Annotated in this window: 54 protein-coding genes, 2 tRNA genes, 4 other RNA genes, 1 pseudogene and 1 riboswitch (2 of these 62 running past the window's edge); of the genes and pseudogenes, 44 read left to right on the top strand and 17 right to left on the bottom strand. The window is 58.4% G+C overall.

Going from position 1 to position 56,252, the window contains the following annotated elements:
• The 25 genes and pseudogenes from sdhA to nadA all read left to right on the top strand — a co-directional run.
• Window positions 1–735, top strand: partial view of a succinate dehydrogenase flavoprotein subunit gene (gene sdhA, locus ACL2XG_RS09255; protein ID WP_413722313.1) — the end only. 1,032 nt of this gene lie to the left of the window's left edge; the window shows 735 of its 1,767 coding nt (coding positions 1,033–1,767); the start codon falls outside the window, past its left edge; the stop codon is at window positions 733–735.
• Between the two features lie 18 nt (window positions 736–753).
• On the top strand, window positions 754–1,470 hold the full coding sequence (locus ACL2XG_RS09250) for a succinate dehydrogenase iron-sulfur subunit (protein WP_410016046.1): 717 nt from the start codon (window positions 754–756) through the stop codon (window positions 1,468–1,470).
• A gap of 68 nt (window positions 1,471–1,538) precedes the next feature.
• The gene (sucA, locus tag ACL2XG_RS09245) at window positions 1,539–4,346 is read left to right on the top strand and encodes a 2-oxoglutarate dehydrogenase E1 component (RefSeq protein WP_410016045.1); all 2,808 of its coding nucleotides are present in this window, start codon (window positions 1,539–1,541) and stop codon (window positions 4,344–4,346) included.
• Window positions 4,347–4,361: 15 nt separating this feature from the next.
• Window positions 4,362–5,597, top strand: coding sequence for a 2-oxoglutarate dehydrogenase complex dihydrolipoyllysine-residue succinyltransferase (odhB, locus tag ACL2XG_RS09240; RefSeq protein WP_413722314.1), 1,236 nt, complete (start codon window positions 4,362–4,364; stop codon window positions 5,595–5,597).
• Window positions 5,598–5,746: 149 nt separating this feature from the next.
• On the top strand, window positions 5,747–6,913 hold the full coding sequence (gene sucC / locus ACL2XG_RS09235) for an ADP-forming succinate--CoA ligase subunit beta (protein ID WP_413722315.1): 1,167 nt from the start codon (window positions 5,747–5,749) through the stop codon (window positions 6,911–6,913).
• Window positions 6,913–7,782: a succinate--CoA ligase subunit alpha gene (gene sucD, locus ACL2XG_RS09230; protein WP_410016042.1), complete on the top strand. Its 870-nt coding sequence runs from the start codon at window positions 6,913–6,915 to the stop codon at window positions 7,780–7,782. The genes sucC and sucD overlap by 1 nt, the downstream gene beginning before the upstream one ends.
• A 317-nt stretch (window positions 7,783–8,099) precedes the next feature.
• Window positions 8,100–8,669 (top strand): TetR/AcrR family transcriptional regulator, encoded by a 570-nt coding sequence (locus ACL2XG_RS09225; protein WP_413722316.1) that lies wholly within the window; start codon window positions 8,100–8,102, stop codon window positions 8,667–8,669.
• Between the two features lie 757 nt (window positions 8,670–9,426).
• Window positions 9,427–10,995 carry a cytochrome ubiquinol oxidase subunit I gene (cydA, locus tag ACL2XG_RS09220; protein ID WP_413722317.1) on the top strand — a complete coding sequence of 523 codons (1,569 nt, stop codon included), beginning with the start codon at window positions 9,427–9,429 and terminating at the stop codon, window positions 10,993–10,995.
• Between the two features lie 14 nt (window positions 10,996–11,009).
• On the top strand, window positions 11,010–12,149 hold the full coding sequence (cydB, locus tag ACL2XG_RS09215; RefSeq protein WP_413722318.1) for a cytochrome d ubiquinol oxidase subunit II: 1,140 nt from the start codon (window positions 11,010–11,012) through the stop codon (window positions 12,147–12,149).
• Window positions 12,150–12,164: 15 nt separating this feature from the next.
• A pseudogene (cydX, locus tag ACL2XG_RS09210) lies at window positions 12,165–12,263 on the top strand (cytochrome bd-I oxidase subunit CydX); the annotation flags it as partial.
• Window positions 12,264–12,307: 44 nt separating this feature from the next.
• Window positions 12,308–12,601 carry a cyd operon protein YbgE gene (gene ybgE / locus ACL2XG_RS09205; protein ID WP_413723411.1) on the top strand — a complete coding sequence of 98 codons (294 nt, stop codon included), beginning with the start codon at window positions 12,308–12,310 and terminating at the stop codon, window positions 12,599–12,601.
• Between the two features lie 307 nt (window positions 12,602–12,908).
• Window positions 12,909–13,313 (top strand): tol-pal system-associated acyl-CoA thioesterase, encoded by a 405-nt coding sequence (gene ybgC, locus ACL2XG_RS09200; protein ID WP_410016038.1) that lies wholly within the window; start codon window positions 12,909–12,911, stop codon window positions 13,311–13,313.
• Window positions 13,310–13,999, top strand: coding sequence for a Tol-Pal system protein TolQ (gene tolQ, locus ACL2XG_RS09195; protein WP_331121173.1), 690 nt, complete (start codon window positions 13,310–13,312; stop codon window positions 13,997–13,999). The genes ybgC and tolQ overlap by 4 nt, the downstream gene beginning before the upstream one ends.
• Before the next feature lie 14 nt (window positions 14,000–14,013).
• Entirely contained in the window at window positions 14,014–14,436 is a 423-nt protein-coding gene (gene tolR, locus ACL2XG_RS09190; protein ID WP_410016037.1) for a colicin uptake protein TolR, read from the top strand.
• Between the two features lie 54 nt (window positions 14,437–14,490).
• The gene (tolA, locus tag ACL2XG_RS09185; RefSeq protein WP_410016036.1) at window positions 14,491–15,837 is read left to right on the top strand and encodes a cell envelope integrity protein TolA; all 1,347 of its coding nucleotides are present in this window, start codon (window positions 14,491–14,493) and stop codon (window positions 15,835–15,837) included.
• Window positions 15,838–15,978: 141 nt separating this feature from the next.
• Window positions 15,979–17,271, top strand: a complete 1,293-nt coding sequence (gene tolB / locus ACL2XG_RS09180; RefSeq protein ID WP_413722319.1) for a Tol-Pal system beta propeller repeat protein TolB — start codon at window positions 15,979–15,981, stop codon at window positions 17,269–17,271.
• Between the two features lie 43 nt (window positions 17,272–17,314).
• Window positions 17,315–17,830, top strand: a complete 516-nt coding sequence (pal, locus tag ACL2XG_RS09175) for a peptidoglycan-associated lipoprotein Pal (RefSeq protein WP_410016034.1) — start codon at window positions 17,315–17,317, stop codon at window positions 17,828–17,830.
• Between the two features lie 9 nt (window positions 17,831–17,839).
• A complete protein-coding gene (cpoB, locus tag ACL2XG_RS09170; protein ID WP_413722320.1) occupies window positions 17,840–18,652 on the top strand; it encodes a cell division protein CpoB in 813 nt (270 codons plus the stop codon).
• 178 nt (window positions 18,653–18,830) lie between these two features.
• Window positions 18,831–18,906 (top strand) — tRNA-Lys (locus tag ACL2XG_RS09165).
• Window positions 18,907–18,950: 44 nt separating this feature from the next.
• A non-coding RNA gene (locus ACL2XG_RS09160) (RtT sRNA) lies at window positions 18,951–19,077 on the top strand.
• Window positions 19,078–19,110: 33 nt separating this feature from the next.
• Window positions 19,111–19,186: transfer RNA gene (locus ACL2XG_RS09155), tRNA-Lys, on the top strand.
• Window positions 19,187–19,229: 43 nt separating this feature from the next.
• Window positions 19,230–19,356: non-coding RNA, RtT sRNA (locus ACL2XG_RS09150), on the top strand.
• Between the two features lie 44 nt (window positions 19,357–19,400).
• Window positions 19,401–19,527: non-coding RNA, RtT sRNA (locus ACL2XG_RS09145), on the top strand.
• 44 nt (window positions 19,528–19,571) lie between these two features.
• Window positions 19,572–19,698, top strand: a non-coding RNA gene (locus ACL2XG_RS09140) — RtT sRNA.
• A gap of 379 nt (window positions 19,699–20,077) precedes the next feature.
• A complete protein-coding gene (gene nadA, locus ACL2XG_RS09135; RefSeq protein WP_413722321.1) occupies window positions 20,078–21,139 on the top strand; it encodes a quinolinate synthase NadA in 1,062 nt (353 codons plus the stop codon).
• Here the strand turns inward: nadA and zitB are convergent.
• Together zitB and ACL2XG_RS09125 are read right to left on the bottom strand one after the other, a co-directional pair.
• Complete coding sequence (gene zitB / locus ACL2XG_RS09130; RefSeq protein WP_413722322.1) at window positions 21,136–22,095, bottom strand: CDF family zinc transporter ZitB; 960 nt, start codon at window positions 22,093–22,095, stop codon at window positions 21,136–21,138. The genes nadA and zitB overlap by 4 nt on opposite strands.
• A 286-nt stretch (window positions 22,096–22,381) precedes the next feature.
• Window positions 22,382–22,759: a protein YbgS gene (locus ACL2XG_RS09125; RefSeq protein ID WP_410016030.1), complete on the bottom strand. Its 378-nt coding sequence runs from the start codon at window positions 22,757–22,759 to the stop codon at window positions 22,382–22,384.
• A 324-nt stretch (window positions 22,760–23,083) separates the two neighbouring features.
• On the opposite strand from ACL2XG_RS09125, the gene aroG reads away from it, so the two are divergent.
• Window positions 23,084–24,166 (top strand): 3-deoxy-7-phosphoheptulonate synthase AroG, encoded by a 1,083-nt coding sequence (aroG, locus tag ACL2XG_RS09120; protein ID WP_413722323.1) that lies wholly within the window; start codon window positions 23,084–23,086, stop codon window positions 24,164–24,166.
• A 90-nt stretch (window positions 24,167–24,256) separates the two neighbouring features.
• Here the strand turns inward: aroG and gpmA are convergent, their stop codons facing one another.
• The 7 genes from gpmA to modE form a co-directional block, all read right to left on the bottom strand.
• Entirely contained in the window at window positions 24,257–25,009 is a 753-nt protein-coding gene (gpmA, locus tag ACL2XG_RS09115; RefSeq protein WP_410016028.1) for a 2,3-diphosphoglycerate-dependent phosphoglycerate mutase, read from the bottom strand.
• Between the two features lie 121 nt (window positions 25,010–25,130).
• Entirely contained in the window at window positions 25,131–26,177 is a 1,047-nt protein-coding gene (galM, locus tag ACL2XG_RS09110; RefSeq protein WP_410016027.1) for a galactose-1-epimerase, read from the bottom strand.
• Entirely contained in the window at window positions 26,171–27,319 is a 1,149-nt protein-coding gene (gene galK / locus ACL2XG_RS09105; protein ID WP_410016026.1) for a galactokinase, read from the bottom strand. The genes galM and galK overlap by 7 nt, the downstream gene beginning before the upstream one ends.
• Window positions 27,316–28,368, bottom strand: coding sequence for a galactose-1-phosphate uridylyltransferase (galT, locus tag ACL2XG_RS09100; RefSeq protein ID WP_410016025.1), 1,053 nt, complete (start codon window positions 28,366–28,368; stop codon window positions 27,316–27,318). Before galT ends, galK begins: the two co-directional genes overlap by 4 nt.
• Window positions 28,369–28,383: 15 nt before the next feature.
• The gene (galE, locus tag ACL2XG_RS09095; RefSeq protein ID WP_413722324.1) at window positions 28,384–29,400 is read right to left on the bottom strand and encodes a UDP-glucose 4-epimerase GalE; all 1,017 of its coding nucleotides are present in this window, start codon (window positions 29,398–29,400) and stop codon (window positions 28,384–28,386) included.
• A gap of 266 nt (window positions 29,401–29,666) precedes the next feature.
• A complete protein-coding gene (gene modF, locus ACL2XG_RS09090) occupies window positions 29,667–31,139 on the bottom strand; it encodes a molybdate ABC transporter ATP-binding protein ModF (RefSeq protein ID WP_410016023.1) in 1,473 nt (490 codons plus the stop codon).
• Window positions 31,140–31,215: 76 nt separating this feature from the next.
• The gene (gene modE, locus ACL2XG_RS09085; RefSeq protein ID WP_413722325.1) at window positions 31,216–32,007 is read right to left on the bottom strand and encodes a molybdenum-dependent transcriptional regulator; all 792 of its coding nucleotides are present in this window, start codon (window positions 32,005–32,007) and stop codon (window positions 31,216–31,218) included.
• A gap of 221 nt (window positions 32,008–32,228) precedes the next feature.
• Here modE and ACL2XG_RS09080 point away from each other — a divergent pair, with 221 nt between their 5' ends.
• Complete coding sequence (locus tag ACL2XG_RS09080) at window positions 32,229–32,408, top strand: AcrZ family multidrug efflux pump-associated protein (protein WP_410016021.1); 180 nt, start codon at window positions 32,229–32,231, stop codon at window positions 32,406–32,408.
• A gap of 31 nt (window positions 32,409–32,439) precedes the next feature.
• Here ACL2XG_RS09080 and ACL2XG_RS09075 read toward each other — a convergent pair whose 3' ends face one another.
• Window positions 32,440–32,790 carry a hypothetical protein gene (locus ACL2XG_RS09075; protein ID WP_413722326.1) on the bottom strand — a complete coding sequence of 117 codons (351 nt, stop codon included), beginning with the start codon at window positions 32,788–32,790 and terminating at the stop codon, window positions 32,440–32,442.
• 361 nt (window positions 32,791–33,151) lie between these two features.
• Between ACL2XG_RS09075 and ACL2XG_RS09070 the strand changes: the two genes are divergently transcribed.
• The 5 genes from ACL2XG_RS09070 (at window position 33,152) to modC (ending at window position 37,474) form a co-directional block, all read left to right on the top strand.
• Complete coding sequence (locus ACL2XG_RS09070; protein ID WP_413722327.1) at window positions 33,152–33,433, top strand: hypothetical protein; 282 nt, start codon at window positions 33,152–33,154, stop codon at window positions 33,431–33,433.
• 241 nt (window positions 33,434–33,674) lie between these two features.
• Complete coding sequence (gene ddlA / locus ACL2XG_RS09065; RefSeq protein WP_413722328.1) at window positions 33,675–34,784, top strand: D-alanine--D-alanine ligase; 1,110 nt, start codon at window positions 33,675–33,677, stop codon at window positions 34,782–34,784.
• A gap of 148 nt (window positions 34,785–34,932) precedes the next feature.
• On the top strand, window positions 34,933–35,727 hold the full coding sequence (gene modA / locus ACL2XG_RS09060) for a molybdate ABC transporter substrate-binding protein (RefSeq protein ID WP_410016017.1): 795 nt from the start codon (window positions 34,933–34,935) through the stop codon (window positions 35,725–35,727).
• The gene (gene modB, locus ACL2XG_RS09055) at window positions 35,727–36,416 is read left to right on the top strand and encodes a molybdate ABC transporter permease subunit (protein ID WP_413722329.1); all 690 of its coding nucleotides are present in this window, start codon (window positions 35,727–35,729) and stop codon (window positions 36,414–36,416) included. Before modA ends, modB begins: the two co-directional genes overlap by 1 nt.
• Window positions 36,416–37,474 (top strand): molybdenum ABC transporter ATP-binding protein ModC, encoded by a 1,059-nt coding sequence (gene modC, locus ACL2XG_RS09050; protein ID WP_410016015.1) that lies wholly within the window; start codon window positions 36,416–36,418, stop codon window positions 37,472–37,474. Before modB ends, modC begins: the two co-directional genes overlap by 1 nt.
• Before the next feature lie 96 nt (window positions 37,475–37,570).
• On the opposite strand, the gene ACL2XG_RS09045 is transcribed toward modC, so the two are convergent.
• Window positions 37,571–38,392, bottom strand: a complete 822-nt coding sequence (locus ACL2XG_RS09045) for a pyridoxal phosphatase (RefSeq protein ID WP_413722330.1) — start codon at window positions 38,390–38,392, stop codon at window positions 37,571–37,573.
• Window positions 38,393–38,569: 177 nt separating this feature from the next.
• Between ACL2XG_RS09045 and pgl the strand changes: the two genes are divergently transcribed.
• Complete coding sequence (pgl, locus tag ACL2XG_RS09040) at window positions 38,570–39,565, top strand: 6-phosphogluconolactonase (RefSeq protein ID WP_410016013.1); 996 nt, start codon at window positions 38,570–38,572, stop codon at window positions 39,563–39,565.
• Window positions 39,566–39,962: 397 nt separating this feature from the next.
• Here the strand turns inward: pgl and ACL2XG_RS09035 are convergent, their stop codons facing one another.
• The 4 genes from ACL2XG_RS09035 to bioA form a co-directional block, all read right to left on the bottom strand.
• Window positions 39,963–40,445, bottom strand: coding sequence for a kinase inhibitor (locus ACL2XG_RS09035; protein WP_410016012.1), 483 nt, complete (start codon window positions 40,443–40,445; stop codon window positions 39,963–39,965).
• 12 nt (window positions 40,446–40,457) lie between these two features.
• Window positions 40,458–41,138, bottom strand: coding sequence for a type 1 glutamine amidotransferase domain-containing protein (locus ACL2XG_RS09030; protein WP_410016011.1), 681 nt, complete (start codon window positions 41,136–41,138; stop codon window positions 40,458–40,460).
• A gap of 55 nt (window positions 41,139–41,193) precedes the next feature.
• A complete protein-coding gene (locus ACL2XG_RS09025) occupies window positions 41,194–42,237 on the bottom strand; it encodes an NADP-dependent oxidoreductase (protein WP_410016010.1) in 1,044 nt (347 codons plus the stop codon).
• Between the two features lie 102 nt (window positions 42,238–42,339).
• Complete coding sequence (bioA, locus tag ACL2XG_RS09020; protein ID WP_413722331.1) at window positions 42,340–43,626, bottom strand: adenosylmethionine--8-amino-7-oxononanoate transaminase; 1,287 nt, start codon at window positions 43,624–43,626, stop codon at window positions 42,340–42,342.
• Window positions 43,627–43,729: 103 nt separating this feature from the next.
• Between bioA and bioB the strand changes: the two genes are divergently transcribed.
• From bioB to bioD, 4 genes are read left to right on the top strand one after another with little or no spacing between them, the layout of a single operon-like run.
• Window positions 43,730–44,767, top strand: a complete 1,038-nt coding sequence (gene bioB / locus ACL2XG_RS09015; protein WP_413722332.1) for a biotin synthase BioB — start codon at window positions 43,730–43,732, stop codon at window positions 44,765–44,767.
• The gene (bioF, locus tag ACL2XG_RS09010) at window positions 44,767–45,924 is read left to right on the top strand and encodes an 8-amino-7-oxononanoate synthase (protein ID WP_413722333.1); all 1,158 of its coding nucleotides are present in this window, start codon (window positions 44,767–44,769) and stop codon (window positions 45,922–45,924) included. The genes bioB and bioF overlap by 1 nt, the downstream gene beginning before the upstream one ends.
• On the top strand, window positions 45,905–46,663 hold the full coding sequence (gene bioC, locus ACL2XG_RS09005) for a malonyl-ACP O-methyltransferase BioC (RefSeq protein WP_410016006.1): 759 nt from the start codon (window positions 45,905–45,907) through the stop codon (window positions 46,661–46,663). Before bioF ends, bioC begins: the two co-directional genes overlap by 20 nt.
• 5 nt (window positions 46,664–46,668) lie before the next feature.
• Entirely contained in the window at window positions 46,669–47,361 is a 693-nt protein-coding gene (gene bioD, locus ACL2XG_RS09000; protein ID WP_413722334.1) for a dethiobiotin synthase, read from the top strand.
• Window positions 47,362–47,520: 159 nt separating this feature from the next.
• Here bioD and ACL2XG_RS08995 read toward each other — a convergent pair whose 3' ends face one another.
• Window positions 47,521–48,231, bottom strand: coding sequence for an ATP-binding cassette domain-containing protein (locus ACL2XG_RS08995; RefSeq protein WP_410016004.1), 711 nt, complete (start codon window positions 48,229–48,231; stop codon window positions 47,521–47,523).
• Window positions 48,232–49,125: 894 nt separating this feature from the next.
• On the opposite strand from ACL2XG_RS08995, the gene uvrB reads away from it, so the two are divergent.
• A complete protein-coding gene (gene uvrB / locus ACL2XG_RS08990; protein ID WP_410016003.1) occupies window positions 49,126–51,135 on the top strand; it encodes an excinuclease ABC subunit UvrB in 2,010 nt (669 codons plus the stop codon).
• Between the two features lie 14 nt (window positions 51,136–51,149).
• Here the strand turns inward: uvrB and yvcK are convergent, their stop codons facing one another.
• Window positions 51,150–52,061, bottom strand: a complete 912-nt coding sequence (yvcK, locus tag ACL2XG_RS08985; RefSeq protein WP_413722335.1) for a uridine diphosphate-N-acetylglucosamine-binding protein YvcK — start codon at window positions 52,059–52,061, stop codon at window positions 51,150–51,152.
• A 332-nt stretch (window positions 52,062–52,393) separates the two neighbouring features.
• A riboswitch (molybdenum cofactor riboswitch) is annotated at window positions 52,394–52,534 on the top strand.
• Between yvcK and moaA the strand changes: the two genes are divergently transcribed.
• From moaA to ACL2XG_RS08955, 6 genes are all read left to right on the top strand, one after another.
• Window positions 52,526–53,512 carry a GTP 3',8-cyclase MoaA gene (moaA, locus tag ACL2XG_RS08980; RefSeq protein ID WP_413722336.1) on the top strand — a complete coding sequence of 329 codons (987 nt, stop codon included), beginning with the start codon at window positions 52,526–52,528 and terminating at the stop codon, window positions 53,510–53,512. Its footprint overlaps the riboswitch before it by 9 nt.
• Before the next feature lie 8 nt (window positions 53,513–53,520).
• Window positions 53,521–54,003 carry a cyclic pyranopterin monophosphate synthase MoaC gene (moaC, locus tag ACL2XG_RS08975; protein WP_410016000.1) on the top strand — a complete coding sequence of 161 codons (483 nt, stop codon included), beginning with the start codon at window positions 53,521–53,523 and terminating at the stop codon, window positions 54,001–54,003.
• Complete coding sequence (gene moaD, locus ACL2XG_RS08970; protein ID WP_410015999.1) at window positions 54,000–54,245, top strand: molybdopterin synthase sulfur carrier subunit; 246 nt, start codon at window positions 54,000–54,002, stop codon at window positions 54,243–54,245. Before moaC ends, moaD begins: the two co-directional genes overlap by 4 nt.
• Before the next feature lie 15 nt (window positions 54,246–54,260).
• Window positions 54,261–54,722, top strand: coding sequence for a molybdopterin synthase catalytic subunit MoaE (gene moaE / locus ACL2XG_RS08965; RefSeq protein ID WP_410016597.1), 462 nt, complete (start codon window positions 54,261–54,263; stop codon window positions 54,720–54,722).
• Between the two features lie 125 nt (window positions 54,723–54,847).
• Window positions 54,848–55,558, top strand: a complete 711-nt coding sequence (locus ACL2XG_RS08960) for a Bax inhibitor-1 family protein (RefSeq protein ID WP_413722337.1) — start codon at window positions 54,848–54,850, stop codon at window positions 55,556–55,558.
• A gap of 247 nt (window positions 55,559–55,805) precedes the next feature.
• On the top strand, window positions 55,806–56,252 hold the 5' portion of the coding sequence (locus ACL2XG_RS08955; RefSeq protein ID WP_410015997.1) for a D-cysteine desulfhydrase. It continues 543 nt past the right edge of the window; only the first 447 of its 990 coding nucleotides appear in the window; it begins with the start codon at window positions 55,806–55,808; its stop codon lies off the right edge, out of view.

Genomic DNA, 56,252 nt, shown 5'->3' with positions numbered 1-56,252 from the left:
GAACCGATCCCGGTTATCCCCACCTGCCACTATATGATGGGCGGCATTCCCACCAAAGTCACCGGACAGGCGGTAACGGTGGACGCCCAGGGCAACGACGTGGTGATCCCCGGCTTGTTCGCGGTGGGTGAAATTGCCTGCGTATCGGTACACGGCGCCAATCGCCTGGGCGGCAATTCCCTGCTGGATCTGGTGGTGTTCGGCCGTTCGGCGGGCATGCATCTGCAGGAATCCCTGGCGGAGCAGGGGGCGTTTCGCGATGCCAGCGACGACGATATCGACGCGTCTCTTGCGCGCTACAACCGCTGGAACAACAATCGCACCGGCGAGAATCCGGTGGATATCCGCAAGGCGCTGCAGGCCTGCATGCAGAATAATTTCTCGGTGTTCCGCGAAGGCGATGCCATGGCCAAGGGCCTGGCCGAGCTGAAAACCATCCGCGAGCGGCTTAATGACGCGCGCCTGGACGATACCTCCACCGAATTCAATACCCAACGCGTGGAATGCCTTGAGCTGGATAACCTGATGGAAACCGCGTATTCCACGGCGGTGGCCGCCAATTACCGCACGGAAAGCCGTGGCGCCCACAGCCGCTTCGATTTCCCGGATCGGGATGACGAGCATTGGCTGTGCCACAGCCTGTATTTGCCGGAAAGCGACACCATGACCCGCCGCGAGGTGAATATGCAGCCGACATTACGCCCGGCGTTCCCGCCGAAAGTGCGTACCTACTAAAGGCAGAGGGCTTACGTAATGAAAGTTGAAATTTCGGTTTATCGCTATAATCCTGATGTCGACGACAAGCCGCGCATGCAGGACTACCAGCTGGATGTGGACGAAGGCCACGACATGATGGTGCTGGATGCGCTCATCCAGCTGAAGGAACAGGATCCGACCCTGGCGTTTCGCCGTTCCTGCCGCGAAGGCGTCTGCGGCTCCGACGGCGTGAACATGAACGGCAAGAACGGCCTGGCCTGCATCACCCCGCTGTCCGCCCTGCGCAAAGGCGATAAAAAAGTGATCATCCGTCCGCTGCCCGGGTTGCCGGTGGTGCGTGATTTGGTGGTGGACATGGGCCAGTTCTATGCCCAGTATGAGAAGATTAAACCTTACCTGTTGAATAACGGCAGGAATCCACCGGCCCGGGAGCATTTACAAACGCCGCAGGAGCGCGAAAAACTGGACGGATTATACGAATGTATTCTTTGTGCCTGTTGCTCGACCTCTTGTCCCTCCTACTGGTGGAACCCGGATAAATTTATCGGTCCGGCCGGCCTGCTGGCGTCCTACCGTTTCCTGATTGACAGTCGCGACACCGAAAGGGCGGCGCGGCTGGATGAATTGAACGATGCTTTCAGCGTATTCCGCTGCCACAGCATCATGAATTGTGTCAGCGTATGTCCCAAAGGACTGAACCCGACCAAAGCCATCGGGCATATCAAGAGCTTGCTGGTACAGCATAGCGCCTGATAGTAAAGGCAAATACGTTACATGTTAACCACGGCGAAAACTGAAGCTAACAAGCTTAAGGGATCATAATGCAGAACGGCGCAATGAAGGCCTGGCTGGATTCCTCCTACCTGGCGGGGGCGAACCAGTCCTACATAGAGCAGCTCTATGAAGATTTTTTAACGGATCCTGACTCCGTGGACGACAGCTGGAGTTCGATTTTTAAACAGCTGCCCACCGCCGGCGTCAGCCCCGATCAGCTTCACTCCAAAACCCGGGATTATTTCCGGCGCCTGGCTAAGGACGCAACCCGTTATGCGTCTTCGGTCAACGACCCGGACAATGACTCCAAACAGGTTAAAGTCCTGCAGCTTATCAATGCGTTCCGTTTCCGCGGCCACCAGCATGCCAACCTTGATCCGCTGGGATTATGGAAGCAGGAAACGGTGCCTGATTTAAATCCGGCTTTCCATAATCTGACGGAAGCCGATTTCCAGGAAACCTTCAACGTCGGTTCCTTTGCCATCGGCAAGGAAACCATGAAGCTGGCCGACCTGTATGACGCGCTGAAACGCACCTATTGCGGTTCCATCGGCGCCGAATATATGCATATTACCAATACCGAGGAGAAACGCTGGATCCAACAGCATATCGAATCGGTGGTGGGGCAGCCGAGTTTCGATCGCGACGAAAAGAAACGGTTCCTGAGCGAGCTGACGGCGGCCGAAGGCATCGAGCGCTATCTGGGCGCCAAATTCCCCGGCGCCAAACGTTTTTCCCTTGAGGGCGGCGACGCGCTGATCCCGATGCTGAAGGAAATGATCCGTTATGCCGGCAAGAACGGCACCCGGGAAGTGGTGCTGGGCATGGCCCATCGCGGCCGGCTGAATGTGCTGATCAACGTGCTCGGCAAAAAGCCGCAGGACCTGTTCGACGAATTCGCCGGCAAGCATAAAGAGCATTTGGGCACCGGCGACGTTAAATATCACCAGGGGTTTTCTTCCGACATGGAGACCGAGGGCGGCATCGTCCATCTGGCCCTGGCATTCAACCCGTCGCATCTGGAAATCGTCAGCCCGGTGGTGGGCGGTTCGGTGCGCGCGCGTATCGACCGGCTCGGCGAGCAAAGCAGCAAGATGGTGCTGCCGATAACCCTGCACGGGGATGCGGCCATCAGCGGGCAGGGCGTGGTGCAGGAAACCCTGAACATGTCCAAGGCGCGTGGCTATGACGTTGGCGGCACGGTGCGTATCGTGGTCAACAACCAGGTCGGCTTCACGACGTCCAATCCCCATGATGCCCGTTCCACCCAGTATTGCACCGATATCGCCAAGATGGTCCAGGCGCCGATTTTCCACGTCAACGCCGACGATCCCGAAGCGGTGGCGTTTGTGACCCGCGTGGCGCTGGATTTCCGCAATACCTTTCAGCGCGACGTGATGATTGATCTGGTGTGCTATCGCCGCCACGGCCACAACGAGGCGGACGAGCCCAGCGCCACGCAGCCGCTGATGTACCATAAGATCAAGAAACACCCGACGCCGCGCAAGATTTATGCCGATCGCCTGGAACGCGATCATGTCGCCACGCTGGAAGATGCGACCGAGATGGTGAATCTCTATCGCGACGCGCTCGACCGCGGCGAGTGCGTGGTAAAAGAGTGGCGGCCGATGAATATGCACTCCTTTACCTGGCAGCGCTTCCTCAATCACGACTGGGACGAAGCCTATCCCAGCGAAGTCGAGCCCAAACGCCTGCAGGAGCTGGCCCGCCGAATCAGTGAAGTGCCGGAAGGCGTGGAAATGCAGCCGCGGGTGGCCAAAATCTATAGCGATCGCGCCCTGATGGCCGCCGGCAGCAAGCCTTTCGACTGGGGCGGCGCCGAAACCCTGGCTTACGCCACTTTGGTCGATGAGGGCGTGCCGATCCGCCTGTCCGGCGAGGATACCGCGCGCGGCACCTTCTTCCATCGCCACGCGGTGGTGCATAACCAGAAAAACGGCTCCACCTATACGCCTTTGGCGCATGTGCACAATGGCCAGGGCACCTTCCGGGTATGGGACTCCGTGCTGTCGGAGGAAGCGGTGCTGGCGTTTGAGTACGGTTATGCCACCGCCGAGCCGCGCACCCTGGTGATCTGGGAAGCGCAGTTCGGCGATTTCGCCAACGGCGCCCAGGTGGTGATCGATCAATTCATCAGCTCCGGCGAGCAGAAATGGGGACGGATGTGCGGGCTGGTGATGCTGCTGCCCCATGGCTATGAAGGGCAGGGGCCGGAGCACTCCTCGGCCCGCCTGGAGCGCTATCTGCAGCTGTGCGCCGAACAGAATATGCAGGTCTGCGTCCCCTCCACGCCGGCGCAGATTTATCATATGCTACGGCGCCAGGCCCTGCGTAATATGCGTCGGCCGCTGATTGTGATGTCGCCGAAGTCGCTGCTGCGTCATCCTCTGGCCATCTCCTCGCTGGAGGATATGGCGTACGGCAGCTTCCTGCCCGCCATCGGCGAAATCGACGACCTGGATCCCCAGGGCGTCAAGCGCGTCGTGCTCTGTTCTGGTAAAGTTTATTATGATTTATTGGAGCAACGGCGCAAGAACGGGCAGCAGGATGTGGCCATCGTGCGTATCGAGCAGCTATACCCGTTCCCGCACCAGGCGGTGCGGGATGCGCTGCAACCTTTTGCCCATGTCCAGGACTTTATTTGGTGCCAGGAAGAGCCGCTTAATCAGGGCGCCTGGTATTGCAGCCACCATCATTTCCTTGAGGTGATTACTCCGGGTGCATCGCTACGTTACGCGGGACGCCCGGCTTCCGCCTCGCCGGCGGTTGGGTATTTGTCCGTGCACCAGACACAACAAAAAAATCTGGTCAATGACGCGCTGAACGTTAATTAAATATAAGGATAGATAATGAGTAGCGTAGATATTCTGGTTCCCGATCTTCCTGAATCGGTTGCCGATGCAACCGTCGCCACCTGGCATAAAAAGCCCGGCGATAGCGTCCAGCGTGACGAAGTGCTGGTGGAAATCGAAACCGACAAAGTGGTGCTGGAAGTTCCCGCGCCCGAGGCGGGCGTGCTGGATGCCCTGCTCGAGGATGAAGGCGCTACCGTCACCTCCCGCCAGGTGCTCGGACGCCTGCGTCCCGGCGACAGTTCCGGCCAGGAAACCTCGGAAAAAGCGCAGAGCAAGGAATCCACCCCGGCGCAGCGCTACACCGCCGGCCTGGAGGAAGAAAATAACGAAGCGCTGAGTCCGGCCATTCGCCGCCTGATCGCCGAACATGATTTGAAAGCTGAAGAGATTAAAGGCAGCGGCGTCGGCGGGCGCATCACCCGCGAGGATGTGGACAAACACCTGGTCGCCAAAAAAGCCGAACCGGCTCCCGCCGCGGCGCCGGTTGCCAAGGCGCCGGCACCGGAGCCTGCTGTTGCCGGATTGGGCAACCGCAGCGAAAAACGCGTGCCGATGACCCGTTTGCGCAAACGGGTCGCCGAGCGGCTGCTGGAAGCCAAAAACAGCACCGCCATGTTGACTACCTTTAATGAGGTCAACATGAAGCCGATTATGGATCTGCGCAAGCAGTACGGCGATGGCTTTGAAAAACGCCACGGCATCCGCCTCGGGTTTATGTCCTTCTATATCAAAGCGGTGGTGGAAGCCCTGAAGCGCTTCCCGGAAGTTAACGCGTCCATCGACGGCGAAGACGTGGTCTACCATAACTACTTTGACGTCAGCATCGCGGTATCTACCCCGCGCGGGCTGGTCACGCCGGTATTGCGCGACGTGGACGCGCTGGGCATGGGCGATATTGAAAAAGCTATAAAGGAACTGGCGGTTAAGGGGCGCGACGGCAAGCTGAAAGTGGAAGAGCTGACCGGCGGCAACTTTACCATTACCAACGGCGGCGTATTCGGTTCGCTGATGTCCACGCCCATTATCAACCCGCCGCAAAGCGCCATCCTCGGCATGCATGCCATCAAGGATCGGCCGATGGCGGTGGGCGGCCAGGTGGTTATCCTGCCGATGATGTACCTGGCGCTGTCCTACGATCACCGTCTGATCGACGGCAAGGAATCGGTAAGTTTCCTGGTCACGGTCAAAGAGATGCTGGAAGACCCGACGCGCTTATTGCTTGATGTATAGCAATCGTCGTCCGCGGGCCGGGAAACCCCGGGCCGCGGCCGGCAGGTTGCCTGCGGGACGTAGCGCCAAGGCGCCTACGGAAAGCACCACTCGAGGGCGGCTGAAGTGCGCCGCCGCCGACACTCCCAGACGAAGATGGAAACAACATCATGAACTTACATGAATATCAGGCAAAACAGCTGTTTGCTCGGTATGGTCTGCCTGCCCCCACGGGTTTTGCGTGCACCACGCCACGGGAAGCGGAAGAATCCGCCTCCAAGATCGGCGCCGGTCCCTGGGTGGTAAAATGCCAGGTTCACGCCGGCGGCCGCGGCAAGTCCGGCGGCGTCAAGGTCGTTAACAGCAAGGAAGAAATCCGCGCTTTTGCCGAACACTGGCTGGGCAAACGCCTGGTGACCTATCAAACGGACGCCCTGGGCCAGCCGGTCCACCAAATCCTGGTGGAAGCGGCAACCGATATCGATAAGGAACTTTACCTGGGCGCGGTGGTTGATCGCGGTTCCCGGCGCGTGGTCTTTATGGCCTCCACCGAAGGCGGCGTGGAAATTGAAAAAGTCGCGGAAGAGACGCCGCACCTGATTCATAAGGTTTCCCTCGATCCCCTGACCGGCCCCCAACCGTTCCAGGGCCGCGAGCTGGCGTTTAAGCTGGGCTTGTCGGGCAAGCAGGTCGGGCAGTTCATTAAAATCTTCATGGGCCTGGCCGCGCTGTTCCTGGAGCGGGACCTGGCGCTGGTGGAAATTAATCCGCTGGTTATCACCAAGGAAGGCAATCTGGTCTGCCTGGACGGCAAGCTGAGCGCCGACGGCAATGCCCTGTTCCGCCAGCCGGAGCTGCGGGAAATGCGCGATAAGAGCCAGGAAGACGCCCGCGAGGCCCAGGCGGCGCAGTGGGAACTGAACTACGTGGCGCTTGACGGCAATATCGGCTGTATGGTGAACGGGGCCGGCCTGGCCATGGGCACCATGGATATTGTTAAACTGCACGGCGGTTCGCCGGCCAACTTCCTGGATGTGGGCGGCGGCGCCACCAAGGAACGCGTTACCGAGGCTTTTAAGATCATTTTGTCGGATGAAAACGTCAAAGCGGTGCTGGTGAATATTTTCGGCGGCATCGTGCGCTGCGATCTGATTGCCGAAGGCATTATCGGCGCGGTGGCGGATGTGGGCGTCAACGTGCCGGTGGTGGTGCGTCTGGAAGGCAACAACGCCGAGCTGGGTGCTAAAATCCTGGCCGAGAGCGGCCTGAATATCATTGCCGCCACCAGTTTGACCGACGCGGCACAACAAGCGGTTGCCGCGGTGGAGGGAAAATAATGTCCATTTTAATCGATAAAAATACCAAGGTTATCTGCCAGGGATTTACCGGCAGCCAGGGCACGTTTCACTCCGAGCAGGCGCTGGCCTACGGCACCAAGATGGTTGGCGGCGTCACGCCGGGCAAGGGCGGCACGGAGCATTTGGGCCTGCCGGTGTTCAATACCGTGCGTGAGGCCGTGGAAAAAACCGGCGCTACCGCCTCGGTTATCTATGTGCCCGCGCCGTTTTGTAAAGATTCCATTCTCGAGGCGGTGGACGCCGGCATTGAGCTGATTATCTGCATTACCGAGGGTATTCCGACCCTGGATATGCTGGTGGTGAAAGCCAAGCTGGAACAGAGCGGCTCACGGATGATTGGGCCGAACTGCCCGGGCGTTATCACCCCCGGCGCATGCAAGATTGGTATTATGCCCGGCCATATCCATAAACCGGGCCGGGTCGGTATTGTGTCGCGTTCCGGGACCCTGACGTATGAAGCGGTGAAACAGACCACCGATACCGGGCTGGGGCAGTCCAGCTGCGTGGGTATCGGCGGCGATCCGATCCCCGGCTCGAGCTTTATCGATATCCTGAAATTGTTCGAACAGGATCCGCAGACCGAGGCGATTGTGATGATCGGGGAAATCGGCGGCAGCGCGGAAGAAGAAGCCGCCGCCTATATCAAGGATCATGTCACTAAACCGGTGGTGGGGTATATTGCGGGCGTTACCGCGCCCAAAGGCAAGCGTATGGGGCATGCCGGGGCGATTATCGCCGGCGGCAAGGGCACGGCGGACGAGAAATTCGCCGCGCTGGAAGCGGCCGGGGTAAAAACCGTGCGCAGCCTGGCGGAGATTGGCACCGCGCTGAAAACCCTGCTGTCATAAGTGCGCCGCGCCCGTTGACACTTTTGTTTGGGATCGGTGTTGGCGGGCCTGGCATGCCATGGGGCGCCCGGTCGGGCGGGAAAAGCCCGCCCGATTCGACCCCATTGGCACGTTCTCCCTTTAACATGCCGCGTTGAGATCGGTGTTGGCGGGCATACCGTGCCATGGGGCGCCCGGTCGGGCGGGAAAAGCACGCTCGATTCGACCCCATTGGCACGCTCTCCCTTGAACACGTCTGCTTTAGGCGCGGCGTTGCCGGGCCTGGCGCGCTATGGAACTAATTGAACTGGTCGGTTCAGTTAGGCATAATGGGCGCCATGGGCAGACAAAAAAAATTCAGTCGTGAGGGTGTGCTGGAGAAGGTGATCCCCGTCTTCTGGCGGCACGGCTTCGCCGGTACCACCCTGGCGCATCTCGAAAAGGCGAGCGGGGTGAATAAATCCGGCCTTTACGCCGAGTTCAGAGATAAGGACGACCTGTTCCTGGCGTGTCTGCGCCACTATATCGATCGGCGCGCCGTGCATGCTGCCTTAAGGGCCCGCCCCCAGGGCTGGGGCAATATCGAGGCGTTTTTGCGATTGTCCTGCGGCTCCCCGGAGCCTCAGGATAGTGTTTGCCCGCAAGGTTGTCTGGCGGTTAACTCCATGCGTGAATTCGCGCTGTTGCCGGCCGGCGCCATCGACATCATTACGCAACTGCGTGAAACGATACGCCCGCTGCTGGTGGAGAATATCAGGGCGGAGGAGACGCGCACCGACGCGGAGATCCTGGCGGAAATGGTGTCGGTATTTTTTTCGGGTCTGTGCATTGAGCAGAACCTGCAACGGGGGTTTGCCGATACCGACTGTAAAATAAGGCGGTTTATGCAGGCGCTGCGTACATTGTAGGCGGCTTTTATCCGCCGTTTCACGCCCGATCGCCGGATCGGGGTGCACAACCTCCTCGCCGTTTCCCGCCGCCCGCCGTGCAGCATGATGCATTAGCCGTATCATCGTATTGGCGCCCTAGCCCGAAGCGTCTGTCACTTCCTTTTTTTATTCGTCGCCTCATCACATTTATTGCAAATTAAATTCATCATTATCATAGCGCGCTTCTATTGCATGATTAGGCCATCCAATAATGCTAACGTAACAAATAAAAAATATCCCTTGGGTTTTATTTTCTTTTAACTTAATTTCGCGATCTTATTAATTACAGTTTTTTAACATTAACGCTTTTATAGAATAAATAAATAACAATATTTAACATACGTGATGAAAAATTGCGATAAATCAATGATTTTTGATGGCGTTTTATGTTCAAATCAGGATAACTTGCGCTGGCGCAATTTTACTGCCGATGTCGGGTAAGGCCGGATTTGATCGAGAGGTGATTTCCTAACCTGCATCACGAAAAAAGGTATTTATCCTGAGTAAGTTGAGGGGTACTATATGGTTGGTTTAAATCCGGTTAGTGCGTTTCATTAAAATCCGTCGTCGGTTTACCGCTTAGACGCCTGGGCGTTGTTTTTTGGCCGGCCGAACCGATTGTCGGGAACAATTATAAACTCTTTATTATTCACCGCGGGTTGTTGCGTCGCTTTGTTTCGCCAGGGCGCCAGATTACCGCACGTGGGAACCATCCTGCGAGGAGCAAGGAGTCAACATGTTTGATGTCGTCGAACTGTCACGGTTACAGTTTGCCCTAACGGCGATGTACCATTTCCTGTTTGTCCCACTCACCCTGGGGCTGGCGTTTTTATTAGCCATCATGGAAACGGTGTACGTCCTGTCCGGCAAAAAAATCTATAAAGATATGACTAAATTCTGGGGCAAGTTGTTTGGTATCAACTTTGCCTTGGGGGTAGCCACCGGGCTGACCATGGAGTTCCAGTTCGGAACCAACTGGTCGTATTTTTCCCACTACGTCGGCGACATTTTTGGTGCTCCGCTGGCCATCGAAGGATTAATGGCCTTCTTCCTGGAGTCCACCTTTGTCGGCCTGTTCTTCTTCGGCTGGGATCGCCTGAGCAAAACGCAGCATCTGACGGTTACCTGGATGGTGGCGTTAGGTTCCAACCTGTCCGCACTGTGGATACTGGTGGCCAACGGCTGGATGCAAAACCCTATCGCGTCGGATTTCAACTATGAAACCATGCGTATGGAAATGGTCAGCTTCGCCGATCTGGTGCTCAATCCGGTGGCGCAGGTGAAATTCGTGCATACCGTGGCCGCGGGCTACTGTACCGGCGCCATGTTTGTCCTCGGCATCAGTTCCTATTACCTGCTTAAAGGCCGGGATATCGCCTTCGCCAAACGGTCTTACGCCATCGCGGCGGCGTTCGGCATGGCGGCGGTGTTGTCGGTTATCGTGCTGGGTGATGAATCCGGTTATGAAATGGGCGACGTGCAAAAAACCAAACTGGCGGCCATCGAGGCGGAATGGGAAACACAGCCGGCACCGGCCGCGTTTACCCTGTTTGGTATTCCCGATCAGACCATCCAGCGCAATAACTTCTCCATCCAGATCCCTTTTGCCCTGGGCATTATCGCGACCCGTTCGACGGATCGCCAGGTGACCGGCATCAAGGATCTGATGGTGCAGCATCAGATCCGTATCCGCAACGGCATGAAAGCCTATGAGCTGTTGCAGCAACTGCGCGGCGGCCATGCCGATCCGGCGGCGCGCGCCCAGTTCAACGCGATAAAACAGGATCTGGGCTATGGCCTGCTGCTGAAACGCTATACGGATGACATCCCCAACGCGACCGAAGAGCAGATCCAGAGCGCCACCAACGACTCTATCCCGCGCGTGGCGCCGCTGTACTTCTCCTTCCGCATCATGGTGCTGGGCGGCGTGCTGATGCTTATTATCATCACCATGTCCTTCTGGAGCGTGGTGCGTAACCGTATCGGTCAACGGCCGTGGCTGCACCGTGCCGCGCTGTACGGCATTCCCATTCCCTGGATCGCCATCGAAGCCGGCTGGTTTGTCGCGGAGTACGGCCGCCAGCCCTGGGCTATCGGCGAAATACTGCCGACCGCGGTGGCCAATTCCAGCCTGACCGCCGGCGATATCCTGTTCTCCATGGGGCTTATCTGCGGACTCTATACCCTGTTCCTGGTAGCCGAAATGTATTTGATGTTCAAATATGCGCGCCTGGGGCCTAGCAGCCTGCATACCGGCCGCTATCATTTCGAGCAGCCGACGCTCGCCACGCAGAAAGTCTATTAACAGGAGCCTACGCCATGTTTGACTATGAAGTATTACGCTTAATCTGGTGGGCGCTCATCGGTGTCCTGCTGATAGGCTTTGCCGTAACCGACGGTTTCGATATGGGCGTCGGCATGCTGATGCCCCTCCTTGGCCGAACGGATAACGAACGCCGGGTGATGATCAATACCATCGCCCCGCACTGGGAAGGCAACCAGGTCTGGCTGGTCACCGCCGGGGGGGCGCTGTTCGCCGCCTGGCCGATGGTGTACGCCGCGGCGTTTTCCGGCTTTTATATTGCCATGATCCTGGTGCTGGCTTCGCTGTTTTTCCGCCCGGTGGGTTTTGATTACCGTTCCAAGATAGAAGATCCGCGCTGGCGCGGCATGTGGGACTGGGGCATCTTTATCGGCAGTTTCGTGCCGCCGGTGGTGATCGGCGTCGCCTTCGGCAACCTGCTGCAGGGCGTACCTTTCCACGTGGATGAATACCTGCGCCTGTTTTATACCGGCAATTTCTTTCAATTGCTGAACCCCTTCGGTTTGCTGGCGGGCATTGTCAGCCTGGCGATGTTTATCGGCATGGGGGCGACCTATCTGCAAATGCGCGTCAGCGGCGATCTGCTGGTGCGGGTGCGTACCGTCGCGCAAATCAGCAGCCTGGTATCCATGGTGGCATTCCTGCTGGGCGGCGTGTGGCTGGTTAACGGCATCGACGGTTTTACCATCACTTCGGTCATCGATACCAACGCCGTGTCCAATCCGCTGAATAAAACCGTCGCGCACCAAGCCGGCGCGTGGCTGGCGAATTATCACAGCTTCCCGCTACTTTGGGCGATTCCCGCGCTGGGCGTAGTATTGCCGCTGCTGACCTTGCTGTGTTCCCGGCTCGGCAAAGGCGCATGGGCGTTTATTTTCTCATCGCTGACCGTGGCGTGCATCATCCTGACGGCGGGGGTTACCCTGTTTCCGTTTATCATGCCGTCGAGCACCATGCCGGAAGCTAGCCTGACGGTATGGGACGCCACCTCGAGCCTGCTAACGCTGAAGGTCATGACCATCGTCGCCGTTATCTTTGTGCCGATTGTGCTGCTGTATACCATCTGGTGTTATTACAAGATGTATGGCCGCATTACCAAAGAGCATATCGAACAAAACGCGCATACGCTGTACTGAGGAAGGAGCTGAAAAATGTGGTATTTTGCCTGGATATTAGGAACGCTGCTCGCCTGCGCCTTCGGTATTATTACGGCCCTCGCGCTGGAGCATCATGAAGATAGCCAGCCGGGCGTCGTCGGGTCCGACGGTGAGCGGGTAGAGAACGACCTGAAGTGATCAGGTCCGTTACCGATTTCCTCTACCGCCTGACCGACAGCAGCCCGTTGCGGCTGCTGTCGCTTATCATGGCGCTAGCGCTTGCCGGCTGCGTCTTCTGGATGCCGGCGCGTTTTGCCTCCACCACCAGTTCGCTCACCGCCTGGCATAATCTGTTGATTGTCTGGGCGGTATGCACAGGCGTTATCCACGGCGTGGGTTTTCGCGCGCGCCGATGGGGATGGCGGCTGGCGTTTTTGCCGCTGGCGGCGATAGTGGTGCTGGCCATCGCGCTGGGTTATTTATTTCTCTAAACAGCCAAGCGAAACAACGCTGTTTTTTAGCGTTGTTTCAGCGACCGCATTTCACCGCACAGCCTTTGCGAATAAAGCCCGTCGCCGCAATAGGTTATTTCACTATTCCCGCATTTCATTAACACAACGGGTATAATGCCGGGTCTTTTTGTCAGCACTTGCGCTATATTCTTTACATTGCCCGTCCCACGCGGCGCCGGTGCCCGCTTTATCCATAATTATTTTCATTCATCCGAGGTAATCCATTCCAAACGGTGTTGCTCTTGCGTATAGTAAGCACCGTTGTTTTGCGTTGCTGGGATGTACAGTGAGTAATACGTTATTCCGATGGCCGGTACGCGTCTATTATGAAGATACGGACGCCGGGGGTGTGGTTTATCACGCACGCTACGTGGTTTTTTACGAAAGGGCCCGTACCGAAATGCTGCGCCAGCATAATTTCCATCAGCATGCCTTCCTCAGCGAGAATATCGCGTTTGTGGTAAGGCGCATCACGGTGGACTATCTCGCCTCAGCGCGTCTGGACGATTTGCTGCAAGTAGAAAGTGAAATCGTCTCAATGCGCGGTGCCTCTCTGACTTTTGCGCAACGCATCCTGAACGCTGAAGGGCAACTTCTCAGCCAGGCGGATGTTTTGATAGCCTGTATTGATCTACACCAAATGAAGCCTGTCGCGCTTCCTAAGTCTATTGTCGCGGAGTTCAAGCAGTGACTGACATGAACATTTTTGATCTGTTCCTGAAAGCAAGCTTTCTGGTTAAACTGATCATGTTGATTTTAATGTGCTTTTCCATTGCATCCTGGGCGATCATCATCCAGCGCACCCGTATTTTAAACACGGCCACCCGCGAGGCGGAAGCCTTTGAGGACAAATTCTGGTCCGGTATTGAATTGTCCCGCTTGTATCAGGAAAGCCAGACCCGCCGCGACGTGCTGACGGGATCCGAGCAGATTTTTTATTCCGGCTTTAAAGAATTCGCCCGTTTGCACCGCGCCAACAGCCATGCGCCTGAAGCGGTGGTGGAAGGCGCCTCGCGCGCCATGCGGATTTCCATGAACCGCGAGCTGGAAGCGCTGGAAACCCATATTCCTTTCCTCGGCACCGTGGGCTCCATCAGCCCGTATATCGGCTTGTTCGGCACCGTCTGGGGCATCATGCATGCCTTTATCGGCCTGGGCGCGGTTAAGCAGGCCACCCTGCAAATGGTTGCTCCCGGTATCGCCGAAGCGCTGATCGCCACGGCCATCGGCCTGTTCGCCGCTATTCCGGCGGTGATGGCCTATAACCGCCTTAGCCAGCGCGTGAACAAGCTGGACCAGAACTACGACAACTTTACCGAAGAGTTCATCGCCATCCTGCATCGCCAGGCCTTCGCCAGCAGCGATAGCGCTAAGTAGAAGGAGGGGAGAACATGGCCCGCAGACGTGGTCGGAATCAAATTAAGTCGGAAATTAACATTGTTCCACTGCTTGACGTGCTGCTGGTGCTGGTGTTGATTTTCATGGCGACGGCGCCCATTATCACCCAGAGCGTCGAGGTGGATTTGCCCGACGCGACGGATTCAAAAGCGGTCAGCAGCGATGATAATCCGCCGGTGATCGTCGAAGTATCGGGTGTTGGCCAGTACAGCCTGGTGGTGGATCACAACCGTATGGAACAGTTGCCGCCGGAGCAGGTGGTGGCCGAGGCGCGCTCGCGCATTACGGCCAATCCCAAAGCGGTATTCCTTATCGGCGGCGCGAAAGACGTGCCTTATGATGAGATTATCAAGGCGCTGAATTTGCTGCATCAGGCCGGCGTGAAGTCGGTGGGCCTGATGACCCAGCCCATTTAACGGCATGCTGATCATGCGCGATTTAACTGGCAAATCTGTTTGTGGGAATCGATTGTGGTAAAGGCAACCGAACAGAACGATAAGCTCAAACGCGCCATTATTATTTCGATTGTTCTGCATATTCTCCTGATCGGGTTACTGGTCTGGAGTTCCTACACGCAGACTCTCGAATCCAGTGGCGGCGGCGGAGGCGGCTCGTCCATCGACGCGGTTATGGTCGATCCCGGTGCCGTGGTGCAGCAGTATAACCGTCAACAGCAGCAGCAGACGGACGCTCAGCGCGCGTCGCAGCTGCGGGAAAAACAGGCGCAACAGCAGGCGGAAGAGCTGCAGCAAAAGCAGGCCGCCGAGCAGCAGCGCCTGAAAGAATTGGAAAAAGATCGGCTGGCGGCGCAGGAAGCGGCGCAGCAGCAGAAAGAACAGCAGGCGGAGCAGCAAAAACAGGCCGCGGAAGCCGCTAAACAGGCGGCGGAACAAAAGCAGCAGGCGGAAGCCGCCACCCAGCAGGCCAAGGAACAGCAGAAGCAGGCGGAAGCCGCGGCAGCCCAGGCCAAGGCCGAGGCGGCGCAGCAGGCCAAAGCCGCCGCCGAAGCGAAAAAACAGGCGGAAGCCGAGGCCAGTAAACAGGCCGCGGCGGCTGCGGCGGCGGCGAAAAAGCAGGCTGACGCGGCAGCGCAGGCCAAGGCCGAGCAGGCCGCCAAGGCGAAAGCCGTAGAAGACGCGAAAAAAGAAGCGGCCGCGGAAGCGGCGGCCGCCAAGGCGGAAGCCGCCAAAGCCGCCGCCGCCGAAAAAGCGGCGGCCACCGCCAAGGCCGACGCGGCCAAAGCGGCCGCCGCCAAAGCCGAAGCGGCCAAGGAAAAAGCAGACGCCGCCGCGGCGGCCAAGGCCGAACAGGCCGCCAAGGATAAAGCCGCCGCCGCGGCTGAAGCCAAGGCCGCCGCAGCAGCAGCCAAAAAAGCGGCCGGGGATGCGAAAAAAGCCGCCGCCGCCGCCGCTGCAAAAGAGTCTAATGAAGTCGATGATTTACTGGGTGGTTTGACCGATTCGAAAAACGCGCCCAAAGCCGGCGGCGGGCCAACCGGGGGCAGTAAGCCGAAAGGCACGGGCGCGAGCAAGGAGAGCGGGGCGTCGGGCGCGGAAATAAATAGTTACGCGGGCCAGGTTAAAGCGGCCATCGAAGCGAAGTTTTACAGCGATCCTTCATTCGCCGGCAAGACATGTGTGTTGCGCCTGAAACTGGCTCCTGATGGCATGGTCATCTCGGTCTCTTCCGAAGGGGGCGACCCGGCCTTATGCCAGGCGGCTGTCTCGGCGGCGAAACTGGCTAAAATACCGAAACCGCCAAGTCAGGCCGTTTATGAAGTATTCAAAAATGCGCCAATTGATTTTAAACCGCAATAATGGGTAAAGAAGTCAAAATATACCGGTGATGGTTTAAGATTTAGACTATGTTGTCTACCTGATGTATATGGTTTTGTTTACGTGGTTTAGTTAAAATTCTGCTAATTTATCGTGGCGTATCGCCTCGGTATGGGAGATGAAATGAAGCAGGCATTTCGAGTAGCGCTAGGTTTAATGATTTTATGGGCATCCGTGCTGCATGCGGAAGTGCGAATTGAGATCACGCAAGGGGTTGACTCGGCGCGGCCCATTGGCGTGGTTCCGTTTAAATGGGCGGGACCGGGCGCCGCGCCCGAGGACATCGGCGGCATTGTCGGCGCGGATTTGCGCAACAGCGGTAAATTTAACCCGATCGATGTGGCGCGTATGCCGCAGCAGCCCGCTACGGCCGCCGAAGTCACACCGGCGGCATGGACCGCCCTGGGTATCGACGCGGTTGTCGTGGGGCAGATCCAACCCAGCGCCGACGGTAATTTTGTCATCTCCTACCAACTGGTTGATACCTCCGGCAACCCCGGCGCGGTATTGGAGCAAAACCAGTTTAAAGTGAAAAAATCCGATCTGCGTTACGGTGCCCATGCCGCCAGCGACGGCGTTTTTGAAAAATTGACCGGGATCAAGGGCGCGTTTCGCACCCGTATCGCTTATGTGGTGCAAACCAACGGCGGGCAGTATCCTTATGAGCTGCGCATAGCCGACTATGACGGGTTCAACCAGTTTGTGGTCCACCGGTCTCCCCAGCCGCTGATGTCGCCGGCCTGGTCGCCTGACGGCAGCAAGGTGGCCTATGTGACGTTTGAAAGCGGGCGCTCGGCGCTGGTGGTGCAGGATGTCTATAAACAAACGGTAAGGCAGATTGCCAGCTTTCCGCAGCATAACGGCGCGCCGGCCTTTTCGCCGGACGGCTCCAAGCTGGCCTTCGCCCTGTCGAAATCCGGTAGTTTAAATATTTATGTGATGAATTTAGGCTCCGGCCAGATAACGCAAGTGACCGACGGTCGCAGCAACAACACGGAGCCGACCTGGTTCCCGGATAACCAGACCCTGGCGTATACCTCGGACCAGGGCGGCCGTCCGCAAGTGTATAAAGTGGGTATCAACGGCGGTAGCCCGCAGCGCCTGACCTGGGAAGGTTCCCAGAACCAGGACGCCGACGTGAGCGCGGACGGTAAGTTCCTGGTCATGGTCAGCAGCAACGGCGGCGCTCAGCATATCGCTAAACAAGATCTGGCGACGGGAGCCGTGCAAGTTTTAACGGCCACGTTCCTGGATGAAACACCTAGCCTCGCACCCAATGGCACCATGGTTATCTACAGCTCTACACAAGGGATGGGTTCCGTGCTACAGCTGGTTTCGATTGATGGGCGTTTCAAAGCGCGTCTTCCGGCGACTGATGGACAGGTCAAATTTCCTGCCTGGTCTCCGAATCTGTGATGCATGTGTAAATATGTATGGCAAACTATAAAAGGAAAATGAGATGCAACTGAACAAAGTGCTAAAAGGGCTGATGCTGGCCGTGCCTGTACTGGCTATCGCCGCGTGTAGTTCCCACAAAAGCGCTAACAATGGCGCAGATTCTGCCATGGGCGCTGGCACTGGTATGGACAATGCGAGCGGTGCCAATTCTTCTTCCGAAGAACAAGCGCGTCTGCAGATGCAAGAACTGCAACGGAACAATATCGTTTACTTCGATCTTGATAAGTACGATATCCGTTCTGATTTCGCCCAGATGCTGGACGCACATGCTAACTTCCTGCGCAGCAACCCATCCTATAAAGTGACCGTAGAAGGTCATGCGGATGAACGCGGTACGCCGGAATATAACATCGCCCTGGGCGAACGTCGCGCCAATGCCGTGAAGATGTATCTTCAGGGTAAAGGCGTCTCTGTCGACCAGATCTCTATCGTATCTTACGGTAAAGAGAAGCCGGCTGTGCTGGGACATGACGAATCGGCTTATGCCAAAAACCGTCGTGCCGTACTGGTATACTAAGAGAATTGCATGAGCGGTAACTTCAGACATTACCTGTTAAGTCTGTCGTTGCTGGTTGGCGTAGCGGCCCCTTGGGCCGCTACCGCCCAAGCGCCAATCAGTAATGTCGGCTCCGGCTCGGTGGAAGATCGGGTCACTCAACTTGAGCGTATTTCCAACGCTCACGGTCAGCTATTAACTCAACTTCAGCAACAACTCTCCGACACTCAGCGCGATATCGATTCCTTGCGGGGTCAAATCCAGGAAAGCCAGTACCAGCTTTCGCAAGTGGTGGAGCGCCAGAAACAAATCTATCAGCAAATGGACAGCCTGAGCAGCAAAGGCGGCCAGGATGCGGCTGCGGCCACGCCTGACAGCGGTGCGGACAACAGCGGCGCGGCAACCCCGTCCACTGGCGCCAGCGCCGATGCGGCGGCTCCTGCGGCCTCTTCGGCCGGCGGCAGCACCGGTGACGCCAATACCGATTACAACGCGGCGGTGGCTTTGGTACTGGAGAAAAAACAGTACGATCAAGGCATCACGGCATTCCAGAATTTTGTTAAACGTTATCCGGATTCAACCTACCAGCCCAATGCCAACTACTGGTTGGGTCAGTTGAATTACAACAAAGGTAAAAAGGACGATGCGGCGTATTATTTTGCCCTGGTCGTTAAAAATTACCCCAAATCACCCAAAAGCTCCGAAGCCCTGTTTAAAGTTGGGGTAATCATGCAGGAAAAAGGCCAGACCGACAAAGCCAAGGCCGTTTACCAGCAGGTTATCAAACTTTATCCCAACACGGATTCTGCCAAACAAGCGCAAAAACGCCTGTCCAGTCTTTGAACCATTCAGGCCTCTTGCGGGTATTACCCGCCGGATTCAGGCCTGGATGCTCGAAGATCAAGCAGTTGAACGCTATTGTGCAAATTTAGGTTGCGCAGAAAATTTTAGAAAGTAATATATGCCGCCGTTGCCACGGGAAAGCGTGACATCCCGGGCGCCAGCAAAATAACGGATATCAGGGTCGTTAGCTCAGTTGGTAGAGCAGTTGACTTTTAATCAATTGGTCGCAGGTTCGAATCCTGCACGACCCACCAATTTTGCAGATATCAAGTTTTATGAACACCGTCGCTAGTGTGGTATAGCGCAGGAGTTGTGCCAGATTCGAGCCTGCGCAGGTTCGAGCCGAGCGCAGCGAGACAGCGTTGCCGGTACGGCAACGACCCGGAGGGCGAGGCCAAGGCCGAGTCATCCTGCACGACCCACCACTATCCGGTCGCCACACAGTAAATCCCGCCAAGGGGTCGTTAGCTCAGTTGGTAGAGCAGTTGACTTTTAATCAATTGGTCGCAGGTTCGAATCCTGCACGACCCACCATTGTTATAAAATTCCCCAGGTTTGTTCCACTATACGTATTTACATAGCGCACTCGTCGTGCGGATGAGAACCTGCGCAGGTTCGAGCCGAGCGCAGCGAGACAGCGTTGCCGGTACGGCAACGCCCCGCAGGGCGAGGCCAAAGGCCGAGTCATCCTGCACGACCCACCATTATTATAAAGTTCCCCAAGCTTGTCGCCATTATCCGTATTTACATAGCGCACTCGTCGTGCGGATGAGAACCTGCGCAGGTTCGAGCCGAGCGCAGCGAGACAGCGTTGCCGGTACGGCAACGACCCGCAGGGCGAGGCCAACGGCCGAGTCATCCTGCACGACCCACCATTGTTATAAAATTCCCCAGGTTTGCCTCCACTATACGTATTTACATAGCGCACTCGTCGTGCGGATGAGATCCTGCGCAAGTTCGAGCCGAGCGCAGCGAGACAGCGTTGCCGGTACGGCAACGACCCGCAGGGCGAGGCCAACGGCCGAGTCATCCTGCACGACCCACCATTGTTATAAAATTCCCCAGGTTTGACTCCACTATACGTATTTACATAGCGCACTCGTCGTGCGGATGAGAACCTGCGCAGGTTCGAGCCGAGCGCAGCGAGACAGCGTTATCCACAAGAATTTTGCGACATTGCGCCCTGTATCGCACATATCGACTGGTGCGGCGCCGTAAAATCCATTAATGTTTTGCCTTCAGCGCCTGCCTGCATACCAAAGTCATATTAACTAAACAAAAACACAAAAAAATACAAAATTAACAGGACATTTGGTTAAAAATTGATTATTTTGTTTAGTATATAAAACACACGCGCTGCATAGACTGTGCAAACGCCTTTAACGGCGCCCAGCCCATGCGCGGGAACACAGCAGGATATAAGCAATGAGCGAAGTGTTGGATGTCAATGCGGCCATCTATCCTTTCCCACCCAAACCGCGCGCCCTGAACGCGGATGAAAAAGAATTCTATTACGCCAAGATCGCGCGCTTGCTGAAACAGCGCAACGCCGTTATGGTCGCCCATTATTATACCGACCCGGAAATCCAGGCGCTGGCGGAGGCGACCGGCGGCTGCGTGGCCGATTCGCTTGAAATGGCGCGGTTTGGCAGCACGCATCCCGCCACCACGCTCCTGGTGGCCGGCGTGCGGTTTATGGGGGAAACGGCGAAAATCCTCAGCCCCGAGAAAACGGTGCTGATGCCGACCCTGAAGGCCGAATGTTCGCTGGACCTGGGATGCCCGGTGGAGGAGTTCAGCGCGTTTTGCGCCGCCCATCCGGACCGCACCGTGGTGGTCTACGCCAATACCTCGGCGGCGGTTAAAGCGCGCGCCGACTGGGTTGTCACCTCCAGCATCGCCGTTGATCTTATCGAGCATCTTGATAGCCTGGGGGAAAAAATCATCTGGGCGCCGGACCGGCATCTCGGAAGGTATGTACAAAGCCAGACCGGCGCGGATATTTTATGCTGGCAGAGCGCCTGCATCGTCCATGACGAGTTCAAGACCCAGGCATTGCTCAATATGAAACGGCTTTATCCGCACGCGGCGGTGCTGGTACACCCTGAATCGCCCCAGGCCATTGTCGCCATGGCCGATGCGGTCGGGTCGACCAGCCAGCTGATCCAGGCGGCAAAAACCCTGCCGCAGCAGCAAATGATCGTCGCGACCGATCGCGGCATATTTTATAAAATGCAGCAGGCCTGTCCGGATAAAACCCTGCTTGAGGCGCCCACCGCCGGTGATGGCGCCACCTGCCGCAGCTGCGCCCATTGCCCCTGGATGGCCATGAACGGCCTGAAAGCCGTCGCTGACGGCCTTGAACAGGGCGGGGCTGCCCATGAGGTCCATGTGCCGGATGAATTGCGTGTCAAGGCGCTGGTGCCGTTAAACCGCATGCTCGCCTTTGCCGCCGAGCTTAAGGTACGGGTTACCGGCAACGCTTAATGATGATGGTGGGCATGGGCCAGCCCGCCGCCGTCGTTGATACCGCAATCGTCCTCGGGGCAGTTGCGGTATTCCATCTGCACGGTGGCATGGCTGATGTGATAATGGTCCAGCAGAAAATGCTGGATTTGATGCAGCAGCGCATCATGATCATAGGGCGGAATCACCTGCGCATGCAGGGTCATCACCGGTTTTTCGCCCACTTGCCAGATATGGACATGATGGATGTTGCGCACCTCGGGAATATTCAGCGACAGATCCCGTTTCAGTTTCTCGATATCTATGCGGCTGGGCGTGCCCTCGAGCAGCTCATGCAGGCTTTCGCGCATCAGCCGCCAGCCGCTGCGCAGCACCAGGCACGAGACCAGGATGGATAAGATCGGATCGATGGGCATCCAGCCGGTCATCAATATCACCACCGCCGCGATAATCGCCCCGACCGATCCCAATAAATCCCCCAGCACATGCAGCGCGGCGGCGCGCAGGTTGATGTTTTTTTCACCTTCTCCCCCATGCAGCAGCACGAAAGACAGCAGGTTGGCCAACAGGCCGGCAACGGCGATAATCATCATGGTCCAGCCGGCCACCGGATGGGGCTGGTAAAAACGCCGTATCGCCTCCCAGACAATCAGCGCGGTAATCAACAGCAGGGCCAGCGCGTTCACGAAGGCCGCCAGGGTGGTCAATCTCAGGTAGCCGAAGGTATGGCTGCTGCTGGGTTTACGTTGGGCGAACCGTACCGCCAGCAAGGCCATCAACAACGCGGCGGCGTCGGTCAGCATATGCCCCGCATCGGCCAGCAGCGCCAGCGATCCCGACAGCAGCCCGCCCGCCACTTCCACGGCCATAAAAACAGCCGTTACGGCAAAGGCCGCCATCAGGCGTTTATTATTGTTGTTCGCCTGCGTCCCATGCTCCTGGGCATGGGATGGCGAAGGGTTATGTGTCGATGCCATGCATTTTCCTGTAAAAGCGCAACCTGTCTACCAAGATAGTAGCCGAGAAACGAAGGGTTGCCGTAGGGATTTCTCAGGTTATTATGGTAACGGCGGCGGTAATAATAAATGCCGCGGGCGGCGGAACGTTGCGCCGGTTTGGCGCCTTGATGCTATTGTTTATAACAAACGCGCTGGATAATGCCGCTCAGCAGCCATAATACATAAAAAAAGAAACCAGGCTGTAACCTGATTTCTCTTGAAAAAGCTGAATAATAAAGCAGGGGGAAGCCTGCCGGTTCAGTTTTTAATTGGTGGTGCCGTCGGTTTTAGTGGCCTCGGTAGTGCCGCTTTGGCCGGTTTCAACTTTGGAATTGGTGTCCGGGCAACGGCCGTCTTTACACATGGTATTTTTGTGTACCTCGGAGGCGTTTAAATCAGAGGTGGCGTCGGTGCTGCCGGTCTTGGAGGTATCGGTGCCGCCGGTATTGATTTTGTCGTTGCTGACGCCATTTGGCGCGGTATTCTCTTTAGAACCGGCTCCGCCAGATTGGTTTTGCTGGCCATTATTGGAATTGGTGCTGCCGGCTGCTGTGGAATCTGCCGCCATGGCCGCACCGCTGCCCAGGGTCATTACAGCGGTAATAAACAACATTGCCATTTTCTTCGTGGTAGTGGTTTGCATATTATTTTCCCTCTTTCGTGCCAGGGGTGATTATCAAACCCGCATTTTGACATGTTTAGCGGGCGCAAAACCTCACCGAGGCGCACCCAATGGCCTCGCAAGGAAATGGTAAGCCGAAAGAGCGGGGCTTTTAAGTTCCCGTTATCGTTGGCTTATCACTATTTAAGGATAGCCAAGAATCGGGAGTTATCAAATTTCAAGGCAATTTACTGGCGAAAGGCTTGAAAGCATGTGTACAGTATCAATCCCGCCAGTGAGATTAAACGGCAAAAATTCAAGATGTTATGAATAAGCGCAGCCGCGTGGAGAGAAAACGGACCCCCTATGAATTACCTTAACGACGATCTAAGAATTAAAGATATTAAAGAGTTACTGCCGCCGGTGGCGCTGCTGGAAAAATTCCCCGCCACCGAGCGCGCCGCCAGGACGGTATCAAGCGCCCGCGCCGCAATTCACAAGATCCTCAAGGGCAACGACGACCGCCTGCTGGTGGTTATCGGCCCCTGCTCGATTCATGATACCGCGGCGGCCACAGAATATGCCGCGCGTTTGCTTGCTTTGCGCCAGCAGCTGAGCGGCGATCTGGAAATAGTGATGCGGGTATATTTTGAGAAGCCGCGCACCACCGTAGGCTGGAAAGGGCTTATCAATGACCCGTTAATGGATAACAGCTTCCAGATTAACCAGGGCCTGCGCATTGCCCGTAAACTCCTGCTGGATATTAACGATACCGGCCTGCCGGCGGCCGGCGAGTTCCTGGATATGATTACCCCGCAGTACGTCGCGGATCTGATGAGCTGGGGCGCCATCGGCGCGCGCACCACCGAATCACAGGTGCATCGCGAGCTGGCCTCAGGCCTCTCCTGTCCGGTGGGTTTTAAAAACGGCACCGACGGCACCATCAAGGTCGCCATTGACGCTATCAATGCCGCCGGCGCCGCCCATTGTTTTTTGTCGGTGACCAAGTGGGGCCATTCCGCCATCGTCAACACCAGCGGCAATAGCGACTGCCATATCATTCTGCGCGGCGGCAGGGAGCCCAATTACAGCGCTCACCATGTTAACGCGGTAAAAGTGGGGCTGGCCAAGGCCAACCTGCCCGCCCAGGTGATGATAGATTGCAGCCACGCTAACAGCAGCAAGCAGTACAAAAAACAAATGGAGGTCGCGCAGGATGTCTGCACGCAGCTGACGGCGGGCGAAAAGGGCATTATCGGCGTCATGGTGGAAAGCCACCTGGTGGAGGGTAACCAGAGCCTTGAGAGCGGTGAACCCCTGGTTTATGGCAAAAGCATTACCGATGCCTGCATAGGCTGGCCGGATACCGAAGCGATGTTAAACCAATTGGCCCAGGCGGTACGGGCACGGCGTCTGGCGGCGGGCCGGGACGTTAACCCTGCTGCCTGAAAGGATATTGCCGGATGATGCTTATCCGGCAAATAACGCGGATTTGCGGCGTTTATTCTCCCGGCGCGGGCGCCGGGGGGATTTACAGGGTTATTTCGCTTTACCCTGGTTGGCTACTGCGGCGGCCTTGGCGGCGATTTCCGCGGCGTTGCCCAGATAGTAATGCTTCACAGGTTTCATGTTTTCGTCGAACTCATACACCAGCGGTACGCCGGTCGGGATATTCAGCTCAAGAATCTCTTCTTCGCTCATATTATCCAGAAATTTCACCAAGGCGCGGATCGAGTTGCCGTGCGCGGCGATAATAACGCGCTCGCCTTTTTTCATGCGCGGTAAAATTGTATCGTTCCAGTAGGGGGTGACGCGCTCAATGGTCAGCGCCAGGCTTTCAGTGGTCGGCAGCTCTTCCGCGGTCAGTTTTGCGTAACGGGGATCGTGGCCGGGGAAACGTTCGTCATCGCGGCTCAATTCCGGCGGTGTGACGGCAAAACCACGACGCCATTGCTTTACCTGTTCGTCGCCGTATTTTTCAGCGGTTTCCGATTTGTTCAGACCCTGCAACGCGCCGTAATGGCGTTCATTCAGGCGCCAGGATTTTTCCACCGGCAGCCAGGCCTGATCCAGTTCGTCCAGGATGTTCCACAAAGTATGGATGGCGCGCTTTAAAACGGAAGTATAAGCAAAATCGAAGATAAAACCTTCTTCCTTCAGCTGCTTACCCGCTTGTTTCGCTTCAGTACGGCCTTTGTCGGACAGATCGACGTCCGTCCAGCCGGTGAAACGATTTTCATTGTTCCACTGGCTTTCACCGTGTCGTACCAGAACCAGTTTCGTTACAGCCATCGCTTGACTCCTTAAAGTCTAAAGATTTTTATGAATACTATTAGCATTATATTGCCTGGCCGGGTGGGGCGGCAACCGCATAAGGTCAAACATAGCGAAATAAATGGTTCAGCGATAGCAGTCAGAGCGCGACAAACTGATAACGGGTTGATGAATGATAAGTTTCACCGGGTTTTAGCCAGCAATCCGGCTGTGGCCATTCCGGATGGTTAGGGCTGTCCGGCAGGAATTCGCTTTCCAGCGCCACGCCGCTGTAGTTCTGATAATCGCCGCCCTGGCGCGCCGGCGTGCCGGCCAGGAAATTGCCGGTATAAAGCTGTAGCGCCGGCGCGGTGGTATACACCTTCAGCAAGACCTGATTATCCGCCGACCACAACTGGGCGGCCGGCGTCTCGCCGTCAGTGCAGGCGGGGTAGAGCAGATAGGCGTGATCATAGCCTTTCATGCGCTGCTGATCGCGATCGCGCAGGAAATCCCTGGCGATGGTCTTGGGCTGGCGAAAATCCATGCCGGTATTTTCCACATCGGTTAACGGCGCGCAGGGAATGCCTTCGCTGTCCACCGGCAGGTATTGCGTGGCGTAAATCTGCAGTTTTTGCTGGCGCACATCGCTATTGGCGCCGTCCAGATGGAAATAAGCATGGTTGGTCAGGTTTACCGGGCACGCTTTATCCACCGTCGCCCGATAGTCAATGGCCACCTGGCCGTCGTCGTTAACGGTATAGCGCACTTCGGCGACCAAATTACCCGGAAACCCCTGATCGCCGTCGGCGGATTGCAGCCGGAACAGCACTGAGGTCTGGGTATGTTCGACGCATAACCAGCGGCGGGCGTGGAATCCCTGCGGACCGCCGTGCAGCTGATGGGCGCCCTGATTGGCGCTGAGCGGCCAGGTGCCGCCGCTACGGGTCAGGGTAGCATTGGCGATACGGTTGGCATAGCGGCCGACGGTGGCACCCAGGTAGGCCGTCTGGCGGGTATATTCCTCCGGCGACGGACAGCCCAGGAGCACCTCGCGCTTATTGCCGGATTTCAGCGGCAGCTGGCACGAAAGCCAGGTGGCGCCCCAATCCATCAGCGTAATCTGCATCCCCTGTTCGGTTCCCAGGGTGACGCATTGGAATGGCTGGCCGTCAGGGGCGATACCTGATTCATACTCTTTTAGCATATGGCTGTTCCTTCACTCGCGTGACATACATAAAACGCCTCTTTCAGGCCGGTTTTTTGCTGATACTGGCTGGCGACCGCCTGGCGCACCGCGTCCACGCGGTCCGTCGGCATCAGCGCCACCACGCATCCGCCAAAACCACCGCCGGTCATACGCACGCCGCCCCGATCGCCGATTTCCCGCTTCACGATGTCCACCAGGGTATCGATGGGCGGCACGGTAATCTCAAAGTCGTCGCGCATCGAGGCATGGGACTGCGCCATCAGGGTGCCCATCAGGGTCAAATCGCCCGCGGCCAGGGCATCCGCCGCCGCCAGCGTGCGCGCGTTTTCCGTCAGGACATGGCGCACGCGCTTAGCGACAACCGGATCCAATTCATGCTCTACGGCGGCGAACTGGCTTAATTCCACATCGCGCAGCTTATCGGCGGTAAAAAAACGCGCGCCGGTTTCGCATTGTTCGCGGCGGGCATTGTATTCACTGTCCACCAGACCGCGTTTGACGTTGGAATTGATAATCACCACCGCCACGTTATCCGGCATCGGCACCGCGCGCGTGCCCAGAGTGCGGCAATCGATCAGCAGCGCGTGGTTATCCTTGCCCAGCGCGGAGATCAGCTGATCCATAATGCCGCAGTTACAGCCGACAAACTGGTTCTCCGCTTCCTGGCCGTTCAGCGCCAGGGCGACGTTATCCAGCGCCAGGTGATAAAGCGTTTGTATCGCCTTGCCCACCGCCACTTCCAGCGAGGCCGACGAGCTTAAGCCCGCGCCCTGCGGGACGTTGCCGCTCAGCACCAGATCGGCGCCGCCGAAGTGCGGGTCGCGTTGCTGTAAATGTTTGATCACGCCGCGCACATAATTGGACCATTGCTGGGTCGGATGAGACAAAATTGGCTCATCCAGGGAAAAAATGTCTTGCTCGCCGTCACAATCCACGGCAATAACCCGGATTTGACGATCATCACGTTTTGCCGCGCTTACAACCGTGGCGTAGTCAATGGCGCACGGCAGTACAAAACCGTCATTATAGTCGGTGTGTTCGCCAATCAGATTAACGCGCCCGGGAGCCTGTACCGTGAGGGTGGCGTCATAGCCGTAGGTCTGGCGGAAAACAGCTTCGGTGGTGTTTTTTAAGGTCATTGTGCTACTCCGGATTCCCGAAAATGAATATCGCTGACCGCGCGCAGGCGATCGCTGGCTTGTTCAGCGGTCAGGTCACGCTGGGTTTCCGCCAGCATTTCATAACCAACCATAAATTTCCGCACCGTTGCCGAACGTAACAGCGGCGGATAAAAGTGTGCGTGCAGCTGCCAGTGGCTATTGTCCTGCTCAAGATAGGGCGCGCCGTGCCAGCCCATCGAATAAGGAAAGGAGCAGTTGAACAAATTATCGTAACGGCTGGTCAGCTTTTTAATGGCCACGGCCAGATCGGCGCTTTGCGCGGGGTCCAGGTCGTCCAGACGCAACACATGGGCCTTGGGCAGCAGCAGGGTTTCAAACGGCCAGGCCGCCCAGTAGGGCACCACCGCCAGCCAGTGTTCGGTTTCCACCACCGTGCGCGCGCCGTCCGCCAGTTCCAGCTTCAGGTAATCCATCAGCAGCGGGGAATGCTGCTGCAAGAAGTAGTCGCGCTGCAGCCGGTCTTCGCGCTCGGCCTCGTTGGGCAAAAAGCTGTTGGCCCAGATCTGGCCGTGCGGATGGGGGTTGGAGCATCCCATGGCCGCGCCTTTATTTTCAAATACCTGCACCCAGGGATAGCGCTGTCCCAGATCGGCGCTTTGTTCCTGCCAGGTCTTGATCACGGCTTCCAGCGCCGGCAAAGATAACTCCGGCAGGGTTTTGCTGTGATCGGGGGAAAAACAGATAACGCGACTGGTGCCGCGCGCGCTTTCACAGCGCATCAGGGGATTATCGCCGGCCGGGGCGTCCGGGGTATCCGTCATCAGCGCGGCAAAATCATTGGTAAATACGTAGGTGGTGGTGTAGTCGGGGTTTTTATCGCCCGATACGCGGGTATTGCCCGGACAGAGAAAACAGTCGGGGTCGTGCCGGGGCAACGTTTGCACCGACGGCGTTTCCTGCTGGCCCTGCCACGGGCGCTTGGCGCGGTGCGGCGAGACCAGAACCCATTGTCCGCTGAGCGGATTGTACCGCCGATGGGGATGATCGACGGGGTTAAAATGTTGCATACTTTCTCCTGAAACTCAATCCGGATAACCGTTCGGGTGGCGCGACTGCCAGCGCCAGGTATCGGCGGCCATCTCTTCCAGCGAGCGGCTGACCCGCCAGTGCAAATCACGCGCGGCTTTATCCGGCGCGGCCCAATAGGCGGCCAGATCGCCTTCGCGGCGCGGCGCGAAATGATATGGCACCGGTTTGCCGCAGGCGTTGCTAAAGGCTTTCACCACGTCCAGCACGCTGTACCCGACGCCGGCGCCAAGATTATAAATATGGGTACCGGGTTTATCCCGCAGCGCCTTCAGCGCCGCGACATGGCCGTCCGCCAGATCCATGACATGAATATAGTCGCGTACGCCGGTGCCGTCATGGGTGGGGAAATCATTACCGAAGATGGCCAGTGATGGACGGCGCCCCACCGCAACCTGGGCGATAAACGGCATCAGGTTGTTGGGAATGCCCTGCGGGTCTTCGCCCATATCGCCGGAGGGATGGGCGCCGGCCGGATTGAAATAGCGTAATAATGTCATGCTCCACTCCGGCTGCGCGCGCTGCGCGTCCGCCAGGATCTGCTCGACCATCAGCTTGCTGCGGCCATAGGGGCTGGAAGGCTGGCCGGTGGGAAGGCTTTCGTCATAGGGGACCACGGGCTGATCGCCGTATACGGTGGCCGAAGAGCTGAAGATCAGGTTCCTGACGCCCGCCTCGCGCATGGCGGCCACCAGCGTCAGGGTGCCGCAGACATTGTTATCATAGTAGTCGATGGGTTTTTGCACCGATTCGCCCACCGCTTTCAAACCGGCGAAATGAATCACGGCATCGATGGCATGCTCGGCAAAAATGCGTGCCAATAACGCCTTATCTCGGACATCGCCGTGGTAAAACGCGGGTGTTATCTTGCCGAGGCGCGCCATTGTTTCAAGCACGCTGCGTTTGCTATTGCTCAGGTTATCCAAAATGACCGGGCTGAAACCGGCAGCGCTCAACTGCAGGCAGGTATGACTACCAATGTAACCGCTACCACCCGTGACTAATATAGACATTTATGACTCCTGTAACCTTTCATCGCGGTAAATTAGCATGGCTAAAACCGAAAAAAGGTGATCGTACCGATAAAAAATGAAATCGATTACACTCAATATTAGCGCATTTTCGCGCGCCATGCCTCAGGCAAAATCAGAGGTTGGCCAGGATAATCACGTAGGAATGAGGAAGGCCGGCCGGAAAAGGGGAGAGCGTTCCCACCGGCCTATCATCCGCATCGCCGCCAGGCAGGGCGGCGATGCGGGGTTAACGTCGCGCCGGAGCGCTAACGGCGCAGGTCATCGATCTGATAGCGATAGGCATCATCCTGGGGGACGAACGTCAGCCGGTGCGTAATACAGTGCGGGGCATCTTCCGCGTGATGGGAAACAAACAGCAGCTGCGTTTCGCCTTCGCCGATCAGCACGTCGATCCAACGGCGCACCAGTTGCCGGTTAAGGGGGTCCAGCCCTTGCAGCGGCTCGTCAAGAATCAGCAGGGCAGGGTGCTTGACCAGGGCGCGGGCGATAAGCGTCAGGCGCTGCTGTCCCCAGGATAAGCCGTGAAACGGCGCATCCGCCGTCGCCTCCAGCCCCAGCAGTCGCAGCCATTGGCCGGTCAGCTGCTGCTGGCGGTCGGACACCGCCTGGTAGACGCCGATGGAATCAAAAAAGCCGGATAAAATCACGCTGCGCGCGCTGGCGCTGACCCGGTAATCCAGATGCAGGCTGCTGCTGACATAGCCGATATGCCGTTTAATATCCCAAATCGTTTCGCCGCTGCCGCGGCGGCGGCCGAACAGCGTCAGGTCATTGCTGTAACCCTGGGGATGATCGCCGGTTACCAGGCTGAGCAGGGTTGATTTGCCGGCGCCGTTCGGCCCGACAATTTGCCAGTGCTGGCCGGGCAATACCTCCCAGTCAAGATGATGCAGGATCGGCCGATCCTGGTAGGAGACCACGCCGTTGCGCAGGGTGATCAGCGGCCGGTCGGCGGGCAGGGCGACGTTTAGCCTGGGCGCTTCGGTTTCCGGCAGGCGCATGCCGGAAAGGGATTCCGCGTGCGCCAGCTGCGCCACCAGCGCCTCGGCCAAAAGCGTGGCGCGATCGCCGGTACAGGTTAAGGCGCAATCCACCAGGATGCCGACGTTATCGATATAGTCGGGGATATCGTCAAACCGGTTAAGCACCAGCACCAGGGTCATGGACCTGTCCGCCAGGACGCGCAGCATATCGCCGAGCTGCGCCCGGGAGGCGACATCCAATCCGTCGAAGGGCTCATCCAGGATCAACAGGTCCGGCCGGGCCATCAGCGCCTGGCACAGCAGGGTTTTACGCGTTTCACCCGTCGACAGGTATTTAAAGCGGCGCGATAGCAAATGCGTTATGCCAAACCGCCCGGCCAGTTCATGGCATAACGCCGCGTCACTGATATCCTGCTGAATGATTTCTGCGGTGGTACGCCCGGTGTCCTCCTCGCCATCGCTCAGCAGATCGGTATTGTTGCGTTGCCATTCCTGCTCGACCAGTTTTTGCAACTGCTCCAGTGAAAGCCGGGAGATGCGTTGATAATCGCTTTGCCTCAGGCCGGACAACACCGCCAAATCACCGGCCAGGGCGCGGGCCAGGGCGGACTTGCCGCTGCCGTTGGCGCCGACAAAGGCCCAGCGCTCTGCGCTGCGCAGCGTCAATTCTCCGATAGTTAACCGGCGTGTATCGCTAAGACGAAACGACCCTTGCGAAATATGCAATGACGACATTGATTGTTCCTTTTTATGCAACTTATGTCGTCAGCATCTTTTTTTTACCGCCTAAAGTCAATGCGCGGGCGCGCTTTCAGCACAGCGTGGCGATGATGACCTGGTCGGCGTTAAAATATGCTGTGATTGGCAGTCCCGCCGACAAATGTTGTTCGGCCGCCGCATTTTTTGGCAAGGTGGCGCAGACGATTTCCCCGCCGGCAAGCTTCAGCAGCGCCTCGTCGTTCTCCTCGCCTTCTTCCAGATGGGCCAGGGTGCCGTGCAGGACATTATCGGCGCCGGGGACGGCGACATGGCCCGCGCGCACCGACACCCAGGGCGCTTTGATAAGCAGCAGCACTTCCTTCCCCGGCACCAGCTGCAACCGGTCGGCGCTTTGCTGCGTCAGGGCCACCGCCAGCCGTGTGCGCCCATCCGCCAGCAGGATATCGACGTGTTGCTGCACCTGCTGATGGCTGCGCGTGAGCACGGTGCCGAAAAATTGGTTGCGGGCGCTGGTCTGCAGCGAAAAGCGCGAAATGGCCGCCAACAGGCTATCAAGCGGTAACGGGTCGTCCTGCAGCACGTCAAAGGCCTTTTGCTGGATTTGCCCCAACAGGTCGTAAAGCTGCAGCAGCCGCTCCGCATACCGCGTCAGAGTGGCGCCGCCGCCGCCTTTGCCGCCGGTGGCGCGTTCCACCAGGGTCTGCTCCGCCAGTTCGTTCATGGCGCTGATGGCGTCCCAGGCACTTTTATAGCTGATGCCCGCCAGTTTTGCGCCCTGGCTGATGGAGCCGGTGTGTTTGATCTGCTTGAGCAGGGCGATGCGCCGCGGATCGGCAAAAAGGCGTTGCTGGAGTTTCAGGGTTAAAAGAATTTCGGCCTGCATGCCTGTGCGCCTTGTATGAGATTAAACGTTGCGCTGGGTGACGCGCGTTGATGGCTACGAATTGTCGCCGATCTTACGCCGGCGGGCAAATGACCTGTCGCCGCGCGTGCGCTTTCTGCGGGGTATAACATAAAAAGCCTAAGTTGCCGCGCCATAAACTGGTATAAAGGGGGATAATCATAGCAACATCGCCGGCGGCAGCGGCATGATACGAGGTGAAGATGTTAGAATTACTGGAAAGTTTGCTAATGGTAGTGCTGATGGTGCCCATCGTGATGGTGATCATTCTTGGATCAATCTATGGCCTGGGCGAGCTGTTTAACATTATCTCGAAAATCGGCCAGCCTAAACAGAAGCGTGATCCCCATGCCGATGATAAGCGCGGTGCCGATGCGCATTAATGGTGACGGGCCTGTGCCGCTTTGGTGGTAATCATTCGCGCGGTGAGCCTGTTTTGCCAATAAAGCCCCGTTTCGGGGCTTTTTCATGCCGGTTTATCAATAAAGTTATTATCGGTAAACCGAAAACATCTACGTATCTGTTGTTCTTTATGTATTGTGCGGGATTGCCTGGAAGAGAGTTAAGGATATTTTCTTTTAGGTGTATGCCGCCGGTGGCGCCTGTATCAATAAGTAAGTGATGGATGACTTCACCGTTTATATTTAATGTAGTTAATGGCTCACAAATATTACTGAATATGATATTGTTTTTTACAGCATAACACGCAGGCGCAGTTAACATTATTACCATGAGTAAGGATGATCTTAAAGCGGTATTCATCATTTTCTATTCCTAAATGCGTTGCCAGTACTTCAATACTAATGCCCATTTCATTCAGTGTTCGTCGGGACCATGCGCCATTTTTTCTATGCTTTAGTCTAGGCGTTCGGTAGATTTTCTTTTTCGTTAAACATTCATTTAAGAATCAGTGATAGTATCATTTTTGAACGAAGCATGATTTTAGCGTATGCAATAGCGACGTTAACGAAACAGAAATAAAAGATTATTAATCATTCGTTGACCAGTTTCGTTAATTGTATGGTGTGAAATTCTTTGATTAGCAATATATCTGGGAAACATAATAATGGTTAGCCAGCACTCTTTCGAGGAAATAAAGAACGCGATTTTTTCAATTTCCGGACATATGGGAATCGATCAGACTGAGCTGCTTAATGCCCGGGACGATCAACATGCCGATGAGATCTTTAATGAACGCCTGACGCGCCTTCTCGCCAGCTATGCCGATGCCAGGCTTGCCGCGCGGCGCAATGATCGCGCGATGCTCAAAACATCGCTATTGCAGGCCAAGCTGCGCACTATGTCGTTAACCACCTTCTTTACCGCCCTGGAAGATGACTGCATTGCCCTGTTGTCCTTATGCGATGCCGCCGCTATACCCGCCGGTCAGGATGTCGACGCGGTATAAGGTTACAACCGCCATAAACGCGGCGAAATAAGTTGTTTCCGGCGAGAAATAACACGGTGAGATTCATATTGAACAGACCGGCCATCAGCCATTGACAATGCGGGGTTCGCGCCTAATTCGCGTCGAAAATGGTATCGCGGCACCTGTTTACCCTTCAAGTCCATCCTAGGCTTTACTTGCACACTTTCGGCTAATACTCTGTTGGCGTTGAAGTGATGTTTTAACGATCAAAGAGGATGTGATGGAACAAGCGGAAAAGGGCAAACAACGGCTGGCGGTGCTATTCGGCGGGCAATCCACCGAACACGAAGTCTCGTTACGGTCGTCCATTAACGTGATTAATGCGGTCGACAGGCACAAATTTGATCTGACATTAATCGGTGTCGATAAGCGTGGCCGGTGGACCCTGTGCAATGAAGCCGATTACCTGCTTTATCCCGACGACCCGGCGCGGATAAAACTGGCTCCCTCGGCCCGTTATCTGGCGGTGGTGCCGGGGCAAAACGCCGCGCAGCTGATTGATATCACCAGCGGCGAAGCGCTGCCCGCCATTGATGTGGCTTTTTCCGTGCTGCACGGCGGCGCCGGCGAGGATGGATCCATCCAGGGATTGCTACGGGTTCTGGGCGTGCCCTTTGTCGGGCCGGATGTTCTGGGTTCCGCGGTCTGCATGGATAAAGACATGACCAAACGCGTGCTGCGCGACGCGGGCCTGCCGGTGACCCCGTCGGTCACGCTCCACCGCACCGATTCCGCCACGGCGGACTTTGATGCTATTGTGGGACAGCTGGGGCTGCCGCTGTTTATCAAGCCGGCCAGCCAGGGATCCTCGGTTGGCGTCAGCAAGGTCGTGGATGCCGCCGGATTCCGGCAAGCGCTGATTATGGCCTTTGCCTTTGATCACAAGGTCCTGGTTGAAACGGCTATCGATGGGCGTGAAATCGAGACGGCGGTATTGGGCAACGACACCCCCGCCGTCAGCGTCTGCGGCGAGATTGTCGCCAATGACGAATTTTATGCCTACGACACTAAATACCTCAAGGGCGGACAGGCGGAACTGGAGATCCCGGCGCAGCTGGATAGCGCCGTTAGCGATGAAATACGCCTGATCGCCCAGGCCGCCTTCCGGGTGCTGGGCTGCGCGGTCATGGCGCGGGTGGATTTTTTCCTGACGCGGGAGCAGGAGATCATCATCAATGAAGTGAATACCATCCCCGGTTTTACCTCCATCAGCATGTATCCAAAATTATGGGAAGCCAGCGGGCTGGGTTATCCGCAACTGGTGGATAAATTGATTACCCTGGCGCTGGATCGCGCCCGGGACGCGGCCGCTATCAAAACCGACCGATAGTCACTTCTTCCCGCGGTGTTCCGGGCCAGGGCACCGCGGCGCGTTTTTTTTCGCCTGCCGTAACCTTTCATTAATCCCTACAATAACTAATGACAAAAGTGATCGTGCGTTATATTATTTTTTGCATAACGATCATTCAAGGTGAGCTATGACTACTTTACGTTCTAAATGGATTGCCGGTGCGGCATTTACCGCGGCGCTGAGTGTGCAGTTGCTGGGCTTTCAGGCGCTGGCCGCGCCGGCGGCGGATAAAGTCACGGTATTTGCCGCCGCGTCGCTGACCAATGCCTTGCAGGATATCGCCAAAAATTATCAACGGGATCATAAAGTCGAGATCGTTTCGTCTTTTGCCTCTTCCTCTACGCTGGCGCGCCAGATAGAGCAGGGCGCGCCGGCCAACATGTTTATCTCCGCCGACCAGCAGTGGATGGACTACGCGCAGAATAAACAACAGATTGTCACCGATACCCGCTATACCCTGCTGGGTAACGAACTGGTGCTGGTGGCGCCGACATCAAGCGCCCTCAAGCCGTTCACCATCGATAAAAAGACCGACTGGACATCGTTGCTGAAGGGACAGAAACTGGCGGTTGGCGATCCGGATCATGTGCCGGCGGGCATTTATGCCAAGGAAGCCTTGCAGAACCTGGGCGCCTGGGATCAGCTGTCGCCGGTGATGGCCCGCGCCAGCGACGTACGCGGCGCATTAGCGCTGGTTGAACGTGGGGAAGCGCCGTTGGGTATCGTCTATGGCTCGGATGCGCTTTCCAGTAAAGGGGTTAAAGTCGTGGCCACGTTCCCGAAAGACAGCCATAAACCGGTGGAATATCCCATGGCGCTGATCAAGGATAACGCCACGCCGGCGGCCAAGGCCTTTTATGACTACCTGAAAACCCCGGCGGCATCGGCGGTGTTTAAACAGAACGGCTTTACCCCGAGATAATGCCGCTGACCGAGTACGAGTGGCAGGCGGTTGCCTTAAGTCTGCAAGTATCGCTCCTGGCGGTTGCCTGCAGCTTGCCTTTTGGCATTCTGATGGCGTGGATACTGGTGCGCTGGCGCTTTCCCGGCAAGGCGTTGCTGGACGGTATTATCCATTTGCCGTTGGTGCTGCCGCCGGTGGTGATCGGTTATCTGCTGCTTATCGCGCTCGGGCGCCGGGGTTTTATCGGCGCATGGCTGTATCAGCTTACGGGTTTCAGTTTTAGTTTCAGCTGGCGCGGCGCGGCCCTGGCCTCGGCGGTGGTGGCGTTCCCTTTGATGGTGCGTGCCATCCGCATGTCGCTCGAGGCCATCGATCTGCGGCTGGAGCAGGCGGCCCGTACCTTGGGCGCCGGCCCTTGGCGGGTGTTTTTCACTATTACGCTGCCGCTATCCTTTCCCGGTATCGTTGTAGGGACGGTACTGGCTTTTGCCCGATCGCTCGGCGAGTTTGGCGCCACCATCACCTTTGTTTCCAATATCCCCGGGGAAACCCGCACCATTCCACTGGCCATGTATACGCTCATTGAAACGCCCGGCGCGGAAGCGGCGGCGGGACGTCTGTGCGTATTGGCCATTATTCTCTCGCTGGCGTCGCTGCTTGTCGCCGATTGGCTGGCCAAATGGGGCCGCAGGCGGCTGGGGGGCTGATGCTCGAGATCGATATTAGCCAACGGCTCGGCGAGGCTACCCTCGCGGTCAAGGCCGACGTACCCGCCAGCGGCATTACCGCTGTGTTTGGCGTTTCCGGCGCCGGCAAGACCTCGCTGATCAATGCCGTGGCGGGCCTGACGCGCCCGCAGCGCGGGCATATCATCCTTAACGGACGCACCCTGTTTTCCTCCGAACGGCGCATTGCCCTGCCGCCGGAGAAGCGGCGGATCGGCTATGTTTTCCAGGACGGCCGGCTATTTCCCCACTATCGGGTGCGCGGCAATTTGTTTTACGGCATGGCGGCTTCGATGCGCCCGGAGTTCGACGCCATTATTTCATTGCTGGGCATCGGTCATCTGCTGGGACGTTTTCCCCTCACGCTTTCCGGCGGCGAAAAACAACGGGTCGCCATCGGCCGCGCGCTGCTGAGCGCGCCGGAAATACTGTTGATGGATGAGCCGCTGGCGTCGCTGGATTTGCCGCGTAAGCGCGAGCTGTTGCCTTACCTGGAGCGTTTGGCCGTCAAGGTGAAAATCCCGATCCTGTATGTGACCCACAGCATGGAGGAAATTTTGCAATTGGCGGAACGCGTGCTGATCCTGGATAACGGCCAGTTGAAAGCCTTCGGCAGCCTGGAGACGGTATGGGCCAGCAGCGCGCTGCGGCCCTGGCTGCCGCGCGAAGAGCAAAGCAGCGTGCTGGAGGTCAGGGTGGATGAGCAGCATCCGGACTACGCCATGACCGCCCTGTCGCTCGGCCGGGAGCGGCTGTGGGTGGGCAGGGTGGCGTTGCCGCCAGGCAGCGCGCTGCGCATTCGTGTCGCCGCCACCGATATTTCCCTGGTGATGGCGCCGCCCGCGCGCAGCAGTATCCGCAACATCCTGCCCGCCACCGTGCGCGAATGCCTGACGGTGGGAGACCAAATTGAGGTACGCCTGGAAATCGACGGCCATACGCTTTGGGCGCGGATCAGTCCCTGGGCCAGGGACGAACTGGCGCTGGCCCCGGGCATGGCGCTTTATGCGCAGATCAAAAGCGTATCGATCAACGCGTAAATACGGCCGCGCCCGTTTCCTGCCCGGCCCATGGCCCCCGGACGGGAATGACCCGGCGTCGCGTGATTACGCTGTCCGGTTTAACCGTCCGCTGCGTTAACCCAGTACCCGCTGGTAGATGAAATCGGCGATGGCCGTGGATTCATTATCGCCGATAGTGACATCGGCCCGCGCCTTGATGGCGTCATCGCTGTTGCCCATCGCCACGCCCAGGCCCGCGGCTTCCAGCATGCTCAGATCGTTATAATTGTCGCCAAACGCAATGACCTGATCCATGCTCCATCCTTGGGATTCCACCCACTGCTGCAACAGCTTGCCTTTGCTATTGCCCGTTTGGGCGATATCCACCTGATCGTGCCAGGACCATTCGCAGGCCAGCCCCATTTCCTGCTCCACCACCCCGGCGAAGGCGCGAAGCTTTACCGTATCCGGATAGGAGGTGGCGAATTTCCAGATGGCGTTTGCCTCTTCAGCCGCCGCGAACAGGCTGTCCACCTGCAGCAGGTTCGGCCGTTGCGCCTCCGGCAGGGTAGCGGCCCAGGCCTGCGAACGGATCACGTGATCGCTGGGTTGTTCGTAGATCATCGCGTCATCCACGTAAATCAAGCCATGGATATCATATTGCTTCAGCAGTTCCAGCACCCGCCGGGCCTGAGCTTTCTCAAGGGGGTTGGCGGTGATGACTTTTTTTTGCTGGTAATCATAGAGATAGGTGCCGTTACAGCATATGGCGGGAGTGCTAATCTTCAGCGCCTGGTAGAAAGGATGGATTGCCACGTGATGGCGGCCGGTCACCACCACCACCTCCATCCCCGCCGCACGGGCATCATTCAGGGCCTTAAGCGATTGCGGCAGAATTCTTTTTTGTCGATCCAACAAGGTACCGTCAAGATCCAGGGCTATTACGCGATAGGTCATAGTTTTCTCATTATGCGGATAAGTAAAGTCATGCCAGATGGTACACCGTAAGCCAGGTGACGAAAACCGTGAAAAATGTCGGTGGATAACAAACAACAACAGTGAGATGCTAACCGGAGAGCCCATTATTCACCTATTATCAATGCTCAAGGCGCTAATGCAAATAAAGGAGAACCCATGAAGCAGATCGTCTATGTTGCCAGTCCCGAAAGTCAGCAGCTGCATGTCTGGCAAATGGATCAGGAGGGCCAGTTGAGCCTGCTGCAGGTGGTTGACACCCCGGGGCAGGGACAGCCGATGGCGATAAACCCGGCTAAAACCCATCTCTACCTCGGCGTGCGTCCTGATTTTGGTGTCGTCAGTTACCACATCGATGAACAAGGCCTGTTGACCGAGGCCGCTATGGCGCCGCTGCCCGGCAGCCCCACCCATCTGAGCACCGATCGCCAGGGGCGTTTTCTGTTCTGCGCCTCCTACAGCAAAAGCTGCGTCAGCGTCAGCCCCATCGATGAAAACGGCATCGCCGGCGCGCCGCTGCAGGTATTGGACGACCTGGTTAATTGCCATTCCGCCAATGTCGATCCGACCAACCGGATTTTATGGGTGCCTTGCCTGAAGGAAGATCGCATCCGCCTGTTTGATATCGCGGCCTCGGGCCAGCTGCAGCCGCGCCGGCCCGAGGCGGTGAACACGGTCAGCGGCGCCGGACCGCGCCACATGGTGTTCCATCCCCACCGCCCCTATGCCTACTGCCTCAATGAGCTGAACAGCTCGGTCAACGTCTATGCCCTGGATGATGCGGGAAACACGCCGCGTATTATCCAGACGCTGGATCTGATGCCGCCGGGATTCGCCGATACCCGCTGGGCGGCGGATATCCATATCACCCCGGACGGACGTTACCTGTTCGGCTGCGATCGCACCGCCAGCGTCATCACCCGTTTTGCGGTATCGGAAGACGGCAGCACCCTGGATGTGCTGGGCTACCAGCCCACCGAAACCCAGCCGCGCGGCTTTAATATCGATGCCGCAGGCCGCTTCCTGGTCGCCGCTGGGCAGAAATCGGGGCATATCGGAGTCTATCGCATCGAAGGCGATACCGGCGGGTTAACGCCGCTGGCGCGCTACCCGGTGGGGCAGGGACCGATGTGGGTGTCGATCCTCGAACGCTAATCCCAGCGTGTTGAAGACAGCGTGCCCCATGGCGCGGCAGGCCCGTTAACACCGCACCTAAGGCCGACGTGTTCAAGGGAGAGCGCGCCAATGGGGTGGAATCGGGCGTGGTTTTTCGCCCGACCGAGGCCCCATGGCGCGGTAGGCCCGTTAACACCGCTACCTAAGGCCGACGTGTTCAAGGGAGAGCGCGCCAATGGGGTTGAATCGGGCGTGGTTTTCCCGCCCGACCGAGGCCCCATGGCGCGGTAGGCCCGTTAACACCGCTACCTAAGGCCGACGTGTTCAAGGGAGAGCGTGCCAATGGGGTTGAATCGGGCGTGGTTTTTCGCCCGACCGCGCGGTAGGCCCGCCAGCCCTGAACCCAAAGCAGGCCTGTTAAGGGAGCACGCGCCCGCTAATTATATGTGACGGTCAGCGACGCCTTGCCCAATGAATGGAAATGCACGTTAAACCCCACCACTGCGCCGCTGGCGTGCTCATCCACCTCAATGCTCTCAACGTCCAGCGCGTGTACGCTAAACTGATAACGATGGGTATCGCCCTGCGGCGGCGCCGCGCCGCCATAACCCGCTTTACCGAAATCGGTACGACACTGTACCGCCCCGGCCGGCAGGTTCACCAGCCCGGACCCGGCCCCCTGCGGCAGCGCCCGGGTATCGGCCGGCAGATTGGCCACCAGCCAATGCCACCAGCCGGAGCCGGTAGGCGCATCGGGATCGTAAACGGTAATCACAAAACTCTTGGTTCCCTCGGGCGCGCCGTCCCAGGCCAGATGAGGCGAGATATTCTCGCCGCTATAGCCCATGCCGTTAAACACATGGCGCTCAGGCATCTTTTCGCCATCCCGCAGATCGTTACTGCGTAACGTAAAAGCCATATCCGCTCCTTATCAGCAATTGAGCAATTTTAATACATTTTGCGCAGTGGCCGCCGACGAGCCGGGATTCTGGCCGGTGACCAGATGGCCGTCTATAACCGACAATGACTGCCAATCGTCGACCTTCTGGTAATCGCCGCCCAGCCGTTTAAGCTCATCCTCCACCAGGAACGGCACCACCTTGGTTAACTGCACCGCTTCTTCCTCGCTATTGCTAAAACCGGTTACCCGTTTCCCCGCCACCAGCGGGGTGCCGTCCGGCTTTTTAACATGGCGCAAGACGCCGGGCGCATGGCAGACAGCGCCTACCGGTTTACCGGCGGCAAAGGTATTTTCAATCAGGGCAATCGAATGCCGATCTTCCGCCAGATCCCACAGCGGGCCATGGCCGCCGGGATAAAATACCGCGTCAAAATCCGCCGCGTCCAACGTATCGAGTTTCACCGTATTCGCCAAGGCCTGCTGGGCCGCGCGATCGGTACGGAAACGCTCGGTATCCTGGGTCTGGGCGTCGGCGTCGTCACTTTTGGGATCAAGCGGCGGCTGTCCGCCCTTGGGCGAGGCCAGGGTAATCTCGATACCTGCGTCGTGGAAAATATAATACGGCGCCACCAGCTCTTCGAGCCAGAAACCGGTGGGCTTGCCGGTATCGCCCAATTTATCGTGCGAAGTCAGGACTATTGCAACTTTCATCGATTATCTCCGTCGTTGGGTCATCGTAATAAGAAGGGGCGTTCAAGTAAAAACGCTATGGCCGATCGCTACCCACCCGCACCACCAGCTTGCCGAAGTTCTTGCCCTCCAACAAGCCGATAAAGGCCTGCGGCGCTTGCTCCAGCCCATCGACGATGTCCTCGCGCATCCGCACCTTGCCTTCGCTCACCCAAGGCCCCATCGCCTGGATAAATTCGTCGTAACGGTGGCCGTAGTCCAGGGTAATGATATACCCCTGCATCCGTATGCGTTTGCGCAACAGCAGCGCCTGTAAATAGGGCAGGCGATCCTTGCCGTCGGGCAAGTTTTGCATATTGTAGTTGGCAATCAGCCCGCACAATGGGATACGGGCGGAGGTATTGAGCAGTGGCAGCACCGCATCGAACACCGCGCCGCCGACGTTCTCGAAATAAATATCGATGCCGTCCGGGCAGGCCCGCGCCAGCTGGCCGGCGAAATCCGCGTCGCGGCGATCGAGGCAGACGTCAAATCCCAGCGTCTCCACCGCGTAGCGGCATTTATCCTTGCCGCCGGCGATACCCACCGTGCGGCAGCCCTTCAGCCGCGCCACCTGGCCGACCACCGAGCCTACCGCGCCGCTGGCGGCGGCCACCACCAGTGTTTCGCCGGCTTTAGGCTGGCCGATATCCATCAGGCCCATATAGGCGGTAAAACCGGGCATACCCAGCACGCCCAGCGCCCATGAGGGATGCTCCAGAAGATCGCCCTGAAGCTTTTTTACGTCGCTGCCGTCGGTCAGGGCATAATCCTGCCAGCCGCTGTAGCTCAGCACCCACTCACCGGGCACAAAATCAGGATGGTTGCTGGCCTCGACGCGCGCCACCGTACCGGCGCCCATCACCGCGTCCAGCGCCACCGGCGCCGAGTAGGATTCGGCGTCGTTCATCCGCCCGCGCATATAGGGATCGAGCGACAAATAAACGGTGCGCAGCAGCACCTGACCCGCGCCCGGCTGCGGTACCGCGGCGGTTTCCAGGCGGAAATTATCCGGCACCGGCGCGCCCGCCGGACGGGAGGCCAGGACAATGCGCCGGTTGATGTGTTTATTCTGGTTCATCTGATTTCCCTGTTTTCTTGTTTAAAGACATCAGGCCAAGTGTTGATCATAGTGCATGGTCCCTTAGCCTGCTCAGCCGGCCGCCCTTATCATCAGGGGCACTCAGGCGGAAAAATGGGCCGGTTCGTCCAGCGACGCGGCAAGCGCGCTTATCAGCTGGGACAGCTGTCGTTCTGGCATAATATAGGGCGGCATCAGATAAATTAAGCGGCCAAACGGGCGGATCCACACGCCGCGGTCGACAAAAAAGCGCTGCAGCGCCGCCATATTAACCGGCGAACACGTTTCAACCACGCCGATGGCGCCCAGCACCCGCGCATCGATCACCTGCGGATGGTCACGCAACGGCAGCAGCCCCGCCTGCAGTTGCCGTTCAATCGCCGCCACCTGCGCCGGCCAATCGCCTTGTTCCAGCAGCGCCAGGCTGGCGTTGGCGGCGGCGCAGGCCAGCGGATTGGCCATAAAAGTCGGGCCATGCATAAAACAGCCCGCCTCGCCGTTGCTGATGGTATCGGCTACCGCGCGGGTGGCCAGGGTGGCGGACAGGGTCAGGTAACCGCCGGTCAACGCTTTGCCCAGGCACATGATATCCGGCGCGACGCCGGCATGCTCACAGGCGAACAGCTTGCCGGTGCGGCCGAAACCGGTGGCAATCTCATCGGCGATCAGCAGCGTATCGTAGCGATCACACAGTTCACGCACCCGCCGCAGGTAGGTGGGATGATAAAATCGCATGCCCCCGGCGCCCTGCACTATGGGTTCCAGGATCACCGCCGCCGGCCGTTCCCCGCCGGCCAGCAGGGCGGCAAGCTCATCGGCATCCTCTTCCCGCCACGCTTCGCCAAAACGGCACTGCGGCGCCGCGACAAAAGCATGTTGCGGCAGGTAACCCTGGTATAGCCGGTGCATGGACGTCTGCGGATCGCACACCGACATGGCGCCGAAGGTATCGCCATGATAGCCCCGGCGCAGGGTCACCAGGTGTTTGCGGCGCTCGCCCCGCGCCTGCCAGTATTGCAGCGCCATCTTAATCGCCACCTCCACCGCCACCGAGCCGGAATCCGCCAGGAATACACATTCCAGCGGCGCGGGCGTCATGGCGACCAGGCGACGGCAAAGCGCCACGGCCTGCGGGTGGGTAACGCCGCCGAACATCACGTGGGACATCTCCTGCAGCTGTGCGGCTACCGCCTGGTTGATGGTCGGATGGTTATAGCCATGGATCGCCGCCCACCAGGAGGACATGCCGTCCACCAGCCGGCGGCCGTCGGCAAGCTCCAGCTCGCAGCCCGCGGCGGCGACGACCGGATACACCGGAAGCGGGTGGGTCATGGAGGTATAGGGATGCCAGATATGGCGTTGGTCGAAAATCAGATCGTCGGCAATCATCAATGAGTTGTAAACCGGAATAGAGAATATTTGGTTGACAGTATAACGGCTTGACTTACACTAGCGAAACTATTTTAAGCCGGTAACGCGAGACGATAACCCCATGCAACATAACCCGCGCTGGACATTGCAGCAGGCCCAGGCTTTGTTTGCCAAACCCTTTATGGATCTTATGTTTGAAGCGCAGACCGTTCACCGCCAGCACTTCGATCCCCATCAAATCCAGGTCAGCACGCTGCTGTCGATTAAAACCGGCGCCTGTCCGGAGGATTGCAAATACTGCCCGCAAAGCGCCCGGTATAATACCGGCCTGGCGGCGGAGCAACTGATGCAGGTGGAACAGGTGCTGACGTCGGCGCAAAAGGCCAAGGCCGCCGGCTCCACCCGGTTTTGCATGGGCGCGGCCTGGAAAAACCCCCGCGATCGCGATATGCCGTATCTGGAGCAAATGGTGCAGGGCGTCAAGGCCATGGGCATGGAAACCTGCATGACCCTGGGCATGCTCAGCGAAACGCAGGCGCAACGGCTGGCGGCCGCCGGCCTGGATTTCTACAATCATAACCTGGATACGTCGCCGGAATTCTACGGTTCGATCATCACCACCCGTACCTACCAGGATCGCTTGGATACCCTGGATAAAGTGCGCGGCGCGGGCATCAAGGTCTGCTCGGGCGGCATCGTCGGCCTGGGTGAAACCATCGCCGATCGCGCCGGCCTGCTGGTGCAGCTGGCCAACCTGCCGGAGCCGCCGGAAAGCGTGCCGATCAATATGCTGGTTAAGGTCAAGGGAACGCCGCTGGCGGAAAATGATGAAGTCGACGCGTTCGATTTTATCCGTACCATCGCGGTGGCGCGGATCATGATGCCCCGCTCCCATGTACGCCTGTCCGCCGGGCGCGAGCAGATGAGCGAGCAGACCCAGGCGATGTGCTTTATGGCGGGCGCCAATTCCATTTTTTACGGCTGCAAGCTGCTGACCACGCCCAATCCCGGGGAAGATCAGGATCTGGCGCTGTTTCGCAAACTCGGCCTTAATCCGCAGCACCACCACACCGACGCGGGAGATAACCGGCGCCAGCAGCAGCTGGCAGCACAGCTGCTGGCGGCCGATACGCCGCAATTTTACAACGCGGCGCGCTGATGGACTGGGCTGACAAAATCGATCGGGGCCTGCGCGAGCGGCAACAGGCCGATGCCTACCGCAAGCGCCGGGCCGTCGCCGACGGCAATCACCGGCTGCTGGAATACCAGGGGCGCCGCTATCTGAATTTTTCCAGCAACGACTACCTGGGCCTGGCCCGCGATGCGCGCCTGGTCGCCGCCTGGCGCCACGGCGCGGCGCGCCACGGCGTAGGCAGCGGCGGCTCCGGCCATGTCACCGGCCACAGCGCGTGCCACGAGGCGCTGGAGCAACGGCTGGCCGCCTGGCTGGGCTACGAGCGCGCGCTGTTGTTTACCTCCGGCTATGCCGCCAACCAGGGGGCGATCTGCGCGCTGGCGGGCAAGGACGATCAGATCCTGGCGGATAAACTCAGCCATGCCTCCCTGCTGGAAGCCGCGTCGCATGCGCCGGCACAGCTGCGCCGTTTCCAGCATAATGACGCCGGTTCCCTGGCGCGGCTGGCGCAAACCTCGTGCCCGGGCGTGCGGCTGGCCGTCACCGAGGGCGTATTCAGCATGGACGGCGACGGCGCGCCGCTGGCCGCCTTGCACCAGGTTATGGGCGACGCCGGCGGCTGGCTGCTGGTTGACGATGCCCATGGCTTCGGCGTCCTCGGCGAGCAGGGCAGGGGCAGCGCCTGGGCGCAGGGGTGCCATCCGGAACTGCTGGTGGTGACCTTCGGTAAAGCCGCCGGCGTGGGCGGCGCGGCGATATTATGCGCGCAGCCGGTGGCGGAATATCTGCTGCAGTTTGCCCGCCATCTTATCTACAGCACCGCCTTGCCCCCGGCCCAGGTGTGCGCTATCGACGCGTCCCTGGACGCCATCATCGCCGGTGATGCGCTTCGCGCCCGCCTGCAACGCAATATCGACCGGTTCCGCCAGGGCGCCGCCGGGCTGGGTTACCCGCTCGGCCGATCGGACACCGCTATCCAGCCGCTGCTGGTGGGGGATAATCAGCTGGCGCTGCGCCTCAGCGCCAGCCTGCGCGAACAAGGCTGCTGGCTTACCGCCATCCGACCGCCAACGGTGCCGCCGGGCGGCGCCCGGCTGCGCATCACCCTCACCGCCGCGCATCAGGATGCGGATATCGATAAATTACTGGAGGCCCTGGATCATGCACACCGATGCGCATAAAGCGGGCATCGCCCGCGCCTTTAGCCGCGCAGCGGTGGGGTACGAACGTCATGCCGCCCTGCAGCGGGACAGCGGCGAACGTTTGATGGCGCTGCTGGGCGAACAGCCGGGGCGCCGCCTGCTGGATGCCGGCTGCGGCACCGGCTGGTTCAGCCGCCGCTGGCAGGAGGCCGGCAGCCGGGTGGTGGCGCTGGATCTTTCGCCCGCCATGCTCGCCGAGGCGCGGCGTAACCTATCGGCCGCGGCCTACCTGGCCGGCGATATCGAACGTTTGCCGCTGGCCGACGCCTGTGTGGACATCTGCTTTTCCAACCTGGCGGTACAGTGGTGTGACGACCTGCCCCGGGTACTGGCGGAGTTTTATCGGGTCACCCGCCCTGGCGGCCTGATTGCCCTTTCCACGCTGGCCGAGGGATCGCTTGGGGAATTGCAGCAGGCCTGGTCGCAGGTGGACCAGGCGGTCCATATCAACCGCTTCCTGACGGCCGGGGCGATCGAGCGGGCGTTTTCGCCGTACCGCCACCGGCTGAGCGCGGCGCGCCATACCCTGCATTATCCGCATCTGTCGGCGCTGCTGCACGGCCTGAAAGGCGTGGGCGCAGGTTACCTGCGTGACGGACGCACCCCCGGGCTGACCGGGCGGCAGCGTCTTGTACGTCTGGACGCGGCATGGCAACGGCAATCGGCGGGTTTGCCGCTGAGTTATCAATTGATCTACGGCCTGATCTATCGGGACTGATTATCATGACGAAACGTTTTTTTATTACCGGCACCGATACCGATATCGGTAAAACCCTGGCTACCTGCGCCTTGCTACAGGCGGCGAAACGGGCCGGATGGCGCGCCGCGGGCTATAAGCCGGTAGCCGCCGGCTGCCGGCAGACCGCCGACGGCGCGCGCAACGACGACGCGCTGGCGTTGCTGGCCGACAGCGGCATCAGCCTGCCCTATGCGCAGGTCAATCCGCTGGCCCTGCTGGCGGCGACCTCGCCCCACCTTGCCTGTAGGGATGAGGGCCGCACCCTTGATCCGGCCGTCATGTCGCAGGGATTGGACCGACTGGCGCGCCAGGCGCAGTGGGTGTTTGTCGAGGGCGCGGGGGGATGGTACACCCCGCTTGGCGACACCCTGACCTTTGACCAATGGGTGGCGGCCGAGCGTCTGCCGGTGATCCTGGTGGTCGGGCTGAAGCTCGGATGCATTAACCATGCGCTGTTGACGGCGCTGGCGATACGCCAGTGCGGACTGCCCCTGGCGGGGTGGATCGCCAACGATCTCTCGCCAGCGCCGCACCGGCGGGCCGACTACCTGGCGACGCTGCGCCAGCGGCTCGATGCGCCGCTGTTGGGTGAAATACCCTGGCTGGCGGATCCGGGCACGGCTGCGCTTGCGGACTATATCGATCTTGGGCCATTGCTGGCGCGGCACGGCGCGTAGGGGGACGTTAGCGGTACGGACGGAAATGGGGAAGGCAGGAGATGACAAGCACCGCCGGGACGTTAATGGCGCTGAATGTCCCGGCCGTGGGAAAAAACCGCATGATAGCTTGCTGTGAAATGAGGCATAAACCGGCGTCTTATATTCGTCATTGATCTTTTATACGGCAAGATAGGTCTGGATAAGGCTTTCATCCAGCTGATCCAGCGTACCCTGCGCGACGTTACATCCGCCTTCCAGTAAACAAAACCGATCGCCGATGGCCGGCGTAAAGGGCAACTGCTGTTCCACCACCAGCAGCGTCAGGCCGAAATCGCGCTGCAGCCGCCGGATATTAACGCCTATCTCCTCCACGACCGACGGCTGGAAACCCCCGGTAGGCTCATCCAGGATCAGCAGTTCCGGCTCCAGCACCAGCGCGCGGGCAATGGCCAGCTGCTGTTGCCCGCTTTCCGTTAAATCCCCGGCGCGCTGATGGCGCATATTGTGCAGTCCCGGAAACAATTCGTACACCATCGGGGGAACCTGGCGGGTTTTATTGCGGCCCGCCAAGAGGGCGACGCGCAGGTTCTCATCCACGCTCAGCTGCGAAAAGACCTGACGGCCCTGGGGCACATAACCGATCCCCAGCGCCGCGCGCCGCTCCACCGGATGCTGAAGTAAGTTCAGTTCCGCCTCTCCGGCCTGTTGCCAGGTTACGGTGCCGCTTGAGACCGGCAGATGACCCATGATACAGTTGATTAAAGTGGTCTTGCCGACGCCGTTGCGTCCCAAGACATAGGTACAGTGGCCGGCGGGCAGTTCCATGCTGATGTCCCGCAAGATCTGCTTTGACCCAAAAAACTGATTCACCGCGTGCAAACGTAACATAAGAATCCTTCCTCCCTCTTTTCACTGTTATTTCACATTCATGATGGACGGTATCCTGTCGCTTGCGACTCACGGCTATCCGCCAGGCTTTAGCTCTTGCCAAATTTAGCAAGCAACTATCAGGCCAATCTTGGCGCAGCCGCGCACGAGAGGGGGAGGGGGGAGCATCGGGGCGGGGCGAGGGTACGCCGGCACAGCGAATCCGGGTAGGGCCCGTTGCAACCACGGCCTTTTGCCCGCTCACGGTGCCGGGAAAGTTTTCCATGGTGCAATTCAATAATCCGCGGCTAAACAAGCACTATACCGGTGCGTTAGCGGCTATTTTTGGCTAAAGACATTGACGCATTTGCTGGCAGGCATTAGTCCTTTTTGGCATAAGAAAAGTCTTATTGCAGATGAAAAATAGCTAAAAAAAGCCTCATTTGTCATTTGCCTGTCATCAATGTCGGCATTGCGGAACTCACGCCGCCAGCGGGGCGGTAAGACTTATCCACTATTCCTGTGGATAACCGTGTGCATTAGGTTTAGAAAAGCCCGGCTAGACGAGAGCGGGCGCGGCCTCGTGGAGATTTGCTTGTATTCTCCACGTTTTTTTTAAATGTTATAAATACAAACGCTTAATTAAAATCAAGCGAATTTATAGGAGGCGCATCACCGATGTGTCAAATTGCATCATTAGGTGCCTCTTTATTAATTTCATAACGATTTGTAATAAAATCACCCCTGGTACGATCCTGTCGGATCGAACCGTACCGGCCGATGGGTCAATACTCTTGCACCCTTGAGCGGATAGCGTATTATAATACTGGTTTTGTATCCAGTGCTATCGCGCTGGTAAAATCGCCGCTCTGTTTCCATACTCAAACATGTTCCTCAGCAGGTAGCCCACGAGATATGAGTAAAGCGTTTAAACTGCAGTCAAGTTTCAAGCCGTCCGGCGATCAGCCGGAGGCGATACGTCGTCTGGAGGAAGGCTTGCTGGACGGCCTGGCCCATCAAACGCTGCTGGGGGTAACCGGTTCAGGCAAAACCTTTACCGTGGCCAATGTGATTGCCGATCTGAACCGGCCCACCATGGTGCTGGCGCCCAACAAGACGCTGGCCGCCCAGCTGTATGGGGAAATGAAGGCGTTTTTCCCGGATAACGCGGTGGAATACTTTGTTTCCTATTACGACTATTACCAGCCGGAAGCCTACGTGCCCAGTTCGGATACCTTTATCGAGAAAGACGCCTCGGTGAACGAGCATATCGAGCAGATGCGCTTATCCGCCACCAAGGCCCTGCTGGAGCGGCGCGATGTGATTGTGGTGGCGTCGGTTTCCGCCATCTACGGCCTCGGCGATCCGGACGCCTATCTGAAGATGATGCTGCATCTGACGCGCGGCATGATTATCGATCAGCGCTCTATCCTGCGCCGTTTGTCGGAACTGCAATACACCCGCAACGATCAGGCGTTTCAGCGCGGCACGTTCCGCGTGCGCGGCGAAGTCATCGATATCTTCCCGGCGGAATCCGATGAAGTAGCGCTGCGGGTGGAGCTGTTTGACGACGAAGTCGAGCGCCTGTCGCTGTTTGATCCGCTGACCGGCCAGGTGGATCAGGTGGTTCCGCGCTACACCATCTATCCGAAGACCCACTATGTCACGCCGCGCGAACGCTTGCTGCAGGCGATGGAAGATATCAAGGTCGAACTGGCGGATCGCCGCAAGAACCTGCTGGAAAATAATAAGCTGCTAGAAGAGCAGCGCCTGTCGCAGCGCACGCAGTTTGATTTGGAAATGATGAACGAGCTGGGTTATTGCTCCGGGATTGAAAACTACTCACGCTTTCTTTCCGGACGCGGGCCGGGCGAGCCGCCGCCCACGCTGTTCGATTACCTGCCCGCCGACGGGCTTTTGATCGTTGATGAATCCCATGTCACGATACCGCAAATCGGCGGCATGTACCGCGGCGACCGCGCCCGTAAGGAAACCCTGGTGGAGTACGGCTTTCGGCTGCCCTCCGCCCTGGATAACCGGCCGATGAAATTTGAGGAATTCGCCGCGCTGGCGCCCCAGACCATTTATGTCTCGGCGACGCCGGGCAAATATGAACTGGAAATGTGCGGGGGCGACGTGGTCGATCAGCTGGTGCGGCCGACCGGCCTGCTCGATCCGCTGATCGAAGTGCGCCCTGTCACCACCCAGGTGGACGATCTGCTCTCCGAGATCCGTAAACGGGTCTTGATCAACGAGAGGGTACTGGTCACCACCCTGACGAAACGCATGGCGGAAGATTTAACCGAATATCTTGAGGAGCACGGCGAGCGCGTGCGTTATCTGCATTCGGATATCGAAACCGTGGAGCGCGTCGAGATTATCCGCGACTTACGCCTGGGCGAATTTGACGTGCTGGTGGGCATCAACCTGCTGCGCGAAGGGCTCGATATGCCGGAAGTCTCCCTGGTGGCCATCCTGGACGCCGACAAAGAGGGATTCCTGCGCTCCGAGCGCTCGCTTATCCAGACCATTGGCCGCGCCGCGCGCAACCTTAACGGCAAAGCGATCCTGTACGGCGATAAAATTACCCCGTCCATGGCCCGCGCCATTGATGAAACCGAGCGCAGGCGCGTCAAGCAGCACGCCTATAACCAGGAACACGGCATTATTCCCCAGGCGCTCAATAAATCGGTGGCGGATATTATGGAGTTGGGCCAGTCGCCGGCCCACGCCAAGCAGAAAAAACGCAAGGCAATGGAAGCGGCGGCCCATTACGGCGACATGACGCCCAAGGCGCTGGATAAAAAAATCACCGAGCTGGAAGCAAAAATGCAGGCGCACGCGCAAAATCTGGAGTTCGAGGAAGCGGCCAGCGTGCGCGACGAAATCCACGCGCTGCGCGAGCATTTTATCGCCATATCCTGATCGGCCGCGCCGGCTCAGCCCAGCGCCTGCAGGGCGTGGTCCAGCGCCGCGCGCAGCAGAAGACGGTCGTGATGATGGGGCACGTCCGCGGCGGCCAGGGGCTGGCGGATCAGGAGACGATCGCGGATGCCGCCGGTATCGGCGGACGGGCCAGTGACCAGGGCGGCGATTATTGGTTGCCGGCCGATGGCCTGCTCCATCATGGCCAGTTTCTTCTGCAGGCTCATGTTCGCCGCGGCCAGGCTCAGTTCCCGCCCCAGGTTATCGATAAAGACCATGGGCGCCTGGGTCCGGCGCAGCGCCTGGGCTAAATCGGGCAGCAGCAGCAGCGGCATCAGGCTGGTCAGAAAGCTGCCCGGACCTATCAGGATAAGATCCGCCGCCGCAATAGCCTGCAACGCCTCGCGGGTAGCGCTGACCTGCGGGGTAAGCCGCAGGCTGGCGGGGAGTTCGGCCAGCCTGTCCACCGCCATTTCGCCATGGATGGTTTCCCCCGCGCCGGTGATCGCCAGCAGGTCCACCGCCTGCTCCGACATGGGGATTAGCAGGGCGTCCACCTTGAGCATATTGCGGATCAGGTTGATGGCTTCCAGCGGGCGCACGCTCAGGTTATCCAGCGCTTTAAGCATCAGGTTGCCCAGGTTATGGCCGGCCAGTTCACCCTGGCCGTTAAAACGGTATTCAAACATAGCCGCCGCGATGCTGGGTTCTGAAATCAATTGATTGAGGCAATTGCGGGTGTCGCCCCAGGCGATGCCGCCCTCTGACTGGCGTATCCGCCCGGTGGAACCGCCATTGTCGGTGGTGGTGACAATGCCGGTCAGGCGCGACCCCAGCGGGGAAAGGGCGGACATCACCCTGCCGAGGCCATGTCCGCCGCCCAGTGCCACCACCCGATCGAGATCCGCCAGGGTGCGATTACGCATACCTCTCCTTGCAACCACGTGATAAAACCCCCGGCGCCCGCAGGCCAGGTACGCCGCACGCCATGGCCGGTGGTAAGCGCGCCGGCGCCGAGCGGGGTTCTTGTTATGCTAAACATAGCCGATGGCGCGGCAAAAGCGAAATGCCGGCGCCAGATACGGGTTGCGGCTCGCACTATCATGATATTGCCAGGGTAACGACGGAGAGAAAGTCGCATGATTTCAACGCTATATATTTGTTTATATAGCGAAATTTCTCCTTGCGGCCATAGCGTCCAGTAACAATTAGGGCTAGAATAATTTTCAACCAGGTTTTACCGCGCTGATGACGGCGTCGGGAAGGCCAACTCCTAGCCTTTACGCCTAAGTGGCTCCTGCGAGCGATATGGCGTTCAGGCCGTGGCGACAGCCACCAGGGTGCAGGATAGAAATGTCCGCATCTCCCGTATTTGGAAAGGTGTTTAACGGTGCCAGAACTTATCGATGCGTTTGCGCGCAAGTTTTACTATTTGCGCCTGTCCGTCACGGACGTCTGCAACTTTCGTTGTACCTATTGTTTGCCCGACGGCTACCGTCCCAACGGCAATACCAATAAAAGTTTCCTGTCGCTGGATGAAATCCGGCGCGTCACCCAGGCCTTCGCCGAACTGGGCACGGAAAAAGTGCGCCTGACCGGCGGCGAGCCGTCGCTGCGGCGAGATTTCCGCGATATTATCGCCGCCGTGCGATCCCATCCGCAAATCCATACCCTGGCGGTTACCACCAACGGCTACCGGCTCGAGCGCGATATCGCCGGCTGGCGCGACGCCGGACTGACGGCGCTGAACGTTAGCGTCGACAGCCTGGACCCGCGCCAGTTCAGGCTTATCACCGGTCAAGACAAGTTCCGCCAGGTGATGGCCGGCATCGATGCCGCCTTTGCCGCCGGCTTCAGTAAGGTCAAGGTCAATACCGTGCTGATGCGCAACGTCAACGATATCCATCTTGACAGTTTTCTCGCCTGGATAAAAACCCGGCCCATCCAATTACGGTTTATTGAACTGATGGAAACCGGCGACGGCGGCGAGTTGTTCCGCACCCGCCATGTATCCGGCGACACAATTCGCCGGCGGCTGGAGCCGATGGGCTGGGAACTTCAGCCGCGCGGACGCAGCGACGGCCCGGCGCTGGTGTTCCGCCATCCGGATTACCAGGGTGAGATCGGCCTTATCATGCCTTATGCCAAGGATTTCTGCGCCAGCTGCAACCGCCTGCGGGTATCCGCCGTCGGCGATCTCCATCTTTGCCTGTTCGGCGAGGACGGCATTCCGCTGCGCGACCTGCTGGGGGACGATCGGGGGCTAGACAGGCTCAAAGATCGTATTTCGGGCGGCCTGCGGCTGAAGAAGCAGACCCATTTCCTGCATGAGGGCAATACCGGCGGTACCCGCAATTTGTCATTTATCGGCGGTTAAGGAAGAGTATGTCATCATTTACCCATATTAACGCCAGCGGCGAAGCCCACATGGTGGATGTCTCCGCCAAGGCCGAGACGCTGCGCGAAGCCCGCGCCGAGGCGTTTGTCACCATGTCCGCGGAGACGCTGGCCATGATCGTCGATGGCCAGCATCATAAAGGCGATGTCTTCGCCACCGCGCGTATCGCCGGCATCCAGGCCGCCAAACGCACCTGGGAACTGATTCCGCTTTGCCATCCGCTGGCGCTCAGCAAGGTCGAGGTCCACCTGACGGCGGAAACCGCCCGCCACCGGGTGCGCATCGAAACCCTCTGTCGCCTGACCGGCAAGACCGGCGTGGAGATGGAAGCATTGACCGCCGCCTCGGTGGCGGCGCTGACTATTTACGATATGTGCAAAGCGGCGCAGAAGGATATGGTTATCGGGCCGGTCAGGCTGCTGGCGAAAAGCGGCGGCAAATCCGGCGTTTTCACGGCGGAGGCATTATGATAACCGTGCTGTTTTTCGCCCAGGTGCGGGAGCGGGTGGGGGTCGACAGCCTGCGGCTTGATGATGACTACGGAAGCGTTGAGGCGCTGCGCCTGTCGCTTATGGCGCGCGGCGACCGTTGGGCGCAGGCCCTGGACGCCGACCAATTGCTGACGGCGGTAAACCAGGCGCTGGTCCCGCGTGAGCATCCGCTGGCCAGTGGCGATGAAGTGGCGTTCTTCCCGCCAGTGACCGGGGGCTGAGCCGCTATGGATGAGATGACAGACACACGTATCAGCGTCGGCCCGCAGTCCTTTGATATGGCGCGGGAGTACGCCTGGCTGGCGGACTGCGCTGACGACGGCGCGGTGGTGACCTTTACCGGCAAGGTACGCAACCGCAACCTGGGCGACGAGGTCAGCACCCTGACCCTCGAACACTACCCCGGTATGACTGAAAAGGCCTTGGCGGAAATCGTGGCGGAGGCCCGGCAACGCTTTGCGCTGCGGCGCGTCACGGTCATCCACCGGGTCGGCGCGCTGGCCACCGGCGAGCAGATCGTGCTGGTCGGCGTCAGCGGCGCCCATCGCGGGGCGGCGTTCGCCGCCGCCGAATTTATCATGGATTACCTGAAAACCCGCGCGCCGTTCTGGAAACGTGAAACCACCGACCAGGGCAGCCGCTGGGTGGATGCGCGCGACAGCGATCGCCAGGCCGCTGACCGGTGGCAGGCCTCCTGAAGAGAACCTCGCACCGGTGATTTTGCGCCGGGCCTTTGATTCGGCCCCCGGTTTTTGTGGTATGCTGTTTTCAGGTGGGTCGCCTTCGCGGCCTGTGTTTTCCGTTTACGTTAAAGGTGACAGTCATGGACCGATTTCCCCGTTCCCAGGGTTCGATAGTTGAACGCGCTGATGCCGGCATCCAGCCTTTTATGGCCCAGGTTTATGGCTGGATGACGTGCGGATTATTATTAACCGCCTTTGTTTCCTGGTACGCCGCCCGCACGCCGGCGGTGCTGAACCTGGTGTTTTCCAGCCAGATCACCTTCTTTGGCCTGATTATCGCCCAGCTGGCGCTGGTGTTCGTGATCTCCGGCATGGTCAACCGCCTCAGCGGCACGGTGGCCACCGGGCTGTTTATGCTCTACTCCGCCCTAACCGGGCTGACGCTGGCGAGTATCTTTATCGTTTATACCGCCTCATCCATCGCCGGCACCTTTGTGGTGGCGGGGGGCATGTTCGGCGTGATGTCTATCTATGGTTACACTACAAAACGTGATTTAAGCGGTTTCGGCAGCATGCTGTTTATGGCGCTGATCGGCATCGTGCTGGCGTCGGTGGTCAATATCTGGCTGAAAAGCACCGCGCTGATGTGGGCGGTGACCTATATCGGCGTGCTGGTGTTTGTCGGTTTGACCGCCTACGACACCCAGAAGCTGAAAAACATGGGCGCACAGCTTTCCATCGACGACAAGGATCAGTACCGTAAATATTCCATTGTCGGCGCGCTGACCCTGTATCTGGATTTCATCAACCTGTTCCTGATGCTGCTGCGTATTTTTGGCAACCGCCGGTAAGACTGGCCGACCGGGCGCCCCATGGCGCGCCAGGCCCGGATCACCGATGCTGCATAAGGCGTGTTAAAGGGAGAACATGCCAATGGGGTTGAATCGGGCGTGGTTTTCCCGCCCGACCGAGCGCCCCATGGCGCGGTATGCCCGCCAGCACCGCGCTTAAAGCAGACGTGTTAAAGGGAGAGCACCCCATGGCACGGCATGCCCGCCGCCACCGACTTAAAAACGATCCTGTTAAAGGAAGCCGAAAATGGATCTATCCCTGCAGCTTGCCAACTTTCACCGCCTCGATCTCATCGGTCCGCCCACCCCCCTTGAATTCCTCCCGCGCTTATCCGAGCACCTGGGACAGGAAATCTACATCAAGCGCGATGACGTGACGCCCCTGGCCATGGGCGGCAATAAACTGCGCAAGCTGGAATTTCTCGCCGCCGACGCCCTGCGCCAGGGGGCCGATACGCTGTTGACCGCCGGGGCCATTCAATCCAACCACGTACGGCAAACGGCGGCGGTGGCGGCTAAGCTCGGCCTGCACTGCGTCGCGCTGCTGGAGAACCCGATCGGCACCCAGGCGGAAAATTATCTTACCAACGGCAACCGCCTGCTGCTGGATCTGTTCGACGTCGAGGTGATAATGTGCGACGCCCTGGACGAACCGGATCGGCAACTGGCCGATACCGCCGAACGCCTGGAAGCG

The organism is Sodalis sp. RH24 (assembly GCF_047324145.1).
Classification (GTDB): Bacteria; Pseudomonadota; Gammaproteobacteria; order Enterobacterales; family Enterobacteriaceae; genus Acerihabitans.
The sequence above is the reverse complement of the archived record's forward strand: the minus strand, read 5'-3'. Positions and strand labels throughout refer to the sequence as shown.

Coding starts and splice junctions, on each gene's coding strand:
- ACL2XG_RS09250 (WP_410016046.1), top strand. CDS start 754: ATGAAAGTTGAAATTTCGGTTTATCGCTATAATCCTGATGTCGACGAC.
- sucA (WP_410016045.1), top strand. CDS start 1,539: ATGCAGAACGGCGCAATGAAGGCCTGGCTGGATTCCTCCTACCTGGCG.
- odhB (WP_413722314.1), top strand. CDS start 4,362: ATGAGTAGCGTAGATATTCTGGTTCCCGATCTTCCTGAATCGGTTGCC.
- sucC (WP_413722315.1), top strand. CDS start 5,747: ATGAACTTACATGAATATCAGGCAAAACAGCTGTTTGCTCGGTATGGT.
- sucD (WP_410016042.1), top strand. CDS start 6,913: ATGTCCATTTTAATCGATAAAAATACCAAGGTTATCTGCCAGGGATTT.
- ACL2XG_RS09225 (WP_413722316.1), top strand. CDS start 8,100: ATGGGCAGACAAAAAAAATTCAGTCGTGAGGGTGTGCTGGAGAAGGTG.
- cydA (WP_413722317.1), top strand. CDS start 9,427: ATGTTTGATGTCGTCGAACTGTCACGGTTACAGTTTGCCCTAACGGCG.
- cydB (WP_413722318.1), top strand. CDS start 11,010: ATGTTTGACTATGAAGTATTACGCTTAATCTGGTGGGCGCTCATCGGT.
- tolR (WP_410016037.1), top strand. CDS start 14,014: ATGGCCCGCAGACGTGGTCGGAATCAAATTAAGTCGGAAATTAACATT.
- tolB (WP_413722319.1), top strand. CDS start 15,979: ATGAAGCAGGCATTTCGAGTAGCGCTAGGTTTAATGATTTTATGGGCA.
- pal (WP_410016034.1), top strand. CDS start 17,315: ATGCAACTGAACAAAGTGCTAAAAGGGCTGATGCTGGCCGTGCCTGTA.
- cpoB (WP_413722320.1), top strand. CDS start 17,840: ATGAGCGGTAACTTCAGACATTACCTGTTAAGTCTGTCGTTGCTGGTT.
- nadA (WP_413722321.1), top strand. CDS start 20,078: ATGAGCGAAGTGTTGGATGTCAATGCGGCCATCTATCCTTTCCCACCC.
- zitB (WP_413722322.1), bottom strand. CDS start 22,095: ATGGCATCGACACATAACCCTTCGCCATCCCATGCCCAGGAGCATGGG.
- ACL2XG_RS09125 (WP_410016030.1), bottom strand. CDS start 22,759: ATGCAAACCACTACCACGAAGAAAATGGCAATGTTGTTTATTACCGCT.
- aroG (WP_413722323.1), top strand. CDS start 23,084: ATGAATTACCTTAACGACGATCTAAGAATTAAAGATATTAAAGAGTTA.
- gpmA (WP_410016028.1), bottom strand. CDS start 25,009: ATGGCTGTAACGAAACTGGTTCTGGTACGACACGGTGAAAGCCAGTGG.
- galM (WP_410016027.1), bottom strand. CDS start 26,177: ATGCTAAAAGAGTATGAATCAGGTATCGCCCCTGACGGCCAGCCATTC.
- galK (WP_410016026.1), bottom strand. CDS start 27,319: ATGACCTTAAAAAACACCACCGAAGCTGTTTTCCGCCAGACCTACGGC.
- galT (WP_410016025.1), bottom strand. CDS start 28,368: ATGCAACATTTTAACCCCGTCGATCATCCCCATCGGCGGTACAATCCG.
- galE (WP_413722324.1), bottom strand. CDS start 29,400: ATGTCTATATTAGTCACGGGTGGTAGCGGTTACATTGGTAGTCATACC.
- modF (WP_410016023.1), bottom strand. CDS start 31,139: ATGTCGTCATTGCATATTTCGCAAGGGTCGTTTCGTCTTAGCGATACA.
- modE (WP_413722325.1), bottom strand. CDS start 32,007: ATGCAGGCCGAAATTCTTTTAACCCTGAAACTCCAGCAACGCCTTTTT.
- ACL2XG_RS09080 (WP_410016021.1), top strand. CDS start 32,229: ATGTTAGAATTACTGGAAAGTTTGCTAATGGTAGTGCTGATGGTGCCC.
- ACL2XG_RS09075 (WP_413722326.1), bottom strand. CDS start 32,790: ATGATGAATACCGCTTTAAGATCATCCTTACTCATGGTAATAATGTTA.
- ACL2XG_RS09070 (WP_413722327.1), top strand. CDS start 33,152: ATGGGAATCGATCAGACTGAGCTGCTTAATGCCCGGGACGATCAACAT.
- ddlA (WP_413722328.1), top strand. CDS start 33,675: ATGGAACAAGCGGAAAAGGGCAAACAACGGCTGGCGGTGCTATTCGGC.
- modA (WP_410016017.1), top strand. CDS start 34,933: ATGACTACTTTACGTTCTAAATGGATTGCCGGTGCGGCATTTACCGCG.
- modB (WP_413722329.1), top strand. CDS start 35,727: ATGCCGCTGACCGAGTACGAGTGGCAGGCGGTTGCCTTAAGTCTGCAA.
- modC (WP_410016015.1), top strand. CDS start 36,416: ATGCTCGAGATCGATATTAGCCAACGGCTCGGCGAGGCTACCCTCGCG.
- ACL2XG_RS09045 (WP_413722330.1), bottom strand. CDS start 38,392: ATGACCTATCGCGTAATAGCCCTGGATCTTGACGGTACCTTGTTGGAT.
- pgl (WP_410016013.1), top strand. CDS start 38,570: ATGAAGCAGATCGTCTATGTTGCCAGTCCCGAAAGTCAGCAGCTGCAT.
- ACL2XG_RS09035 (WP_410016012.1), bottom strand. CDS start 40,445: ATGGCTTTTACGTTACGCAGTAACGATCTGCGGGATGGCGAAAAGATG.
- ACL2XG_RS09030 (WP_410016011.1), bottom strand. CDS start 41,138: ATGAAAGTTGCAATAGTCCTGACTTCGCACGATAAATTGGGCGATACC.
- ACL2XG_RS09025 (WP_410016010.1), bottom strand. CDS start 42,237: ATGAACCAGAATAAACACATCAACCGGCGCATTGTCCTGGCCTCCCGT.
- bioA (WP_413722331.1), bottom strand. CDS start 43,626: ATGATTGCCGACGATCTGATTTTCGACCAACGCCATATCTGGCATCCC.
- bioB (WP_413722332.1), top strand. CDS start 43,730: ATGCAACATAACCCGCGCTGGACATTGCAGCAGGCCCAGGCTTTGTTT.
- bioF (WP_413722333.1), top strand. CDS start 44,767: ATGGACTGGGCTGACAAAATCGATCGGGGCCTGCGCGAGCGGCAACAG.
- bioC (WP_410016006.1), top strand. CDS start 45,905: ATGCACACCGATGCGCATAAAGCGGGCATCGCCCGCGCCTTTAGCCGC.
- bioD (WP_413722334.1), top strand. CDS start 46,669: ATGACGAAACGTTTTTTTATTACCGGCACCGATACCGATATCGGTAAA.
- ACL2XG_RS08995 (WP_410016004.1), bottom strand. CDS start 48,231: ATGTTACGTTTGCACGCGGTGAATCAGTTTTTTGGGTCAAAGCAGATC.
- uvrB (WP_410016003.1), top strand. CDS start 49,126: ATGAGTAAAGCGTTTAAACTGCAGTCAAGTTTCAAGCCGTCCGGCGAT.
- yvcK (WP_413722335.1), bottom strand. CDS start 52,061: ATGCGTAATCGCACCCTGGCGGATCTCGATCGGGTGGTGGCACTGGGC.
- moaC (WP_410016000.1), top strand. CDS start 53,521: ATGTCATCATTTACCCATATTAACGCCAGCGGCGAAGCCCACATGGTG.
- moaD (WP_410015999.1), top strand. CDS start 54,000: ATGATAACCGTGCTGTTTTTCGCCCAGGTGCGGGAGCGGGTGGGGGTC.
- moaE (WP_410016597.1), top strand. CDS start 54,261: ATGACAGACACACGTATCAGCGTCGGCCCGCAGTCCTTTGATATGGCG.
- ACL2XG_RS08960 (WP_413722337.1), top strand. CDS start 54,848: ATGGACCGATTTCCCCGTTCCCAGGGTTCGATAGTTGAACGCGCTGAT.